This window comes from Pseudomonas sp. URIL14HWK12:I12 (assembly GCF_003097135.1).
Classification (GTDB): Bacteria; Pseudomonadota; Gammaproteobacteria; order Pseudomonadales; family Pseudomonadaceae; genus Aquipseudomonas.
Window position 1 is genome coordinate 395,920 of record NZ_QEQL01000004.1, and the last position, 54,521, is coordinate 450,440.

Annotated in this window: 58 protein-coding genes (2 of these 58 only partly in view); 36 read left to right on the forward strand and 22 right to left on the reverse strand. The window is 65.1% G+C overall.

All coding sequences use genetic code 11. The annotated features are described in order from the left end of the window. Both cysB and F474_RS14575 read right to left on the reverse strand, forming a co-directional pair. Positions 1-713: the 5' portion of an HTH-type transcriptional regulator CysB gene (gene cysB / locus F474_RS14570; RefSeq protein ID WP_097084905.1), read on the reverse strand. The gene continues 262 nt to the left of window position 1, outside the view; only the first 713 of its 975 coding nucleotides appear in the window; its start codon is at positions 711-713; its stop codon lies beyond the left edge, outside the window. Between the two features lie 123 nt (positions 714-836). Further along, on the reverse strand, positions 837-1,331 hold the full coding sequence (locus tag F474_RS14575) for a universal stress protein (RefSeq protein WP_097084904.1): 495 nt from the start codon (positions 1,329-1,331) through the stop codon (positions 837-839). A gap of 270 nt (positions 1,332-1,601) precedes the next feature. On the opposite strand from F474_RS14575, the gene F474_RS14580 reads away from it, so the two are divergent. Continuing rightward, positions 1,602-2,678: a 3-deoxy-7-phosphoheptulonate synthase gene (locus F474_RS14580; RefSeq protein ID WP_097084903.1), complete on the forward strand. Its 1,077-nt coding sequence runs from the start codon at positions 1,602-1,604 to the stop codon at positions 2,676-2,678. 57 nt (positions 2,679-2,735) lie between these two features. Here the strand turns inward: F474_RS14580 and F474_RS14585 are convergent, their stop codons facing one another. After that, a complete protein-coding gene (locus tag F474_RS14585; protein WP_097084902.1) occupies positions 2,736-3,020 on the reverse strand; it encodes a GNAT family N-acetyltransferase in 285 nt (94 codons plus the stop codon). 341 nt (positions 3,021-3,361) lie between these two features. Between F474_RS14585 and oprI the strand changes: the two genes are divergently transcribed. Continuing rightward, positions 3,362-3,613, forward strand: a complete 252-nt coding sequence (gene oprI / locus F474_RS14590) for an outer membrane lipoprotei OprI (RefSeq protein WP_097084901.1) — start codon at positions 3,362-3,364, stop codon at positions 3,611-3,613. Positions 3,614-3,699: 86 nt separating this feature from the next. Here the strand turns inward: oprI and F474_RS14595 are convergent, their stop codons facing one another. The 3 genes from F474_RS14595 to F474_RS14605 form a co-directional block, all read right to left on the reverse strand. Beyond that, a complete protein-coding gene (locus tag F474_RS14595) occupies positions 3,700-4,653 on the reverse strand; it encodes a L,D-transpeptidase family protein (protein WP_097084900.1) in 954 nt (317 codons plus the stop codon). A 98-nt stretch (positions 4,654-4,751) separates the two neighbouring features. After that, a complete protein-coding gene (locus F474_RS14600; RefSeq protein WP_097084899.1) occupies positions 4,752-5,042 on the reverse strand; it encodes a hypothetical protein in 291 nt (96 codons plus the stop codon). A gap of 55 nt (positions 5,043-5,097) precedes the next feature. Beyond that, a complete protein-coding gene (locus F474_RS14605) occupies positions 5,098-5,703 on the reverse strand; it encodes an arylesterase (protein ID WP_097084898.1) in 606 nt (201 codons plus the stop codon). Positions 5,704-5,713: 10 nt separating this feature from the next. On the opposite strand from F474_RS14605, the gene F474_RS14610 reads away from it, so the two are divergent. Together F474_RS14610 and F474_RS14615 are read left to right on the forward strand one after the other, a co-directional pair. Beyond that, entirely contained in the window at positions 5,714-6,397 is a 684-nt protein-coding gene (locus tag F474_RS14610) for an ABC transporter ATP-binding protein (RefSeq protein WP_097084897.1), read from the forward strand. Beyond that, a complete protein-coding gene (locus F474_RS14615; RefSeq protein WP_097084896.1) occupies positions 6,397-8,901 on the forward strand; it encodes an ABC transporter permease in 2,505 nt (834 codons plus the stop codon). The genes F474_RS14610 and F474_RS14615 overlap by 1 nt, the downstream gene beginning before the upstream one ends. A 5-nt stretch (positions 8,902-8,906) precedes the next feature. On the opposite strand, the gene F474_RS14620 is transcribed toward F474_RS14615, so the two are convergent. Beyond that, positions 8,907-9,722, reverse strand: coding sequence for an ABC transporter substrate-binding protein (locus tag F474_RS14620; RefSeq protein WP_097084895.1), 816 nt, complete (start codon positions 9,720-9,722; stop codon positions 8,907-8,909). Between the two features lie 175 nt (positions 9,723-9,897). Between F474_RS14620 and F474_RS14625 the strand changes: the two genes are divergently transcribed. Both F474_RS14625 and F474_RS14630 read left to right on the forward strand, forming a co-directional pair. Next, complete coding sequence (locus tag F474_RS14625; RefSeq protein WP_097084894.1) at positions 9,898-10,458, forward strand: exonuclease domain-containing protein; 561 nt, start codon at positions 9,898-9,900, stop codon at positions 10,456-10,458. A gap of 63 nt (positions 10,459-10,521) precedes the next feature. After that, on the forward strand, positions 10,522-10,803 hold the full coding sequence (locus F474_RS14630; protein ID WP_097084893.1) for a pyrimidine/purine nucleoside phosphorylase: 282 nt from the start codon (positions 10,522-10,524) through the stop codon (positions 10,801-10,803). Here the strand turns inward: F474_RS14630 and F474_RS14635 are convergent. Next, a complete protein-coding gene (locus F474_RS14635) occupies positions 10,800-12,554 on the reverse strand; it encodes an ABC transporter transmembrane domain-containing protein (RefSeq protein ID WP_097084892.1) in 1,755 nt (584 codons plus the stop codon). The genes F474_RS14630 and F474_RS14635 overlap by 4 nt on opposite strands. A gap of 122 nt (positions 12,555-12,676) precedes the next feature. On the opposite strand from F474_RS14635, the gene F474_RS14640 reads away from it, so the two are divergent. Then, positions 12,677-14,338, forward strand: a complete 1,662-nt coding sequence (locus F474_RS14640) for a DUF4153 domain-containing protein (protein ID WP_097084891.1) — start codon at positions 12,677-12,679, stop codon at positions 14,336-14,338. Here the strand turns inward: F474_RS14640 and F474_RS14645 are convergent, their stop codons facing one another. The 4 genes from F474_RS14645 to F474_RS14660 form a co-directional block, all read right to left on the reverse strand. Beyond that, a complete protein-coding gene (locus F474_RS14645; RefSeq protein ID WP_097084890.1) occupies positions 14,339-15,115 on the reverse strand; it encodes an enoyl-CoA hydratase in 777 nt (258 codons plus the stop codon). It abuts the gene before it with no gap. Positions 15,116-15,128: 13 nt separating this feature from the next. Further along, positions 15,129-16,325, reverse strand: coding sequence for an acetyl-CoA C-acyltransferase (locus F474_RS14650; protein ID WP_097084889.1), 1,197 nt, complete (start codon positions 16,323-16,325; stop codon positions 15,129-15,131). A gap of 11 nt (positions 16,326-16,336) precedes the next feature. After that, positions 16,337-17,089, reverse strand: coding sequence for an SDR family NAD(P)-dependent oxidoreductase (locus F474_RS14655; protein WP_097084888.1), 753 nt, complete (start codon positions 17,087-17,089; stop codon positions 16,337-16,339). Positions 17,090-17,161: 72 nt separating this feature from the next. Further along, positions 17,162-18,178 (reverse strand): AraC family transcriptional regulator, encoded by a 1,017-nt coding sequence (locus tag F474_RS14660; protein WP_097084887.1) that lies wholly within the window; start codon positions 18,176-18,178, stop codon positions 17,162-17,164. Positions 18,179-18,292: 114 nt separating this feature from the next. On the opposite strand from F474_RS14660, the gene F474_RS14665 reads away from it, so the two are divergent. Continuing rightward, the gene (locus F474_RS14665; protein WP_097084886.1) at positions 18,293-19,300 is read left to right on the forward strand and encodes an alpha/beta fold hydrolase; all 1,008 of its coding nucleotides are present in this window, start codon (positions 18,293-18,295) and stop codon (positions 19,298-19,300) included. A gap of 19 nt (positions 19,301-19,319) precedes the next feature. After that, the gene (locus tag F474_RS14670) at positions 19,320-20,273 is read left to right on the forward strand and encodes a D-2-hydroxyacid dehydrogenase family protein (protein WP_097084885.1); all 954 of its coding nucleotides are present in this window, start codon (positions 19,320-19,322) and stop codon (positions 20,271-20,273) included. Positions 20,274-20,311: 38 nt separating this feature from the next. On the opposite strand, the gene F474_RS14675 is transcribed toward F474_RS14670, so the two are convergent. Next, a complete protein-coding gene (locus tag F474_RS14675; protein ID WP_097084884.1) occupies positions 20,312-21,247 on the reverse strand; it encodes a lipid A biosynthesis lauroyl acyltransferase in 936 nt (311 codons plus the stop codon). A gap of 119 nt (positions 21,248-21,366) precedes the next feature. Here F474_RS14675 and minC point away from each other — a divergent pair, with 119 nt between their 5' ends. From minC to F474_RS14705, 6 genes are all read left to right on the forward strand, one after another. Next, positions 21,367-22,122 (forward strand): septum site-determining protein MinC, encoded by a 756-nt coding sequence (gene minC, locus F474_RS14680; protein ID WP_097084883.1) that lies wholly within the window; start codon positions 21,367-21,369, stop codon positions 22,120-22,122. Positions 22,123-22,240: 118 nt separating this feature from the next. Next, complete coding sequence (gene minD, locus F474_RS14685; RefSeq protein WP_097084882.1) at positions 22,241-23,056, forward strand: septum site-determining protein MinD; 816 nt, start codon at positions 22,241-22,243, stop codon at positions 23,054-23,056. Further along, on the forward strand, positions 23,053-23,307 hold the full coding sequence (gene minE / locus F474_RS14690) for a cell division topological specificity factor MinE (protein ID WP_097084881.1): 255 nt from the start codon (positions 23,053-23,055) through the stop codon (positions 23,305-23,307). Before minD ends, minE begins: the two co-directional genes overlap by 4 nt. A 65-nt stretch (positions 23,308-23,372) precedes the next feature. Continuing rightward, the gene (locus F474_RS14695; protein ID WP_097084880.1) at positions 23,373-24,008 is read left to right on the forward strand and encodes an RluA family pseudouridine synthase; all 636 of its coding nucleotides are present in this window, start codon (positions 23,373-23,375) and stop codon (positions 24,006-24,008) included. A 56-nt stretch (positions 24,009-24,064) separates the two neighbouring features. After that, positions 24,065-25,354, forward strand: a complete 1,290-nt coding sequence (locus F474_RS14700; protein WP_116562260.1) for a M18 family aminopeptidase — start codon at positions 24,065-24,067, stop codon at positions 25,352-25,354. Then, on the forward strand, positions 25,355-27,496 hold the full coding sequence (locus F474_RS14705; protein ID WP_097084878.1) for a mechanosensitive ion channel family protein: 2,142 nt from the start codon (positions 25,355-25,357) through the stop codon (positions 27,494-27,496). It begins immediately after the preceding gene. Here the strand turns inward: F474_RS14705 and F474_RS14710 are convergent. Next, positions 27,489-28,340, reverse strand: coding sequence for a LysR family transcriptional regulator (locus F474_RS14710; RefSeq protein ID WP_097084877.1), 852 nt, complete (start codon positions 28,338-28,340; stop codon positions 27,489-27,491). The two genes, F474_RS14705 and F474_RS14710, sit on opposite strands and share 8 nt — an antisense overlap. Before the next feature lie 79 nt (positions 28,341-28,419). Between F474_RS14710 and F474_RS14715 the strand changes: the two genes are divergently transcribed. Then, the gene (locus F474_RS14715; protein ID WP_097084876.1) at positions 28,420-29,010 is read left to right on the forward strand and encodes a cysteine hydrolase family protein; all 591 of its coding nucleotides are present in this window, start codon (positions 28,420-28,422) and stop codon (positions 29,008-29,010) included. Then, positions 29,007-29,594 carry a glutathione S-transferase N-terminal domain-containing protein gene (locus F474_RS14720; RefSeq protein WP_097084875.1) on the forward strand — a complete coding sequence of 196 codons (588 nt, stop codon included), beginning with the start codon at positions 29,007-29,009 and terminating at the stop codon, positions 29,592-29,594. The genes F474_RS14715 and F474_RS14720 overlap by 4 nt, the downstream gene beginning before the upstream one ends. Here F474_RS14720 and thpR read toward each other — a convergent pair. Genes thpR through F474_RS14735 form a run of 3 tightly spaced genes read right to left on the reverse strand, consistent with a single transcriptional unit; the run spans position 29,591 to position 33,072 of the window. Further along, positions 29,591-30,124 carry an RNA 2',3'-cyclic phosphodiesterase gene (thpR, locus tag F474_RS14725; protein ID WP_097084874.1) on the reverse strand — a complete coding sequence of 178 codons (534 nt, stop codon included), beginning with the start codon at positions 30,122-30,124 and terminating at the stop codon, positions 29,591-29,593. The genes F474_RS14720 and thpR overlap by 4 nt on opposite strands. Before the next feature lie 13 nt (positions 30,125-30,137). Further along, the gene (locus tag F474_RS14730; protein ID WP_097084873.1) at positions 30,138-30,998 is read right to left on the reverse strand and encodes a 1-aminocyclopropane-1-carboxylate deaminase/D-cysteine desulfhydrase; all 861 of its coding nucleotides are present in this window, start codon (positions 30,996-30,998) and stop codon (positions 30,138-30,140) included. A gap of 37 nt (positions 30,999-31,035) precedes the next feature. Further along, positions 31,036-33,072, reverse strand: coding sequence for an NADPH-dependent 2,4-dienoyl-CoA reductase (locus F474_RS14735; RefSeq protein ID WP_097085246.1), 2,037 nt, complete (start codon positions 33,070-33,072; stop codon positions 31,036-31,038). 176 nt (positions 33,073-33,248) lie between these two features. Here F474_RS14735 and F474_RS14740 point away from each other — a divergent pair, with 176 nt between their 5' ends. Beyond that, a complete protein-coding gene (locus tag F474_RS14740; protein ID WP_097084872.1) occupies positions 33,249-34,289 on the forward strand; it encodes a nitrilase-related carbon-nitrogen hydrolase in 1,041 nt (346 codons plus the stop codon). Further along, the gene (locus tag F474_RS14745) at positions 34,280-35,320 is read left to right on the forward strand and encodes an AraC family transcriptional regulator (RefSeq protein ID WP_256577727.1); all 1,041 of its coding nucleotides are present in this window, start codon (positions 34,280-34,282) and stop codon (positions 35,318-35,320) included. The genes F474_RS14740 and F474_RS14745 overlap by 10 nt, the downstream gene beginning before the upstream one ends. A gap of 10 nt (positions 35,321-35,330) precedes the next feature. On the opposite strand, the gene F474_RS14750 is transcribed toward F474_RS14745, so the two are convergent. Continuing rightward, positions 35,331-36,188 (reverse strand): DUF2242 domain-containing protein, encoded by an 858-nt coding sequence (locus F474_RS14750; RefSeq protein ID WP_097084871.1) that lies wholly within the window; start codon positions 36,186-36,188, stop codon positions 35,331-35,333. Positions 36,189-36,369: 181 nt separating this feature from the next. On the opposite strand from F474_RS14750, the gene F474_RS14755 reads away from it, so the two are divergent. Beyond that, a complete protein-coding gene (locus tag F474_RS14755; protein ID WP_097084870.1) occupies positions 36,370-37,269 on the forward strand; it encodes a LysR family transcriptional regulator in 900 nt (299 codons plus the stop codon). A gap of 61 nt (positions 37,270-37,330) precedes the next feature. Beyond that, a complete protein-coding gene (locus F474_RS14760) occupies positions 37,331-37,918 on the forward strand; it encodes a cytochrome b (RefSeq protein WP_097084869.1) in 588 nt (195 codons plus the stop codon). On the opposite strand, the gene F474_RS14765 is transcribed toward F474_RS14760, so the two are convergent. Beyond that, a complete protein-coding gene (locus F474_RS14765; protein ID WP_097084868.1) occupies positions 37,884-38,336 on the reverse strand; it encodes a TlpA disulfide reductase family protein in 453 nt (150 codons plus the stop codon). The two genes, F474_RS14760 and F474_RS14765, sit on opposite strands and share 35 nt — an antisense overlap. A gap of 69 nt (positions 38,337-38,405) precedes the next feature. On the opposite strand from F474_RS14765, the gene arsC reads away from it, so the two are divergent. The 4 genes from arsC (at position 38,406) to F474_RS14785 (ending at position 40,907) form a co-directional block, all read left to right on the forward strand. Next, positions 38,406-38,759, forward strand: coding sequence for an arsenate reductase (glutaredoxin) (arsC, locus tag F474_RS14770; protein ID WP_097084867.1), 354 nt, complete (start codon positions 38,406-38,408; stop codon positions 38,757-38,759). Beyond that, positions 38,756-39,364 (forward strand): NAD(P)H:quinone oxidoreductase, encoded by a 609-nt coding sequence (gene wrbA / locus F474_RS14775; protein ID WP_097084866.1) that lies wholly within the window; start codon positions 38,756-38,758, stop codon positions 39,362-39,364. Before arsC ends, wrbA begins: the two co-directional genes overlap by 4 nt. Next, positions 39,357-40,028, forward strand: a complete 672-nt coding sequence (locus F474_RS14780; RefSeq protein ID WP_097084865.1) for a DNA-3-methyladenine glycosylase I — start codon at positions 39,357-39,359, stop codon at positions 40,026-40,028. Before wrbA ends, F474_RS14780 begins: the two co-directional genes overlap by 8 nt. Positions 40,029-40,190: 162 nt before the next feature. Then, positions 40,191-40,907 (forward strand): autoinducer binding domain-containing protein, encoded by a 717-nt coding sequence (locus tag F474_RS14785; RefSeq protein ID WP_097084864.1) that lies wholly within the window; start codon positions 40,191-40,193, stop codon positions 40,905-40,907. Between the two features lie 20 nt (positions 40,908-40,927). Here the strand turns inward: F474_RS14785 and F474_RS14790 are convergent, their stop codons facing one another. Further along, positions 40,928-41,161, reverse strand: coding sequence for a hypothetical protein (locus F474_RS14790; RefSeq protein WP_097085244.1), 234 nt, complete (start codon positions 41,159-41,161; stop codon positions 40,928-40,930). Positions 41,162-41,293: 132 nt separating this feature from the next. Between F474_RS14790 and F474_RS14795 the strand changes: the two genes are divergently transcribed. Further along, positions 41,294-41,902 (forward strand): acyl-homoserine-lactone synthase, encoded by a 609-nt coding sequence (locus F474_RS14795; RefSeq protein WP_097084863.1) that lies wholly within the window; start codon positions 41,294-41,296, stop codon positions 41,900-41,902. Positions 41,903-42,013: 111 nt separating this feature from the next. Here F474_RS14795 and F474_RS14800 read toward each other — a convergent pair whose 3' ends face one another. Next, positions 42,014-43,138 carry a GNAT family N-acetyltransferase gene (locus tag F474_RS14800; protein WP_097084862.1) on the reverse strand — a complete coding sequence of 375 codons (1,125 nt, stop codon included), beginning with the start codon at positions 43,136-43,138 and terminating at the stop codon, positions 42,014-42,016. A 311-nt stretch (positions 43,139-43,449) separates the two neighbouring features. On the opposite strand from F474_RS14800, the gene F474_RS14805 reads away from it, so the two are divergent. Then, positions 43,450-44,775 carry a putative porin gene (locus tag F474_RS14805; protein WP_097085243.1) on the forward strand — a complete coding sequence of 442 codons (1,326 nt, stop codon included), beginning with the start codon at positions 43,450-43,452 and terminating at the stop codon, positions 44,773-44,775. Positions 44,776-44,903: 128 nt separating this feature from the next. Continuing rightward, a complete protein-coding gene (locus F474_RS14810) occupies positions 44,904-46,469 on the forward strand; it encodes a PAS domain-containing methyl-accepting chemotaxis protein (protein ID WP_097084861.1) in 1,566 nt (521 codons plus the stop codon). Here F474_RS14810 and F474_RS14815 read toward each other — a convergent pair. Further along, the gene (locus tag F474_RS14815) at positions 46,459-47,112 is read right to left on the reverse strand and encodes an alpha/beta family hydrolase (RefSeq protein WP_097084860.1); all 654 of its coding nucleotides are present in this window, start codon (positions 47,110-47,112) and stop codon (positions 46,459-46,461) included. The two genes, F474_RS14810 and F474_RS14815, sit on opposite strands and share 11 nt — an antisense overlap. Before the next feature lie 116 nt (positions 47,113-47,228). Here F474_RS14815 and ccoN point away from each other — a divergent pair, with 116 nt between their 5' ends. The 8 genes in view from ccoN to ccoS are tightly spaced (each overlapping or abutting the next) and all read left to right on the forward strand, a layout consistent with a single transcriptional unit that may run on beyond the window. Further along, complete coding sequence (ccoN, locus tag F474_RS14820; protein ID WP_097084859.1) at positions 47,229-48,635, forward strand: cytochrome-c oxidase, cbb3-type subunit I; 1,407 nt, start codon at positions 47,229-47,231, stop codon at positions 48,633-48,635. Further along, positions 48,632-49,246 (forward strand): cytochrome-c oxidase, cbb3-type subunit II, encoded by a 615-nt coding sequence (gene ccoO / locus F474_RS14825; protein ID WP_097084858.1) that lies wholly within the window; start codon positions 48,632-48,634, stop codon positions 49,244-49,246. The genes ccoN and ccoO overlap by 4 nt, the downstream gene beginning before the upstream one ends. Further along, positions 49,246-49,401: a cbb3-type cytochrome c oxidase subunit 3 gene (locus F474_RS14830; protein WP_097084857.1), complete on the forward strand. Its 156-nt coding sequence runs from the start codon at positions 49,246-49,248 to the stop codon at positions 49,399-49,401. The genes ccoO and F474_RS14830 overlap by 1 nt, the downstream gene beginning before the upstream one ends. Further along, the gene (ccoP, locus tag F474_RS14835; RefSeq protein WP_097084856.1) at positions 49,398-50,339 is read left to right on the forward strand and encodes a cytochrome-c oxidase, cbb3-type subunit III; all 942 of its coding nucleotides are present in this window, start codon (positions 49,398-49,400) and stop codon (positions 50,337-50,339) included. Before F474_RS14830 ends, ccoP begins: the two co-directional genes overlap by 4 nt. Then, positions 50,336-51,595, forward strand: a complete 1,260-nt coding sequence (gene ccoG, locus F474_RS14840; RefSeq protein ID WP_097084855.1) for a cytochrome c oxidase accessory protein CcoG — start codon at positions 50,336-50,338, stop codon at positions 51,593-51,595. The genes ccoP and ccoG overlap by 4 nt, the downstream gene beginning before the upstream one ends. Beyond that, entirely contained in the window at positions 51,592-52,110 is a 519-nt protein-coding gene (locus F474_RS14845; RefSeq protein WP_097084854.1) for a FixH family protein, read from the forward strand. The genes ccoG and F474_RS14845 overlap by 4 nt, the downstream gene beginning before the upstream one ends. Continuing rightward, positions 52,107-54,488: a heavy metal translocating P-type ATPase gene (locus F474_RS14850; protein ID WP_097084853.1), complete on the forward strand. Its 2,382-nt coding sequence runs from the start codon at positions 52,107-52,109 to the stop codon at positions 54,486-54,488. The genes F474_RS14845 and F474_RS14850 overlap by 4 nt, the downstream gene beginning before the upstream one ends. Next, positions 54,485-54,521 carry the 5' end (the start) of a cbb3-type cytochrome oxidase assembly protein CcoS gene (ccoS, locus tag F474_RS14855; RefSeq protein ID WP_097084852.1) on the forward strand. It continues 155 nt past the right edge of the window, so only the first 37 of its 192 coding nucleotides appear in the window; its start codon is at positions 54,485-54,487; the stop codon falls past the right edge of the window. The genes F474_RS14850 and ccoS overlap by 4 nt, the downstream gene beginning before the upstream one ends.

The following is a 54,521-nucleotide window of genomic DNA, read 5'->3' on the forward strand; positions in this document are numbered from 1 at the left end:
AGGCCAAGGCGTACGTAAGTCTTGATGACGTCGGCGTCGGCGGCGGTAAATACAACCTTAGGTGTCAACCCGCGCTCCTGGAAGGCTTCATCAAGCTTGGAGCGCCCGGTGAAACCGAACACGTACGTAACGATGGGGTGTTCGGCCAGCAGCTCGAGGCTGAGTTTCGGCACTTTGGTCAACGGGTGGCCCTGCGGTACCACTACACAGCGGTTCCACCGGTAGCAGGGCATCATGATGAGGTCGCCGAACAGCTCGAGCGCTTCGGTAGCGATGGCGAAATCGACCGTACCGTCGGCGGCCATCTCGGCGATCTGCATGGGCGAGCCCTGGTGCATGTGCAGCGCCACTTCAGGGTATTGCTTGATAAAGGCACTGATGACCGGCGGCAGCGCATAGCGCGCTTGGGTATGGGTCGTGGCGATAGACAGCGTGCCCTTCTTCTCGTTGGAGAATTCCTGAGCGATCTGCTTGATGCTTTCGACCTTGCGCAGGATTTCTCCTGCCGTGGTGATGATCCGTTCGCCGGCCGGGGTGACTCGGGTCAGGTGTTTGCCACTGCGTGCAAACACCTCGACGCCCAGCTCGTCCTCGAGCAGGCGGATTTGCTTGCTGATGCCCGGTTGGGAGGTATAAAGGCTCTGCGCGGTGGCCGAGACGTTGAGGTCGTGGTGAGCGACCTCCCAGATATAGCGCAATTGCTGAAGCTTCATCAGATTCCCTCGGCTCGGAAGCACCCTAGCCACCCACGGCCCCGGGCAAGGCCATTCTGGCCTAAATTTTTATAACTATATTTGATAGTCAGAACAAGAATCTAGAACTACTTGTCGAATAGTTCAGTGCTCGCCTGCGGTGCCCGGCTCAGGCACGAGATAGACGGGTGTGGTGGAAAGCTGCAATACGCGATGGGCGGTGCGGCCAATGGAATGGGTGGCGCCCGAGTGACCGGAACTACTGCCGACCACTAGCAGGTCCACCCCCAACTGAGCGACCTGGTCGAGAATGACCTGGGCAGGATCCCCCTGCCGTACGCGTACGGCCCGGATCAGTGCCAGATCCTGGTCAACGTCGCACAGGTCTTCGCGAAAGCTCTGTAGCACGCGCTGCTCGATATTGGCCATCACTTGCGTAACCCCGCCATCGTTCAGGGCTCTGAAAGAGCCAGCATCAAGGTAGCTCTGCAGCACGGATTCGGCAAAGCGGCCCATAGGTTCGACGGCGTGAATCACGTAGAGGTCGGCCTTGAAGCTGCGTGCCAGGGCCAGCGCATGCTGGAGGACATACGGCGCATACACCCCGAGATCGGTCGCATACAGCATCGAGCGGATCATAGGACCTCCACCCATATTCCAGGGCCGCCCACCGGGCGGTACAGCCTGAAGCTTAGCAGCGCTTGCAGAGCTTGCACCGGCTTGAATCAAGCGGCTTCAGACCCGGGGCCAAGCGGCGAGTTCAACAGCCCTGCCCGGCTTCCCGCCCAAATGCGCCACCAAACAGCGCCCGGCCATTGCCGCTGGCTCACCGAACGCGCTAAGGTGCCCCACCCGCCGCCTTGTTGCCGCCACCTGAGCCGTGGCCGCCAGAATCCGAAGAGTACACCGATGGCCGATTTACCGATCAATGACTTGAACGTCGCCTCCAACGAAACCCTCATCACTCCGGATCAACTCAAGCAGGATATCCCGCTCTCCGACGCGGCCCTGCGCACGGTGACCCTGGGCCGCGAGACCGTTCGCAACATTCTCGATGGCAAGGATCACCGCCTGTTCGTGGTGATCGGCCCGTGCTCGATCCATGACATCAAGGCGGCCCATGAGTACGCCCAGCGCCTTAAAGCGCTAGCGGCAGAGGTTTCCGACACTCTTTATCTGGTGATGCGGGTCTATTTCGAAAAACCGCGCACCACCGTAGGTTGGAAAGGCTTGATCAACGACCCTTACCTGGACGACTCCTTCAAGATCCAGGACGGCCTGCACATTGGCCGGCAACTGTTGTTGGAGCTCGCCGAAATGGGCCTGCCCACAGCCACCGAGGCGCTGGACCCGATCTCCCCTCAATACCTGCAGGACCTGATCAGTTGGTCTGCCATCGGCGCACGCACCACCGAATCCCAGACCCACCGCGAGATGGCGTCGGGCCTGTCTTCGGCTGTCGGCTTCAAAAACGGCACTGACGGTGGCCTGGCTGTGGCGATCAATGCCCTGCAGTCAGTCTCCAAACCGCACCGGTTCCTGGGGATCAACCAGCAGGGTGGCGTATCGATCGTCACCACAAAGGGCAATGCCTACGGCCACGTGGTGCTACGCGGCGGCAATGGCAAACCCAACTATGATTCGGTGAGCGTGGCACTGTGCGAACAGGACCTGGCCAAAGCCAAGGTCAAGCCCAACATCATGATCGACTGCAGCCACGCCAACTCCAACAAAGACCCGGCGCTGCAACCACTGGTGATGGAGAACGTGGCCAACCAGATCCTTGAGGGCAACCGCTCGATCATTGGCCTGATGGTCGAAAGCCATCTGAACTGGGGCTGCCAGGCCATCCCGAAAAACCTCGACGAGCTGCAGTACGGTGTTTCGGTTACCGATGCCTGCATCGACTGGAGCGCTACCGAGCACAGCATCCGCGCCATGCATGCCAAGCTCAAAGATGTGCTGCCCAAACGCGACCGCACCTGATTCGGGCCGCAAACAAAAACGCCGGGCATCGAGCCCGGCGTTTTTGTTTGTTCACTTTCAGTCGTTCTCGTCGCTACCGATGCCCTGCCGCTCCATGTAGCGCTCTACATAGGAGCAAGACGGGATCACGGTGTACCCCATGCTCTTGGCATACGCCAGCGCGGTTTCCGCCAACGCCGCGGCGATGCCCCGCCCGCGCAGCGCGCTGGGTACGAAAGTACGATAGATATCCAGCGTATGCTGCCCAAGATCCATGTAGGTCAGATAGGCGCGGTGGCCGTCCACATTCACTTCAAATTGATGACCGGCCTGGTCGTGGTGGATAGCAAACGCCTCGCTCATTGCAACTCCTCGCGGGTCTTGTCGTTTAGACCGTTACCATACCGCTGTTTGCCAGTGCAGGAAACCTCCTGCACGTCGCCGGCAAAGCCGCGATGCCCAATATGAGCATCAGACGCCGGCCCCGCTTATAAGTCACCCACGAGGCCTCAAGTTGCCGACAAAGGGCGTGCCTGAACGGCTGCTGAACCGGCCAGGGGCAAGGTGTGCAGCGCGCAAAAATTTGTAGGTTCTTGCATTGGCTCAGTTTACTTACTACAAGTAATGGGTAGTATGTGTGCCGGCCACTTTCTCACTTGTCAGAGGTGGCTACTTAAAATAGAAAGTTCTTGAAGGGGAACCCGATGAACAACGTTCTGAAATTTTCTGCTCTGGCCCTGGCCGCTGTTCTGGCTACCGGTTGCAGCAGCGCTTCCAAAGAAACCGAAGCTCGCCTGACCGCTACCGAAGACGCTTCCGCTCGCGCTCAAGCCCGTGCCGACGAAGCCTACCGCAAGGCTGACGAAGCACTGGCCGCTGCCCAGAAAGCCCAGCAGACCGCTGACGAAGCGAACGAGCGCGCCCTGCGTATGCTCGAGAAAGCTTCTCGCAAGTAATCCTTCGGGGTTCTTGATACACGAAGGCCGGCCCATCTCGATGGGCCGGCCTTCGTCATTTCAGGCGTCTAACTGAAGTGGCTGGTTCAAAAAGTGCCGGCCTGCGCCGGCGCACCCTCCGGCATGCCTATCTCCACTGGCAGGCCATCTTCGCCACTGATCACATCGCGCACGGTATCCCAGTTCACGATCACGTGACCGGAGAGGTCCTTGCGGTTGATCAGGGCATTGACCACCGCAGCATGCTTATCGCCATTGGCCGGGTCACCCTCGGCATCCAGTGGCGTATGCGCTTCGAGGTATAGCTTTCCACCTGCCACGCCGAATTTGTAGGGCTCATCGATGATGCGCACCGGTGTGCCCACAGGCAATACTTGCGAAAGCTCCAGTACGTCGTCGTTGTACATGCGGAAGCAGCCATGGCTGGTGCGCGTGCCGATGCCGAATTTCATATTGGAGCCATGGATCAGGTAGCCCGGCAGCCCCAAGGTGAACTTGAACGGGCCCAGCGGGTTATCGGGGCCGGCCGGAACGACCGCAGGCAGGATCTCCCCTTCCTTGGCATGCTCGGCGCGCACCGAGGCAGGAGGGGTCCAGGTGGGGTGCGCAGTTTTGGCGATGATCTTGGTGTTCGCCACCGGCGACCCCCAGCCTTCGCGGCCGATGCCCAGCGGGTAAGTGCGTACGGTGCCGGTGCCCTTGGGGTAATAGTAGAGCCGGTATTCAGCCAGGTTGATCACCACACCTTCGCGCGGGCCAGGCGGCAGGATGAAGCGGGTCGGCAGCACGATCTCGGTACCGGCCTTGGGCAGCCAGGCGTCCACCCCAGGGTTGGCCGCGACCATTTCCAGGTAACCCAGATCGTATTGAGTACCCAGGTCGGCGAAGGTGTCTTCGTAGCGGGCCTTGATGGTCTGGACCTGACCGACGATGTCCTCGCCAGGGGGTGGCAGGGGTAACTCCAAGGCGGCCACGGGCCCGGCGGCGACCAGCACGAGCAGGGACAGGCAACGGCTAACGGCAGGAAAACGCGGCAACATCCGAAACATCCTTTGCAGCATTGACAGGAAACGAACGGCCGATTGTACACTGCGCGCTGCGGTTTAGGCGCGCGGCACGCAACAGCCTGGCCCACGTTTCATTGAGTTTCGAGCCCAGGCCACACCGGCCGCGTGCCTTTGCGCTGAGCCAGCAGGATCGCCCGGCACAGCGGGCACAGGCGGGTGTCTCGGTAAATCCCCTTCTGCACATCGAACCAGCGTGGGCGCGAGGGCAATAGCCCGCCACACAAGGTGCGGTCGGCAGAGCCTGCAAGCTCCAGCTGGCGAGCGACCAGGTGCACGCGAACCTCCTGGCAGGCGAACAGGTCGAGCTGCTCGTCGGGCTCGATCAGGTGGTATTGGTGCAAGGACCAGGCGGGTCGTGGCATGGGGCGCTCCGGAAGGGGGCGCAACCTTAGCCCAAAGCCTGCCGTGAGAAAAGCCTTACAGCAATGGTTCGAGCGCCGGCCAGACGTTATCCAGCAAGCGCTGCTGCGCGGCCTGGTTGGGATGAATGCCGTCGGCCTGCATCAAAGCCGGTACCCCACCCACACCCTCCAGCATGAACGGCACCGCCGGCACCTGCTTCTGCTCGGCCAGCTCCGTGAATACCCTGGCAAAGGCTTGGGTGTAGCGTGGGCCGTAATTTGGGGGCAGGCGCATGCCCAACAGCAGCACCTTGGCGCCACTGTGGCGGGCACTGTCGATCATTTGAGAAAGGTTTTGTTGCAATTGGGCGGGCGGCTGGCCGCGCAAGCCGTCATTGCCGCCCAGCTCCAGCACCACAAGCTGCGGCGAATGCTGCGCCAACAGGGCTGGCAAGCGCGCAAGCGCGTTAGCGCTGGTGTCGCCGGTGATCGAGGCGTTGACTACAGATGCCTGTGGCTTTCGCTCGTGCAGCCGCTGCTCGAGCAGCGCGACCCAGCCACGTGAGGTATCCAGGCCGAAACCGGCGCTGATACTATCCCCCACGATCAACACCGTACCCGCCGCCGCAACCTGGGCCAGAGCCATCAGCCCCAGCACGGCCAGCCACCTCCACATACCCATCGGACTCTCCATGAGCGCAAGCATTCTGACAGCGCGCCACCTTAGCAAAGTGGTTCCCGGCGCGGAAGGCGCCCTCACCATCCTCCATCCGCTGGCACTGGAAGTGGCTGCTGGCGATAGCCTTGCCATCGTCGGCGCTTCGGGCTCCGGCAAATCCACGCTGCTTGGTTTACTGGCAGGCCTCGACACGCCCAGCTCAGGCGAAGTGGTGCTGGCCGGCAGCAACCTGGCTGAGCTAGACGAAGACCAACGCGCCCGCGTCCGTGCCGAGCAGGTGGGTTTCGTATTTCAGGCTTTCCAGTTGATCGACAGCCTCACCGCGCTGGAGAACGTGATGTTGCCGATGGAGCTCGAAGGTGATCGCCACGCTCACGCCAAGGCGCGCAACCTCCTCGAACGGGTCGGCTTGGGCCATCGCCTCGACCACTGGCCCCGCCAGCTTTCCGGGGGCGAGCAACAACGGGTAGCGATTGCCCGCGCCTTTGCCAGCGAGCCGGCCGTGCTGTTCGCCGATGAGCCCACCGGCAACCTCGACAGCCACACCGGCCAGCACATCAGTGACCTGTTGTTCGAGCTGAATCGCGAGAGGGGTACCACGCTGGTATTGGTGACCCACGACGAACGCCTGGCCAGCCGTTGCCAGCGCCACATCCGCCTGGACGCCGGCCGGCTCGTCGCTGGCCAGGAGGCCTGATGCTGCGCCTTCCCCTGTACCGCCTGCTGGGCCTGGCCGTGCGCCAGCTGCGCCGCGATGCCCGTGCCGGCGAGCTTCGCGTGTTGTTCTTCGCCCTGCTGGTGGCCGTGGCGGCCAGCACCGCCATTGGCTACTTCGGTGCCCGCCTCAACGGTGCGATGACGCTGCGTGCCAGCGAATTCCTCGCCGCCGACCTGGTGCTGCAAGGCAGCTCGGAGCCCACCTCGGCGCAACTGCAGGCCGGCGCAGCGGCAGGCCTGGAGCACGCCCGCACAGTCGAATTCACAAGCGTGGTGGCCACCGACAATGGCATCCAGCTGTCCAGCGTCAAGGCCGTGCAAGCGCCCTACCCCCTGCGCGGCACACTCAGGAGCAGCGCCCAACCCTATGGCGCCGAACAACAGGGGGGCTTGCCCGGCCCAGGTGAAGTATGGGTCGAGCCGCGCCTGCTGGCGGCGCTGTCACTAAAGGTAGGCGACAACGTAGATGTCGGCGCTGCCAGCCTGCGCATTGCCCGGGTGCTCACCTACGAGCCAGACCGCGCGGGCAACTTCTACAGCCTTACCCCGCGGGTCATCATGAACCTGGCCGACCTCCCGGCCACTGCCGTTTTGCAACCAGGCAGCCACGTTACGCTGCGCGACCTGTGGCGCGGTGCACCCGAAGCGGTCAATGCCTATCGGGCCACACTCAAAACCCAATTGGCCCCCAACCAGCAGGTGCTCGACGCGCGGGACAGCAACCGGCAGATCGGTGGTGCGCTGGGCAAAGCCGAGAGTTATCTGAACCTGGCGAGCCTGGTGGCCGTGCTGTTGGCCGGCGTGGCCGTGGCCCTGTCGGCCAACCGCTACGCACAGCGGCGCTTCGACCTCAGCGCACTGCTGCGCTGCCTGGGCTTGGCACGGCGCGAAGCTTTGGCACTGTTTGCCCTGCAACTGGCGATGCTCGGCGTGCTGGCGAGCGTGGCCGGGGCGTTGCTCGGATGGGGCGGCCAGCAGGTGCTGTTCGGCCTGTTGGGTGGTTTGCTCCCGCCAGACATTCCAAGCGGCGGCATCGCCCCTGCGTTGGGTGGCATAGCCACCGGGCTGGTGGCACTGGCCGGGTTTGCCCTGCCGCCCTTAGCCGCCCTGGGCCGAGTGCCGCCTCTGCGTGTGCTGCGCCGCGACCTGGCGCCCAGCGCGCCGGCCACCTGGCTGGTGCAAGGCGCCGCGCTGCTGGCGCTGGGGCTGATCATGTGGTCGCTGTCACTCAATCTTTCACTGACCTTGGCGCTGCTCGGGGGCGGCGCACTGGCGGCGCTGGTGCTGGGGGCGGCACTGGTGACCGGTTTACGGCTGCTGCGCCGCTGGTTGGCACGGGCACCGCTAGCCTGGCGCCTGGGCTTGGGCCAGTTGCTGCGCCACCCCACCGCCGCCGCCGGCCAGGCATTGGCATTCGGCCTGATCCTGTTCGCCATGGCCTTGGTAGCTCTGCTGCGCATCGAACTGCTCGACACCTGGCAAAAACAATTGCCGCAGGACGCACCCAACTATTTCGCCTTGAACATCCTGCCGGCAGAACGCCAGAGCTTCGATGACCATCTCAAGGCCATCGGCGCGGTGGCTGCGCCGTTATATCCGGTGATACCGGGCCGCCTGGTTCAGGTCGATGGCAAGCCCGTGGAGCAGGTGGCGCAGGCTGATTCTCGCGGCGAACGGGCAACCCAGCGTGATTTGAGCCTTACATGGGCGGCGCAGCTGCCCCCCGGCAACCGGCTAAGCCAAGGTCAATGGTGGGCAGCGCCCGAGCCAGGGCAGATACCGGGTGTCTCGGTGGAGGCAGAGCTCGCCAAGAGCCTGAACCTGCACCTGGGCAGCGTACTGATGTTCAACATCGGCGGCAGCCAACGTGAAGCTCGCGTCACCAGCCTGCGCGAGGTGAATTGGGACAACTTCCAGCCCAACTTTTTCATGATCTTCCAGCCCGGCACCCTCGAAGGCCTACCGGCCACCTACCTGACCAGCTTCTACCTGCGGCCCGGCCAGGACGCCGCCATCGTTGCGCTGTCCCGGGCGTTTCCGGCCGCAACGCTGCTGCAGGTCGAGGCGATCCTTGGGCAACTACGAAGCATCCTGGCGCAGGTGACCTTGGCTGTTCAATTCGTGCTCTTGTTCGTGCTGGCGGCCGGTATCACGGTGCTGTTTTCGGGCTTGCAGGCCACGCTCGACGAACGCCTGCACCAGGGGGCGCTGTTGCGGGCGTTGGGTGCACGGCGGGCGTTGCTGCAGCGCGCGCGGCGCATCGAGTTCGCCTTGCTCGGCGCAGCCAGTGGCGTGATCGCGGCGCTGGCCTGCGAAGCGACCAGCTGGGCGCTTTACCGCTTTGCGTTTCGCCTGGAATGGGCGCCACACCCCTGGTTGCTGCTACTCCCGTTGCTCGGCGCGGCGCTGATCGGCTTGGCCGGGCTGCTGGGCACCCGCCGGGCGTTGACGGCAAGCCCACTGGTGGTGCTTCGCGAAGCCTAAGCGAGTCAGGGCACTGAGTGCTGAACCACCTGGGGCCCCACCGGATAGCCCAGTACGGCGATGCGGTAGGGGTTGAAGATGCGCGCCAACTCGCCGCTCTCGGCCAGTTGCTTGAGCAGCTGGCCGAACTGCCGGCCGTCGATCGGTGCTCCGGGGCGGATGAGCGCGAAGTGGTGGTAGATCTGGTCAATGCGCTCCGAGGTCAGGAACTCACCGGCCACGTCGGCATTGCGCGCCAGGAAGTCGCTCAGGTAAGAGCGCGTCACTAGAGCGATGTCGGCACGGTTTCGCAGCACCATCATCAAGTTGCTGTCATGGGAATACGTCAGCGTGGCCTGGTATTGCCGAGCCAAGAACTCAGGGTCGGCATCGAAATTGGCGAACGCGTAGTGATAGCCGCTGAACAGTGCCAACCGCTTGCCGGCAAGGTCAGTGAAATAGCTTTCGTCACGGCCCGGCGCCTTGCGCGCCACAAACACCTCCGCATCCTCCAGCCCCATGTCGACGCTGGTGTAGGCCAGCCCTTCCCAACCCCAGTCGGGGTTTTCGAAGATCGCCATGTCGGTACGGCCCTGGCGGAAATCCTGGAACCTGCGGGGGATGGAGGTAGGGACCAGCACGAAGCGGTACTGCTGCTGGGCGTTGTTCAGCGCCTGCACCAGCTCGGGCAGCAGCCCGGTGTCTTCGCCTTTTTCCGGGCGAACGGTATAGGGCGGAAAGTGCGCAGCGCCGATGCGAATCTCTTGCTGCCCCAATGCCGCGCTCGTCAGGCCCAGTAAGGCCACGCCTAGCAGCAGCGCGCGAAATGGCTTGAATGTCACTGCGAAAGCACCCGCCTGCGTAGGTCGTTGAAGATCGGCATTCAGAAAGATCTGACAATATCACAATGCAACCAGCGCGCACCGTCCATCTTAATTGCCGACCACTGTAGTGTCGGAACCTTTATCGCTTGGCTAGGCTCTAGCGAAGGAACGTTATCCACAAGGACGCCCATCGATGAGTTCGCGCTGGCTGGTGATCGACCTCGAAGCCACCACCGACGAAGGAGGTTGGCCGGTCGCTGAAATGGAAATCATCGAAATTGGCGCTTGCCTGGTCGACAACGATGGCCGGGAAGTGGCTCACTTCCAGCGCTTCGTACAACCTCAGCGGCGCCCGCTGCTGACCCGTTTCTGCCGGCACCTTACACACATCAGCCAGGCCAATATCGACACCGCGGGCTCGCTGCGCCACGTTTGGCCGCAGTTCGAGCGCTGGCTCAGGCCCCTGCGTGAGGGCCTTGCAGGCTGGGCCAGCTGGGGGGATTACGACCGCCAGCAGCTGCTGTTGGCCTGGGACGAATACCAGCTCGACAGCACGCTTGCCCTGCTGCCGCACATCAACCTCAAGCAGCGCTTCGCCAAAGCGCGCCACCTGCCACGGCCGACCGGGCTCAACGGTGCGCTTCAGCTGGCTGGCATGGCGTTCACCGGCACACAACATCGGGCGTTGAGCGATGCGCGCAACACCGCGCGCCTGTTGCCGCTGTCGCTGCCAGCGGTGCGTAAAAGCGGATGACGCCCCTCGGCCCCTTGGGCATACTGGGGGTCTTTTTGCCCTCCCCCAGCCAAGGAAACGCCCATGTTCAAAGTGAACGAATACTTCGACGGCACCGTGAAGTCGATCGCCTTCGCTACTGCTGAAGGCCCTGCCACCATCGGCGTGATGGCCCCCGGTGAATACGCGTTCGGAACGTCACAAAAGGAAATCATGCACGTCGTCAGCGGCGAGCTACTCGTCAAACTGCCCGACAGCACTGACTGGGAACGTTTCGCGGCAGGTAGCCAGTTCAACGTCCCGGCCAATGTCAAATTTCAGCTCAAGGTGTCGGTCGACACCGCCTACCTCTGCGAGTACCGCTAAGCCGCCAGCTGCAGGCTGGCAAGGCGCGCATACAGCGCGCTGGAGGTGAGCAGTTCGGCATGCGTACCCAAGGCCACCAGGCGGCCTTGGTCGATCACCGCGATGCGATCGGCATGCTGCACCGTCGCCAGCCGGTGGGCGATCACTACTGTGGTGCGGCCCGCCATCAGCGTCGGCAGCGCCTGCTGGATCAAGTGTTCGCTCTCGGCATCCAGCGCGCTGGTTGCCTCATCCAGCAGCAGGATCGGCGCATTGCGCAGCAGCGCCCGGGCAATGACGATGCGTTGGCGCTGGCCGCCTGAAAGCCCAACGCCGCCCTCACCTAGCAACGTGGCATAGCCTTGGGGCAGGCGCTCTATGAATTCATGCGCGTGTGCAGCCCGGGCAGCGGCTTCTACTTGCTGGTCGTCGGCGCCCGCCAAGCCGTAACGGATGTTGTCTTCGACACTGCCGTGAAAAAGCGCCGGGGCTTGCGCGACCACCGCGAACAGCCCGCGCGCCTCGTGCACAGCCAGATCCTTCAGAGGTACACCGTCGAGCAGGATGCGGCCGGCCTGCGGGTCGTAAAACCGCAGCAGCAAGTCGAACAGCGTGGTCTTGCCCGCCCCGGAAGGCCCGACCAACGCCAGGGTCTGGCCGGGCGTAACGGCCAGCGTCAGGCTGTCGATGGCTAGCACCTGCGGCCGGCCAGGATAGGCAAAGCTCACGTTCTCGATGCGCAGGTCGCCGCAGGCCTGATCGGGCAATGGCTTGGGCTGCGCCGGCGTCACGATTTCGCTTTGAGCGGCGAGCAGCTCACCGATGCGTTCGGCAGCCCCGGCAGCACGCTGCAGCTCGCCCATCACCTCGCTCAAGGTGCCGAATGCGCTACCCACCACCAGGCTGTAGAACACGAACGCTGCCAGCTCACCTGCGCTGATACGGCCGGCCATCACGTCGTTGCCGCCCACCCACAGCATCACGCCCACCGCCCCCAGCACCAGAACGATCACGGCGGTGATCAACCCCGCGCGCTGGCGGATACGCAGCCGCGCGGTGTCGAAGGCCTGCTCGGTCACGGTGGCGAAGCGCAGTCGATCATGGGGTTGATGGTTGTAAGCCTGCACGGTCTTGATCTGGCCCAGGGTCTCAGCCACGTAACTGCCCACGTCGGCGATGCGGTCCTGGCTCTGCCGGGACAGCGACCTGACCCGGCGGCCGAACAACAGGATCGGCGCCAGCACCAGCGGCAGCGCGAGAATCACGATCCCGGTGAGCTTGGCATTGGTGACGAACAACAGCGCAACGCCGCCGATCACCATCAAGGTGTTGCGCAGGAACAGCGACATCGATGAACCGATGACCGATTGCAGCAGCGCAGTGTCTGTGGTCAGGCGTGACTGCACCTCAGAGCTGCGGGTGCGCTCGAAAAAACCCGGATGCAGGTCAATCAGATGATCGAAAACACGCCGGCGCAGGTCAGCGACGATCCTCTCTCCCAGCCAGGACACCAGATAGAACCGGGTGTAGGTGCCGGCCGCCAGGGCCAGTACCAAGGCCATGAACAACACCATCACCTGTTCCAGCGCCTGGGGCGACCCGGTCATGAAGCCGCGATCGACCAACAGCCGAATGCCCTGCCCCATCGACAGAGCGATCCCGGCGGTGACCACCAACGCGGCCAATGCCGCCAATGCTCGGCCTTTGTAGGGCGCGATCAAGCCCAAAGCCAGGCGCAGAGCACGCCGCTGGCGACCATCGAACAAAGCCATCGAACCTCCAAATAGACCCTATTACCCGCCGCTGCACGGCCGGCCAAGCGCGACACAGGCGCGCAGGCCTGGGCCTAAAGCCGTTATGATCGAGCGGTTTTTTGACTGAGCCTTTGATTCCCATGAAGCTTATCCATTCCACCGCCCTTCGCAGGGCGCTGATCGCCGGCCTGTTCGGCGGCCTTTGTTTTGCGCTACTGGCGACCTGGCCTGCAGCGGGCATCGCTCTGGGCCCATTATGCGCGCTCGCGCTGTTGCTGGGGGCCCAACGCTCCCCGCGCTGGCGCTCTACAGCCGTGGCAACGGCAGCCTTGCTGGGCGTGGCAGCCTGGCAAACGCATGCAGCGCCCGAGCAAGGCCCTGCATCACTGGTGGCAGGGTTGATGCTGATCGTCATGCTGGCGCTGCCGTTGCTCCAGGCCTGGGTTGAACCCCAGCAAACCCCAACAGAACCTGCCACCGAGCGTGCGCTGGGCCACGCCTGGCACGTGTTGTTCACTGTGCTGATGACACTGTTGCTGCTGGTGGCGTGCTGGTTGCTGCTGGGCCTGTGGGCGCAGATGTTTTCGCTGCTGCACATCGACTGGTTCGAATGGCTGTTTTTCAATACTGCCTGGTTTGCCCCGATCGCCTGCGGGCTGATCATCGGCAGCAGCATTGCGCTTTGCCACAATGCACCCCAGGCCAGCGGCTGGCTGCGCAACCTGCTGAGCCAGTTCGCCTGGGGCCTGGCGCCCCTGCAAGGGCTCGCGCTACTGGCCTTCGCCCTGGCCAGCCTGGGGTTGCGCCCGTTGCCCGACTGGGCCCCGGGCGCCCTGCCCTTGGCCGCCCTGGCCCTGACCATGCTGCTGCTCGACGCCATGGCCCAGAGCCGTGAGCAGCGACCTCTGCCGGCAGCTATACGCGCACTCACAGCCGCCGCATTGGCGTTGACCCCACTGCTGGCCCTGTTGGCTGCCTTCGCCATCGCCACCCGGGTCGGCCAATACGGCTGGACACCCAAGCGGGTGCTGGCCGCCGTCGCTGCAGCCTACGCCTTTAGCTGGGGCCTGGGGTGGCTGGTGGCTCTTATCATGCGTTGGCGAGGCCGGCCATTGGCGCCCGCGCTGCCAGGCGTCGCTGCACTCGGGCTGGGCGCCCTGCTGGTGATCGCCCTGCAAAGCCCACTGCTGGACCCACAGCGCCTTTCGGTGAACAGCCAGATAGCCCGCCTGGAAAACGGCATCGCCCGCGCCGACGACAGCGTGCTGCAGCTGTTCGAAGACGCAGGCGCACTGGGCAAGGCTGCCTTGGCCGAGCTAGGCGAACATCCACAATGGCTTGAGAACCCTGACCGGCAACGGCTGCAGCTGGCCCAGCGCCAGGGAACGGGCAGCGATGACCCCGCGGCGCGGCCTTCGCCGGAACTGCTCAAACGCTACCTTCACGTTCGCGAGAACAGTGCCCCACCGCCCGACAGCTGGTGGCAAGGCATCGGTGATGACGCCGCCTACACGATCGCGGACTGCCTGGTAGCCGAGGGCCAGTGCACGGTGTGGAGCATGCCCATGACCGACGACGATGAAACGGCCGTGCTGGTGTACGACCCCAAGACGGTGGAGCTCGATCTGTTCGCCCAGCAAGAGGGCCGTTGGGCGCCGGTGGGCACCGCCCGAATGAATCAGGAGGGCAAAGACATGGCTGAACGCCTGCTCAAGGGGCAGCTCGGCACCCGCCCCAAACGCTGGCGCGACCTTACCGTGGATGGCCAGCGTTATCCTGTGGACTACTACAACAACCGCTGATCAGCGGTGGCGAAACGCAGGGGGGCGTTTGTCGACGAACGCGGCCATGCCCTCCTTCTGATCCTCACTGGCGAACGCGGCGTGGAACACACGCCGCTCGAAGCGCACGCCCTCGCTCAGGCTGACCTCGAAGGCGCGATTTACACTCTCCTTGACCATCATCGCGACCGGCAACGACTTTTCGGCGATTGCCGTCGCCACCTTCAGCGCCTCTTCGATCAATGACTCACGCGGCACCACCCGCGCGACCAGCCCTGCGCGCTCAGCCTCCTCGGCGTCCATCAGCCGCCCGGTCAGGCACAGTTCCATCGCCTTGGCCTTGCCCACCGCCCGGGTCAGCCGCTGAGTACCGCCCATGCCCGGAAGCACCCCCAGGTTGATTTCCGGCTGGCCGAACCGCGCATTGTCGGCAGCCAGGATGAAGTCGCACATCATCGCCAGTTCGCAGCCACCGCCCAAGGCGTAACCGGCCACGGCAGCGATCAGCGGCTTGCGCCGTGCGGCGACCCGGTCGGCTTCATGGAACAGGTCGTCCATGTAGATTCCTGGGTAGCTCAGGCCAGCCATCTCCTTGATGTCTGCGCCGGCGGCGAAGGCTTTTTCCGAGCCGGTGATGACCACACAACCGATGCCTGGATCTTTTTCGAAGGCATCGAGGGCCTGGTTGGTTTCCTCGACCAGTTGAGCGTTGATGGCGTTCAGCGCCTGTGGGCGGTTCAGCGTGATCAGGCCCACGCGGCCGTGGGTTTCAACAAGAATGCTTTGGTACTGGGACATGCTGGGCTCCGTGTCAGTCAGGGATTTCCAGGGCCACGGCAGTGGCTTCGCCGCCGCCGATGCAAATGGCTGCCACACCCCGGCGCAGCGATCGCTGGCGCAGGGCGTGGATGAGCGTCACAAGGATACGCGCACCCGAGGCCCCGATGGGATGGCCCAGTGCGCAGGCACCGCCGTTGACGTTGACCCGCTCAGGGTCGAGCCCCAGCCGCTGAATCGCCGCCAGGGCAACCACTGCAAAGGCTTCGTTGATTTCGAAAAGGTCCACCTCGCTTTGCGCCCAGCCCACCTTCGGCAACAGGCGCTGGATCGCCCCCACCGGCGCCAGCGGGAACAACCCCGGCGCGTCGGCATGCACCGCGTGCCCACGCACGATCGCCAACACCGGTGCGCCCAAGGCCCGGGCCTGGCTTTGACGCATCAGCAACAATGCCGCGGCGCCGTCGGAGATCGAACTGCTATTGGCGGCCGTGACGGTGCCCCCCTCACGAAAGGCCGGCCTCAGGTCAGGGATTTTCTCTGGGCGAGCCTTGGGGGGCTGCTCATCGTGCTCGACACTAACGGCCTGCTTGCCCACCTGCGCACTCACGGCCACGACTTCGGCGGCGAAGGCTCCGCTTTCGATCGCCTGGCGGGCCCGCTGCAATGATTTCAGCGCCCATTGATCCTGCGCCTGGCGGTCGACGCCCTCGGCGCCGGCGCAATCCTCGGCAAAGGTGCCCATCAGCCGGCCTTTGTCGTAGGCATCCTCCAGGCCATCGAGAAACATGTGGTCGAGCACCTGGCCGTGGCCCATGCGGTAGCCTGCGCGGGCCTTCGGCAACAGATAGGGCGCATTGCTCATGCTTTCCATCCCGCCAGCGAGCAGCACCTCGGCACTGCCGGCGAGCAATTGGTCGTGGCCAATGATCACCGCCTGCATCCCCGACCCGCACATCTTGTTCAGGGTGGTGCAGGCCACGCTCACAGGCAGGCCAGCCCCCAGCGCTGCCTGGCGCGCCGGAGCCTGGCCCAACCCGGCGGGCAACACGCAGCCCATCAGCACCTGTTGCACCCTGTCGGCTGGCACCCGCCCGCGCTCCAGGGCAGCCGCCAGGGCAGCGCTGCCCAGTTGCGGCGCGGTGAGGCTTGCCAGGCTGCCCTGCAAGGCGCCCATCGGCGTGCGTACCGCGGCGGCGATCACTACCGGGTCTTGATCGTTCGAATGCATGTTGCCTCCTCTCAGCGTGCGGCCATGCGCAGCGCGCCGTCCAGGCGAATGACTTCGCCATTGAGCATATCGTTTTCGATGATGTGCCCGGCCAGTGCCGCATACTCCTGCGGCCTGCCCAGGCGGGGGGGGAACGGCACATCGGCGCAGAGGCCTGCACGTACCTCTTCGGTCATGCCCGCCATCATCGGGGTTTCGAACACACCGGGCGCGATGGTGACCACGCGAATACCGTGTCGCGCCAGCTCCCGCGCCGCGGGCAACGTGATGCTGGTGACAGCCCCTTTGGAGGCCGCATAGGCCAATTGGCCAACCTGCCCATCGAACGCTGCCACCGAGGCGGTGTTGATGATCACGCCTCGGCGGCCCTGCTCATCGGCAGGCGTGCGGCTCACCATGGCCTCGGCAGCCAGCCGCATCAGATTGAACGTGCCGATCAGGTTCACCTGCAGCACGCGGTTGAAGCTTTCGAGGGTGTGCACGCCCTGGCGCCCGAGCAATTTCTCGCCATGCACGATGCCTGCGCAGTTGACCGCGCCGTGGAGGGGGCCCGCGCCAGCCAGTGCTGCCCGCACCTCTGACTCCTGGGTGACGTCGGCGATTGCAAAGGCCTGCCCAAGCGCGTCAGCCTGCTGGCGCAGCGCGGTTTCATCGCGGTCCAGCATCAACACCCGGGCCTGACGGCTGACCAGCCACTTGGCGGTCGCCAGGCCCAGCCCGGATGCAGCGCCGCTGATGACGAACAGGTGATCGGCAATGTCCATGAGCTCGCTCCTTTGTACCGTTGGCCGGCCCATCCTTGCCCACCCTGGCCGGTGCGGCAATGGCCATGCCGTTCAGCGAGGCTGAGCGGTCCGGCCAGTGCCTTGCATCAGTTGCCGATAATGCCCGGGGTTGCAGCCATACCACTTGCGAAACGCCCGATAGAACGAGCGGCCATCGGCAAAGCCCAGGCCCTCGGCGACCGCTTCGATGCTCAAGCCTTCGCGTGCCAGCCAGGCCAGTGCCAACTCCTGGCGCACGCTGTCCTTGAGCGCCTGAAAACGCTCGCCCTGCTCGGCCAGGCGCCGGCGCAGGGTGGCTGGGGACATGCCCAACGATGCCGCCAGTGGCGCCGCTTCCGGCCAGTCAGCAGGCGCCAGGTTGGCCAGCAATACCCGCACCTGCCGCGCCAGGCTCGAGGGGTCGCGATACTTGACCAGCAGGTTGCCCGGTGCCTGGTCCATGAATGCCTGCCACTGCGCGTGATCGCGGCGCACCGGCAAAGGCAGGCACTGGGCCGGGAACACCAAGCGGTTGCTCGCCTGGCCGAAGGCCAATTGTTCGCCGAAAAAACGCCGGTAGTCATCCAGGTAACCCGGCGCTGGCGCGCGCAATGCCACCGCCAGGATCGGCACCCGCTGCCCTGCCAACCAGCACAGCGCCCCGTGCAGGATCATCCACAGGGTAAAACAGGCGAAAGGCCGCGCGGGGGGGGCTGCGTCGGCCTGTTCGAGCGTGACCGTGGCCAGGCTGCCGTGCACGGCCAGGTGCGGGCGCAGCCCAGCCAGCATCAGCCCGGCAAATTCACAGGCCTGCTCAAGGCCCGAGTGCACCCGTGGCTGAGCCATCGCCGACTTGAGCAAAAAACCCAGGCTGCCCACGCGCAGCCCGCGTGCGTCCATGCCGAAAAATTCATCGTCTAGGTGCAGCGCGACCGCTCGCCACAATGCCCCGTAGCAGGCTGCCGGCACACGCTCGCTGCCCGGGGCGATGCCGGCATCGGCCAGCCATGCAGCGTGCTGCTCGATCGGCAGCGCCTGGGCCAGCGCTTCGCGCACCAGGTGCATGGAAATGGTGTCCTTGTCGGCCATGGCCTGTATCGTCGTTATCAATGCGGGTGCAGGCATCATAGAGCCCTGCCGCCGCTGAACCAATGCCCTGGCGCGCCAGTCTCTGGCCTGCCTCTTCTGCAAAAGGACCTCGCCATGAAACGCCCCTGCGCCCTGCTGCTGGCCACCGTGCTGAGCAGCGCTGTGCTGGCCACTGAGAAGCCCCTGAGCTATGGCCCGCAACTGGAAGGGTTCGACTACCCCTACACCTTGCATCACTACAGCTTCGACTCCCAGGGCCAGACCCTGCAGATGGGTTACATGGACGTGGCCGCCAACGCACACGCCAATGGCCAGACGGTGGTGTTGCTGCACGGCAAGAACTTCTGCGCCGCCACGTGGGAAAGCACGATCAAGGCGTTGAGTGACGCCGGCTATCGGGTCATCGCGCCCGACCAGATCGGTTTCTGCAGTGCCAGCAAGCCAGAGCACTACCAGTACAGCTTCCAGCAGCTGGCGCAGAACACGCATGCCCTGTTGGCCGATCTGGATGTAAAAGACCCGATCCTGCTGGGCCACTCCACTGGCGGCATGCTGGCCACCCGTTACACCCTGATGTACCCCAATGAGGTGCAGCGCCTGGCGATGGTCAACCCCATCGGGCTGGAAGACTGGAAAGCCCTGGGCGTGCCCTGGCGCTCGGTGGACGACTGGCTCGAACGCGAGAGCAAGGTCGATGCGCAGAGCATCAAGGCCTATGAGCAGCGCACCTATTACGGCGGCCAATGGAAACCTGAGTACGATCGCTGGGTGACCATGCTCGCCGGGCTTAACCAAGGGCCGGGCCACAATCTGGTGGCATGGAACTCGGCGCTGATCTACGACATGATCTTCACCCAACCGGTGGTATACGAATTCGGCAACGTCCAGCAGCCTACCCTGCTGCTGATCGGCACTGCCGACACCACCGCCATCGGCAGCGACATCGCCTCGCCACAGGTCAAGGCCCGGCTGGGGCATTACGACCAGCTCGGCAAGCGAGCGGCCCAGGCCTTCCCCCACGCGACGCTGGTAGAGTTCCCCGGCATGGGCCACGCACCGCAGATGGAAGACCCGGCACGCTTTCACCAGGCGTTGCTCAAATGGCTGAACACACCTCAATAACCCGGCATGGGAGCGGGCAATGTCCGAACTTCGCATCGCAGTGATCGACGATTGGCAAGACGTGGCGCAGGACATCGTGGACTGGTCGCCTTTACAGCGCCTGGGGCAGGTCGAGTTTCTGCATGACTATCCGGCCGACACAGCCACCTTGGCCCAGCGCCTGGCGCCCTATGCGGTGATCTGCGTGATGCGCGAGCGCACCCGCTTCGACGCCGAGCTGCTCAAGGCCCTGCCCAACCTCAAGCTGCTAATGACCGGCGGCATGCGCAATGCGGCGCTGGACATGACCACGGCCAAAGCACTGGGCATCACCGTATGCGGCACCGACAGCTACCGCCACGCCGCGCCGGAGCTGACCTGGACGCTACTGATGGCACTCAACCGACGATTGCTGGCTGAAGTGCTGTCGCTTCAAGGCGGTGGCTGGCAGATCGGCATCGGCGGTGACCTGCATGGGCGTACTCTGGGCCTGCTGGGCCTGGGCCAGATCGGCGGGCGGGTGGCGGGCTATGCCAAGGCCTTCGGCATGCGCGTGATCGCCTGGAGCCAGAACCTCACTCAAGCGCGAGCTGCCGAGCTGGGCGTGGAGCGGGTAGAGAAACAAGCCCTGTTCGAGCAGGCCGACATCCTCTCGGTGCACTTGGTGCTCAGCGATCGCACCCGCCACCTGGTCGATGCCCAGGCGCTCGCCTCGATGAAGCGCGGGGCACTGTTGCTGAATACTTCACGAGGGCCGATCGTCGATGAGCAGGCATTGATCGAAGCGTTGGTCGAAGGCCGCCTGGGGGGCGCCGGGCTGGATGTGTTCGATCAGGAGCCATTGCCTGCCGACCATCCCTTCAGAACGCTGCCCAACGTGCTGGCCACCCCGCACATCGGCTATGTGAGTGAAAACAACTACCGCATGTTCTACAGCCAGATGATCGAAGGCATTCTCGGCTGGTCGCAAAATGCACCGGTGCGGGTGCTTTGAGCGAGTTCAAAAAGTAGAAGGGCGGCCTCGCCGCGCTTCTAGGCTTTGCGCTTGGGGTACAGGCGCGGCTCGCCCTCGGGCCGCGACTTGAAACGGCGGTGAGCCCAAAGATACTGCGCCGGGCAAGCGTTGATCGCCGCCTCCACCCACTGGTTGATGCGCAGGCAATCCTGCACCTCGGTTTCTCCGGGGAACCCCTTCAACGGCGGGTGTACCACCAGCCGATACCCACGCGCCCCCGGCAGCCGCTCTTGAGTGAAGGGAATCACCCGCGCCTTGCCCAGGCGCGCGAATGTGCTGGTGGCCGTGACCGTGGCGGCCTGGATGCCGAACAGCGGCACGAACACGCTCTGTTTGGCGCCATAGTCCTGATCCGGGGCGTACCAGATCGCCCGGCCTTTGCGCAGCAGTTTGAGCATGCCACGAACGTCTTCGCGTTCCACCGCGAGCGAATCGAGGTTGTGCCGCTCACGGCCGCGGCGCTGGATGAAATCGAACAGCGGGTTCTTGTGCTCGCGGTACATGCCATCGATGGTGTGCAACTGGCCCAGCAGCGCTGCACCGATCTCGAGTGTGGTGAAGTGCGCGGCCATCAGGATCACCCCTTCGCCCGCCTGTTGGGCTTCGCGCAAGTGCTCGAGCCCTTCCACATGTGCCAGCCGCGCCAGCCGTGCCTTGGGCCACCACCAGCTCATGGCCATTTCGAAGAAGGCAATGCCGGTGGAGGCGAAGTTATCCCGAACCAGCTGCTCACGCTCTGCCAGCGGCATGTTGGGAAAGCACAGCTGAAGGTTTCGGGTCACGATCATGCGCCGCTCCCGGGCGAAAAGCCGCATCAAGGCACCGACGCCCGCCCCCAGGCGCAACAGCGCCGAATAGGGCAACTGCACCACCAACCACAGCAGCCCTACCCCCAGCCAAAGAGGCCAGAAACGCGGGTGCAGGTAAGTGCGGCTGAAATGGGTGCGAGCCATGGGAATTCCTGGGCAATCAACAAAGCCGTGCATTCTACAACGGATGACGCGGCTTGCGACTCACAGTCGTTCTCGTTATAAGTCTGGGCACTTTTCGCGAAAAGACGCTATTTGCCAACATGAGCTCAACCGAATCAGTCGACCAGGAACCGGTGTTCCAACTCAAGGGCAGCATGCTGGCCATCACCGTGCTGGAGCTTGCACGTAACAGCCTGGACGCCCTGGATCGCCAGTTGGCGGCCAAGGTGGCGCAGGCGCCCAATTTCTTCAGCAACACCCCCCTGGTATTGGCGCTCGACAAGCTGCCGGCAAGCGAAGGCAGCCTCGACCTGCCGGGCCTGATGCGCGTCTGCCGCCACCATGGCCTGCGAACGCTCGCCATTCGTGCCAGCCGCATCGAAGACATTGCCGCCGCCATCGCCATCGACCTGCCCGTGCTGCCGCCGTCCAATGCCCGCGAGCGCCCAGTGGAGCTGCCGGTGGGCAGCGAAGCCAAGCCGATCGAAAAACCTGCCGAACCCACCCCGCCCCCTGCACCGAGTGTGCAGCCTACTCGCGTAATCACCCAGCCGGTGCGCGGCGGCCAGCAGATCTACGCCCAAGGCGGCGACCTGGTGGTGATCAGTTCGGTTTCCAGCGGCGCGGAACTTCTGGCCGATGGCAACATCCATGTGTACGGCCCTATGCGTGGGCGCGCCCTGGCCGGTATCAAGGGCGACAGCAAGGCAAGGATTTTCTGCCAGCAACTGGGCGCGGAACTCATTTCCATCGCCGGGCAATACAAGGTCAGTGAAGACCTGCGTCGCGACCCGCTCTGGGGTGCCAGCGTGCAGATCAGTTTGAGTCAAGATGTGTTGAACATCACCCGCCTTTAACGGATACTGCCGCCATTTTACGTGCAACTTCCAAGAGCGGCAGAACGTGCCGCCAGAAGTTTCAACTGTCATGTTTCGGGGGCCACTGCCCCTGATGTCCTTTTAGGGGTGAAACACCTTGGCCAAGATTATCGTGGTTACTTCCGGCAAAGGCGGTGTGGGCAAGACCACCACCAGCGCCGCCATCGGCACCGGCCTGGCCCTTCGCGGGCACAAGACCGTCATCGTCGACTTCGACGTGGGCCTGCGTAACCTCGACCTGATCATGGGCTGCGAACGTCGTGTGGTCTATGACTTCGTCAACGTGGTCAACGGGGAAGCGAACCTGCAACAGGCGCTGATCAAAGACAAGCGCCTCGAGAACCTTTACGTGCTCGCCGCCAGCCAGACCCGCGACAAAGACGCGCTGACCCAGGAAGGCGTTGAAAAGGTCATCAACGACCTGGCCAAGGACTTCGATTTCGTGCTGTGCGACTCGCCAGCCGGCATCGAGAAGGGCGCAAGCCTGGCGATGTATTTCGCCGACGAAGCCATCGTGGTCACCAACCCTGAAGTGTCCTCGGTGCGAGACTCCGACCGCATGCTGGGCCTGCTGGCGAGCAAGTCGCGGCGCGCTGCCAACGGCGAAGACCCGATCAAGGAGCATCTGCTGCTGACCCGCTACCACCCTGAGCGTGTAAGCAAGGGCGAGATGCTGGGCGTGGAAGATGTCGAGGAGATCCTGGCGATCCGCCTGCTGGGGGTGATCCCCGAATCCACCGCCGTGCTCAAGGCCTCCAACGCCGGTGTGCCGGTGATTCTCGACGACCAGAGCGATGCCGGCCAGGCATACAGCGACGCCGTCGACCGCCTGCTGGGCAAAGAGCTGCCCCACCGCTTCCTCGATGTACAGAAGAAGGGCTGGATGGCCCGTTTGTTTGGAGGCCGTGAATGAATATTTTCGACTTCTTTCGAGACCGCAAGAAAGCCAGCACCGCCTCGGTCGCGAAAGAGCGTCTGCAGATCATCGTGGCCCACGAACGCGGCCAGCGCACGACGCCGGACTACCTGCCAGCCCTGCAAAAGGAGTTGGTCGAAGTGATCCGCAAGTACGTCTCCATCGACAACGACGATGTGCATGTGGCGCTCGAAAGCCAGGGCAGCTGCTCGATCCTGGAACTGAACATCACCCTGCCGGATCGTTGATCCGAACCATCGCACGCCGCGCCCGGGCCTCCCGCGCGCGGCGCGCGTGCTTGTAGAGGCTGGCAATGCCGCTGTCCAACATCCGCATCCTGCATGAGGATGCCGCTTTTCTGGTGGTCGACAAACCCACCTTGCTGTTGTCAGTGCCCGGCCGGGCCGACGACAACAAAGACTGCCTTATTACCCGCCTTCAGCAAAACGGCTACCCCGAAGCGCTGATCGTGCATCGGCTCGACTGGGAAACAAGCGGGATCATCCTGCTGGCCCGCAACCCCGATGCGCACCGTGAGCTGTCGCGCCAGTTCCACGACCGGGAAACCGAAAAAGCCTACACCGCCTTGTGCTGGGGCCAGCCCGAGCAGAACAGTGGCAGCATCGACCTGCCCCTGCGCTACGACCCGCCGACCAAGCCCAGGCATGTGGTGTGCCACGAGCACGGCCGCCATGCGCTGACCTACTGGCGAGTGCTGGAGCGTTTCGAACACGGTTGCCGTGTCGAGCTCACGCCCATCACTGGCCGTTCGCATCAGTTGCGCGTGCACATGCTTTCGATCGGCCACCCCCTGCTCGGCGACAGGCTCTATGCCCATCCCCAGGCGCTGGCGGCCCATGAACGCTTGTGCCTGCACGCCAGCATGCTTGCCTTCAGCCACCCGGTCACCGGCGAGCGCGTGCGCTTCGAGTGCCCATCGCCGTTCTGAGCCCCTGACACTGGCGATGGGCTAGAATCGGCTCCATCGCCGCCTGGAGTACTTCAATGAGTGACACCCTCAACCAGGGCCTGATCGACTTCCTCAAGGCCTCCCCGACCCCCTTCCATGCCACCGCGAGCCTGGCCAACCGCCTGGAAGCGGCCGGCTATCAGCGCCTGAACGAGCGCGACCCCTGGGAGGTGCAACCGGGCGGCCGCTACTACGTGACCCGCAACGGCTCTTCGATCATCGCATTGCGCATGGGCCGCCAACCGCTGGTGGGCACCGGCCTGCGACTGGTGGGCGCGCACACCGACAGCCCGTGCCTGAAGGTCAAGCCGCAACCCGAGCTGCAGGCACAGGGCTTTCTTCAGCTGGGGGTCGAGGTCTACGGTGGCGCCCTGCTCGCGCCCTGGTTCGACCGTGATCTGTCGCTGGCAGGCCGGGTCACCTTCCGTGAGGGCGGCAAGGTCGAAAGCCTGTTGGTGGATTTCAAAGCGCCAATCGCGGTCATTCCGAACCTGGCCATTCACCTGAACCGCACCGCCAACGAAGGCTGGGCGATCAATGTCCAGCGCGAGCTGCCGCCGATCCTGGCGCAGGTCGCCGGCACCGAGCGTTTCGACTTCCGCGCCCTGCTGGCCGACCAACTGGCCCGCGAGCACGGTGTGAGTGCCGACGTGGTGCTCGACTACGAGCTGGCGTTCTACGACACCCAGCCGGCGGCAGTGGTGGGCCTGAACGGCGACTTCATCGCCGGTGCCCGGCTGGATAACCTGCTGTCCTGCTACGCAGGGCTGCAAGCGCTGATCAATGCCGCAGGCGAGGAAACCTGCGTGCTGGTGTGCACCGACCACGAAGAGATCGGCTCGCCCTCGGCCTGCGGTGCCGACGGCCCGATGCTGGAACACACGCTGCAGCGCCTGCTGCCCGAGCATGCCGACTACGTGCGCGCCCTGCAGCGATCGCTGCTGGTCAGTGCCGACAACGCACACGGCGTGCACCCCAACTACGCCGACAAGCATGACGGCAACCACGGGCCCAAGCTCAACGCCGGGCCGGTGATCAAGGTCAACAGCAACCAGCGCTACGCCACCAACAGTGAAACCGCCGGGTTCTTCCGCCACCTGTGCATGGCCGAGGAAGTACCGGTGCAAAGCTTCGTGGTGCGCTCGGACATGGGTTGCGGCTCCACCATCGGCCCGATCACCGCCAGCCACCTGGGCGTGCGCACCGTCGACATCGGCCTGCCGACCTTCGCCATGCACTCGATCCGGGAGCTGGCCGGTAGCCAGGACCTGGCGCACCTGGTCAAGGTGCTGTCGGCTTTTTACGCCAGCGTGAGCCTGCCCTGAATGCGCCGCCTGCTCGCCGCCCTCTGCCTGCTGCTGTGGTTGCCGTTGGCGGCCAGCGCGGCGGGCCTGCCAAGCCTGCTCAGCGGCTCCAAGCAAGCCCAGCCTGAGGCTACCCAGCCGCTGGGCCCCTCGCTGGACCAGGTGATCCAGAGCCTGGAGAACGACCAGCAGCGGGCCAAGTTGCTCGATGACCTGAAGAAACTGCGCGATGCCACCCAGAAGGCCCAGCCAACGCCCGAGCAAGGCGTGCTGGGCCTGATCGGCACGGGCATCAAGGGCCTGGAGCAGCAGTTCACCGGCCAGGCCAGCCCGTTCAAGCGCTGGAGCGACGAGCTGGCGCTGGCCCGGGACGAGTTGGCCGAGCGCTCGCTGAGCGCGAGGGACTGGGCCCCGGTGCTGGCGATGTTCGCGCTGGTGCTGCTGGCCTGGAGCCTGCTGGCCTACGGGTTGATCTGGCTGGGGCAGCGCCTGCGCGAGCGCTTCGGCCTGCCCGAGGAGCTTCCGCAACATCCCCGCACGCTCGACCTGCTGCGCTTTGCCCTGCGCAAACTGGGGCCCTGGCTGGTGGCGCTGGTGATCACCCTGTTCGCCGGGTACTGGGCGCCCTCATCGCTGGGCAAGGACCTTGCGGTCGCCCTGGCCTATGCCTTGGTGGTCGGCACCTGTTTCTCCGCCATCTGCGTGATCGCTTTCTCCCTGCTCGACGGCCCGCACCGCCACCGCGCGCTCTACATACTGCGCCGCCGTGCCTTTCGGCAATTGTGGCTGGTCGGCAGCTTCGCCGCGTTCGGCGAGGCCCTGAGCGACCCCCGGCTCTCCGCCGCCCTGGGCCCGCACCTGGCGCAAAGCGCTGCGACCCTGGCCAACGTGCTGGCGGCACTGGCCAGCGGCTGGTTCATCCTGCGCTTTCGCCGGCCGGTGGCCCACCTGATCTGCAACCAGCCCCTGCAAAGGCGCCTGCAACGGCGGGCGCTGACCGACACGCTGGAAGTGATGGGCACCTACTGGTACGTTCCAGCGCTGCTGCTGGTGGCGGTTTCGCTGCTGTCGACCTTCGTCTCGGCCGGCGACACCAGCACCGCGCTGCGCCAGGCGCTCATCTGCACCGTGCTGCTGGTGCTGTGCATGGTCATCAATGGCCTGGTAAGCCGCCATGCCACGCGGCCAGCCAGGGGCCCGCGGCGGCACACGCTCTATCCCGAACGGCTCAAGCACTTCACCTACACCCTGGCACACCTGGCGGTGTGGGGCGTTTTCATCGAGCTGGGCTTGCGGGTGTGGGGGCTGTCGTTCTTTCATCTGGCAGAAGGCGAAGGGCGCGACATCAGCCTGCGCGTGCTGAGCCTGGGCGGCACGCTGCTGTTCGCCTGGCTGGTGTGGATCCTGGCCGATACCGGCATCCACCATGCCCTGAGCCGCTCCCGTAAAGGGGTGGCCAACGCCCGCGCACAAACGATGATGCCGCTGATCCGCAACGTGCTGTTCGTGACCATCTTCGTGATCGCTGCCATTGTCGCGTTGGCCAACATGGGCGTGAACGTGACGCCCTTGCTGGCAGGTTTCGGCGTGGTGGGCCTGGCCATCGGCTTCGGCGCGCAATCGCTGGTGGCCGACCTGATCACCGGCCTATTCATCATCGTCGAGGATTCGCTGGCCATCGATGACTATGTCGACGTCGGCGGGCACATGGGCACCGTGGAGGGGCTGACCATCCGCACCGTGCGCCTGCGTGACATCGACGGCATCGTGCACACCATCCCCTTCAGTGAAATCAAGAGCATCAAGAACTACTCCCGCGAATTCGGCTATGCGATTTTCCGCATCGCCATCCCCTATAACCTGAGCATCGATGCGGCGATGAAATTGATCCGCGAGGCGAGCCACAAGATTCGCCAAGACCCGCTGCTGCGTCGGGAAATCTGGTCACCCCTGGAGTTTCAGGGTGTGGAGAGCTTCGACGCTGGCAATGCCATCCTGCGTGCACGCTTCAAGACCGCACCGCTCAAGCAGTTCGAGATCTCTCGGGCCTTCAACTTGCTGCTCAAGCGCACCCTGGACGAAGCCGGCATGGAGCTGGCCACCCCTCGCCTGAACGTGCAGGTGAGCACCGCGATCGGCGCCAAGCCTGCACCGCTCAGTTGACGATGCGCGCCAGGGTCGCGCGCAGCCAGTCCAGTACCGGGGCGAAACGCGGGGTGTCGCGAAACTCTGGCGGGTAGGCCAACCACAGCTCACGCTGCACCTGCGGCACTGCCTGATCCAGCACCAGGCGGCTGTCGGTGCTGGCCAAATAGTGTGGCAGCAACGCCACCCCCGCCCCCGCCGCCACCGCCTCGCGTACGGCCAGCAGGCTATTGGCCTGGAACGCCAGGCGCCGCGGCGTGGCTTTCGACCAGTCCACCTCGGGTAATGGCAGATGCGCATCGATCAAGCCGCACAACGGGGTGGCAGGCGTGGGCACGGTCGCGTGCGCCCGGTAAAGGCCAAACCCCAATTGCCCTACCCGCTGCGCGACGACCCCTGGCTCCTCCGGCCGCGCCAGGCGTACGCCGATGTGCGCGCGGCGCCGGGCAAGGCTGGCAATGCGGTCGTCGAGCTCCAGCCGCACCTCCAGTTGCGGGTGCGCACTGAGTAATGCTGGCAAAGCCGGCGCCAAGACTTGCACCCCCAGCGCGCCGGTGACCGCAATGCGGACCTGCCCGGCCACACCGCTACCGGCGCTGTCCAGCTGATGCTGCAGGTGTTGCGCGGCTTGCTCCATCTGCCGCGCGGCGGCCAGCGCGTTGTGGCCGGCCGGGGTGAGCACGAAGGCCCCTTCGGCGCGGGTCAGCACAGGCAGGCCCAGCGCGGCTTCGAGCTTGCGCAGGCGGCGGATCACCGTCGCGTGGGTCAGGCCTAGCTCGCGGGCAGCCTGGGCGTAACTGCCGCTGCGCTCAAGGGTGGAGAGGGTCAGAAGGTCATCCCAGGAGAGTGTGCTTTTTTGCACAGTCGCTGTGCTCCGATAGTGAATTTACGCACAGGTTAGGCTGGCTTACCGTAGTCGCACAACTGCACTGGAGACACCCATGGCCACCACCCTGCTCGACCTCGCCGGCGCCAGCCGCGCCCCCGCACGCTGGCAAGACGCAGCCTTGCTGCTGATCGATCATCAGGACCAATACCTGCACGGCCCCCTGGCGCTGACCAACATGGACGCAGCGGTGAGCAGCGCCGCTCGCTTGCTCGCCGCCGCCCGGGCCCACGGCGCACCAGTGGTGCACGTGGCTCATCGCGGCAGCACCGGTGGGTTGTTCGACCCTGCCGCCGGCGGGCGCTTCATTCAGGCCCTGGCCCCGGTTGAAGGCGAGACCCGGGTCGAGAAGACCTTGCCCAACAGTTTTGCCGGCACCGACCTTGCCCGTTGCCTGGTGGCGCTGCGCCGGCCGGAGCTGATCGTGGCGGGCTTCCAGACCCACATGTGCGTGAGCGCCACCGTTCGCGCGGCGCTGGATCACGGCTATCGTGTAACCCTGGTAGCCAGTGCCTGCGCAACCCGCGACCTGCCCGACCCCTCCGGCGGCCCGGTGCTGGCCGCTGCCGATGTGCACCGCGCAGCCCTGGCAGCGCTGCATGACCGTTTCGCAACCGTCATCCTCGATGAGAGCCAACTGCCATGAAACTCTATTTCGCCCCCAACACCTGCTCCCTGGCCAGCCACATCGTGCTTGAGGAGCTCGGCCTGCCCTACCAGGCAGTGAAGGTGAACAACCAGACCAAACGCACCGCTGACGACCAGGACTACCTCACCATTAACCCCAAAGGCTACGTTGCGGCGCTGGTGCGCGACGACGGTGAAGTCATCACCGAAGCACCGGTGATCCTGCAGTATCTGGATAGCCTCAAGCCCGATGCTGGCCTCGCACCGCCCGCCGGCAGCCTGGAGCGCTGGCGGCTGCTGGAGCGGCTGAACTTCATCGGCAGCGAATTGCACCCGAAGGTGGCGCTGTTGTTCAACCGCGATTGGCCAGAGGCCGTGCTGCACAGTGCGCGGGAGAAGTTATTCAAACGCGTGGACTACCTGGAAGGCCACCTGGACCCACAACGGCCTTTCGATCTGAGTGACGCTTACCTGTTCGCGGTGCTGGGATGGTTCACGCGGGTGGGGCTGTCATTAAGCCAATGGCCGCGCCTTCACAGCTGGCACCAGGCTACGGCGCAGCGGCCGGCGGTTCAACGAGCGCTGGCGGCGCAGGAGGCCTAACCTGCCAACGCCCAACTGCGCAGGAGGCGGTATTGGCCCCGTACCGATTCATAAAGGCCAAACGCCCCTGCGCGCAGCATGAACTCCGGCGCCATGCCGGCCTCGGGAATCTGGCCTGAATATTTGCGTGCCAGCGTCAGGTGGGGCCGGTATTCACGCCGGGTATCACCCAGGCCCAACGGCAGCAGCGCCTGTTCGAGGTTGTAGACCAGCCGCAACAGGGCCTTGGGCGGCTGGCGCGCGGCGAGCACCAGGGCTTCGGCGGCGCGCCAGTGGTCCAGCTGATCGAGCAGCAGCAGGACCTGCCCTTCGGGCTTGGGCATTGCCTCAACGGCGTCGTAGATTGCTTCCAGTTGAGCCAGAGGCACTTCGCCGAGAAACATCAGGGTGATGTGGAAATTGCCCGACGGCACGGGCTTGCCCGCGCGAAGGTGCAGCTCGGCACGCCAGCGTGCGACGGCTTTGCGCTGCGGCGCCGGCAGGTCAAGGGCGAAGAACAGGCGGCGATTGATGAGCAGCTCGGGCAACATGCGGCAGGTAACCTCAGGCAGGGTCGATAGCCAGAAGACCACCGCTACCGGCGGATGGCTCCGTACGAATGCCACCGGTATGAATCACCAACACCCGCTGCGCGGCCACGGGGTGCTGCAACAGCGCCATCAGTGCCTTGCCTGTATAGACCGGCTCCACCGGGAGCGCACATTTCGCAACGAACGCCTCAAGCTGTGCATCGCTGCGACCGAAGCCTGCGCGTGCAGCGTTCACCAACTCAACACCCAGCCCCTGCACCACCTGCTCTACACCCTGCCCTGGCGGCACTGCCATGGCTGCGTATACCGGGCGGGCATCGGCGCGGGCTATTCCGGCTGCGGTCGTACCGGTGCCTGCAGCAAGCCACCAGGCATCGAAATCGTCCCAGCCCAAGGCCGGCAATTGAGCCAGCGCTTGCTCTACCAACCGTGCACAACCGGCCTCGCCCAGAGGGCCAGCGCCGCCCTCCGGCACGGGGTACAACTGCGGGTAGCGCGCTCGCCAAGGCTCCCAGAAATCTGGCTGGTGGCGCGCCCGGTAGCCTCCGTAGCCAAGCCAGTGCAAGCCCATGCCCCAGGCCCGCAGGTCGCGCACCGTGGGGGTGTCGACAGGCTCGCCGCGCAGAAGGCCCACGGTCTGGAAGCCCAGCCGCTGGCCTGCAGCGGCCAGTGCGTGCAAATGGTTGGAATGAGCGCCGCCCAGGCTGATCAACCCGCTGCACCCGGCACGCTCGGCTGCGTGCAGGTAGCCTTCGAGCTTGTAGGCCTTATTACCGGTGATCAGCGGGTCGACCCGATCCAGCCTCAACACGGCAGCATCGGCAAGCCCCGGCAGGCGCAGGGGCTCAAGGGGCGGTTGGGCTAGGTGGAACATCGCACGCTCACACGGGTGGGGCGCGCAGTGTAACCGCTCAGAGCACCGCCGCCAGCCGGCTGCCTTGGTCGATGGCGCGCTTGGCATCGAGCTCGGCGGCCACGTCGGCGCCGCCGATCAAGTGCACCGCCTGGCCAGCGGCCTTCAGGGCGTCGTAGAGCTCGCGGCGAGGCTCCTGGCCTGCACACACGACGACATTATCGACCGCCAGCACCTGGGGTGGGCCGCCTTGCACGCGAACATGCAGCCCGGCGTCGTCGATCTTCAGGTACTCGACACCACCGAGCATGTGCACCTGCTTGTGCTTCAGGCCCAGCCGGTGAATCCAGCCGGTGGTCTTGCCCAGGCCGTCGCCGACTTTGGACGCCTTGCGTTGCAGCAGGTAAACCTCTCGTGCGGGCGCCTCGGGCTGAGCGGCCACGCCGGCGACACCGCCTCGCGCTTCCAGGCTCGGGTCGATGCCCCATTCCTTGTAGAACAGGCCCACGTCCAGGCTCGCTGCAGGGCCCTGCTGCACCAGAAACTCGCTGACATCGAAGCCGATGCCGCCGGCACCGATCACCGCCACCCGCCGGCCTACCGGGCGATGGCCGAGGATCACATCGAGGTAGCTCAGCACGCTGGGGTGGCCGATGCCTTCGATGGCCGGGGTGCGCGGCACGATACCCGTGGCCAGCACCACTTCATCGAAGCCTTCGGCCAGCAACTGCTGCGCCTCGACGCGCTGCCCCAGCCGCACGCTCACCCCGGTGGTGGTCAGCTTGCGGCGGAAATAGCGCAGCGTTTCGTTGAATTCTTCCTTGCCCGGGATGCGCCGGGCCACGTTGAACTGGCCACCGATCTCGGCGGCGCTGTCGAACAGCACCACCTGGTGGCCCCGCTCGGCCGCCACCGTCGCCGCCGCCAGGCCCGCCGGGCCGGCGCCAACCACCGCAACGCGCCGGGCGGGGCTTGCCGGGTGATAGACCAGCTCGGTTTCGTGGCAGGCGCGCGGGTTCACCAGGCAGCTGCTGAGCTTGCCGGCGAAGGTGTGGTCCAGGCAGGCCTGGTTGCAGCCGATGCAGGTGTTGATTTCGTCAGCGCGCCCGGCGGCGGCCTTGGCGATGAAGGCGGGGTCGGCCAGCAGCGGCCGGGCCATCGACACCATGTCGGCACACCCCTCGGCCAGCACCCGCTCGGCCACCTCCGGTGTATTGATGCGGTTGGTGGTGATCAACGGCAGTTTCACTGCGCCGCGCAACTTGGCCGTAACTTGGGCGAAGGCCGCGCGCGGCACCTTGGTGGCGATGGTGGGGATACGCGCCTCGTGCCAGCCGATGCCGGTGTTGATCAAGCTGGCGCCCGCCTGCTCGATGGCCTGGGCCAATTGCACGATCTCCGGCCAATCACTGCCGCCCTCTACCAGATCGAGCATCGACAGGCGGTAGATGATGATGAAACGCTCGCCCACCGCTTGGCGGATACGCCGCACGATCTCCACCGGCAGGCGCATGCGCTGCTCGAAGGGCCCGCCCCAGCGGTCGGTGCGGTGGTTGGTGGCAGCGGCCAGGAACTGATTGATGAAATAGCCTTCAGAGCCCATCACCTCAACGCCGTCGTAGCCAGCCTGCTGGGCGAGCGAGGCGCAACGAACGAAGTCGTCGATCTGCTGCTCCACCCCTGCGTCATCAAGCGCATGGGGCTTGAACGGGTTGATCGGTGCCTGCAAGGCACTGGGGGCCACCGACTTGGGGCTGTAGGCATAGCGCCCGGCGTGCAGGATCTGCAGGCAGATGCGGCCGCCTTCGGCATGCACCGCCTCGGTGACGATGCGATGTTGCGCCGCCTCGGCCTCGGTGGTGAGCTTGGCGGCCCCGGCATACACACCGCCCTCCTCGTTGGGCGCGATCCCGCCGGTGACCATCAAGCCCACACCGCCACGGGCGCGCTCGGCAAAATACGCCGCCATGCGCTCGAACCCACCAGGTCGCTCTTCCAGCCCGGTATGCATCGAGCCCATCAGGCAGCGATTGGGCAGGGTCGTGAAACCCAGGTCCAGCGGGGCGAGCAAGTGCGGATAGGTGGCGGTGGTCATGACAGGCTCCAGCGGTTCACGGTCGGCGGCGCCGTTTATGAAAGTGTATGGGGCGCCTGGCTGAGCGCCACAGTAAAGCGGCTTGCCGGCCTGCTCAATGATCGAAACTGACAAGTTATTGATCCTGGCGTGCAGGCCGACTACCCTGAGCGCGTCCTTCCCCTGGGCTGTTTTCCATGCGCAAGTTTCTGATTTTCCTGTCGCTGCTGCTCGCCGTGGCTGTTGCCGGCAGCTATGGCTACTGGGCGCAGAAACGCGAACCTGCGCATTACCTGGCCGACCTGCGCGTGCAATTGGCCGTCAACGAGGGCACGCCGAGCGAGCGCGGTAACCTATTGGGTGTGCAAGCCGAGCTCTTCGCGCCCGATTACCACGACCTGCCGCGCCTACGGCTCAAGTTGCACGCCTGGCTGGCCCAGGCTCGGCAATGGGGGCTGCTCAACCCACGCACGATTGTCGTGCTGCCCGAGCACACCGGCACCTGGCTCTGGCTGCGCGGTGAAAAGCGCGAGTTCTACCAAGCCAGCCACCACAGCGAAGCCAGCCACTGGCTGGCCGCCACCCACCCGCTGAGCTTCGCCTGGGCCTGGTTGGGCGCCGAGGACACTGACCGCTCCGCTGATGCGCGCCTGCGCCTGAAGGCTCACCATATGGCCCATGAATACATGCGTCTGTTCGGCGGTTTGTCGCGCGAATTCGGCGTCACCCTGGTGGCTGGCAGTGTCGTGTTGCCCACCCCGGTGTTGGACCAAGGAGAACTCAGGGCCGGCAGCGGGCCGCTCTACAACGTCACACTGGTATTCGGGCCCGATGGCCAAGTGATTGGCCAACCGGTGCGGCAAGTGCTGGCCGGCGCCTTGCGCGGTGTTGCCGACAGCGATGCCAACGCAAGCTCAGCCCTGTTCGACACCCCTGCCGGGCGCCTGGGCGTGATGATCGGCCACGACAGCCTCGACACCGATCAGGCCAGGGCACTGGTGGCCGCCGGCGCACAGCTGCTGGCCATCCCTGCCTGGGTCGATGGCGATGGCTGGCCGCAGGAACATGGCCGCTGGGCCGCCGCTGGCGCCGCGCTGCCGGTGCCGAGCGTGGGGGTGTTTCTGCAGGGGCGTTTCTGGGACCGGCGCAACGATGGGCAAAGTTTCGTGGCCCATGATGGCCAGGTGCACGAGGCTGCACCAGGGCCCGGCGCCCGGCTGGTCAACCTGTGGCTGTGACCCCCGCACCACGCCTACGCCTGGGCGAGCTGTCGGTGAACTTCGCCGGCCTGCTGGGGCAGGCCTTGGGCGCCAGCGGCTACGCTCCGCAAGCACTGCTGGAGAGCTTTGGCCTCACCCCACAGCGCCTGGCCGAACCCGGCGCGCGGCTGTCGATCCCACGCTACATGCGCCTTGGCCATGCCGCGATCGGCCTGGCCGGCGAGCCAGCCTTGGGCCTGCGCATGGGCGAGCTATGCCGGCTACCGGTCGCCGGGCTGGCCGGGGTGGCGGCAGCCCAGGCGCCCACCTTGGGCGAGGCAGCCCGTACCCTGCTGCGCTTCGAGCCGCTGTATGCCAGCAACTACCGCGGCCACTCGCATCTGGCCGAAGATGCCGAGGGCGCCTGGCTATGGTTCTACTCCATCGCACCCTATAACCGTTTCAACCGTTTTGTGGTCGATTCGCTGCTCAGTGGCTGGCTGCATCAACTGGGGGCGCTAGTAGGCGCGCCGCTGGTGGCCGAACAGCTGTTGATCGAATTTCCGGCGCCCGGCTACGCTCCGGCGTATGCACCGCTGTGCCAGCAGCCTGTGCGCTTCGAAGCACCGGGCAACGGCGTGCGCCTGAGCAAGCAGCAGATGGCCCTGCCTAACCCGGCGCACTGCCCCGGCACCTGGCAGCAATTGCTGCAACTGTGCGAAACCGAACTGGAACAGCTCACCCGCGGCCGGCGCCTGAGCGAGCGCGTGGTGGCCTTGCTGGGCCCGATGCTCAGCGGCGGCCGCGAGCCAGACCTGGAAAGCCTGGCTGCACGGCTGAAGATGCCGAGCTGGACGCTACGGCGCAAGCTTGCCGAGGAAGGCGTGGGCTTTCGCGAGCTGCTCAACGACACGCGCCGTGATCTCGCGCTGGCGTATATCCGTGACACGGAGCTGGCCTTCGGCGAGATTGCCTACCTGCTCGGTTTCGCCTCCGCCGAGGCCTTTGCCCGAGCGTTCAAACGGTGGAGTGGAGAAACGCCGGGCTGCGTGCGCAAGGCCCGGCGCTGAGCCCGGCAGATTACTGCCCCTGAACTTCGATAGGTGCAGCGTCGGCCGGAGGCGCCACGGGTTCGGAACTCGGTTCGGGGCTTGGCTGGGCGCTGGAGCCGTCGGCAGCAGGCTGCGCCTGGGGAGCGGTAGCGGCCGGCGAAGCGGGTGCCGACAGGCTGGCAGGTGCTGCCGGCGCAGCGGTTGCGGGCTGTGGTGCCGGCTGCGCGGCCGCCTCATGCGGCGCCGGTGCGGCGGCCGCAGCCTTCGCTGGCTTGGCAGCCTGTTCTTCAGGCACGCCCAGCTCCTTGCTGGGTTTCTCTTCGATGTGCGCAGCCTTTTTCGTCTCCGGCGGCAGGAAGTTTTCGACCAGGGCGAAGTAGCGGTCGTAGAAGGTATCGGACGCTACCGTTTCGCTGGCCACCTTGACCATCGAGTCATCGCTGGAGCCGATCGGCATCGACACCGAGCCCAGCACGCCCACACCCAGGCTGGCGGAGGTATTGGACTTCTTCAGCGCATAGCGATCAAGCAAGGCGTTGGCGAACACGATCGAGCTTTTGTTGGTGGTGGTGTCGGCGGCGCAGGTGACGTTGAAGCTGATCTCCAGGTGCGTGTCGGCGGTTTGCTGGAAACTCTTGTGGCCAGCCACAAGCTTCGGATCGCTGCTGGTGATGATGTAGCCCTGGCTCAGCAGCGCACGGCGGGCCGCCTCGCAGGAGGCCATGTCGCTGACAGGATAATTGCGCGAGAAGGTGCCGGAGTCGTCGAAGCTCTCGTGCTCGTAGATGCCGGCCTTCTTGGAAGACGAGCAGCCAACGACGCTGGCAGCCAGCAGCGCCAGCACGACGCCGGTGCGCAAGGCACCGAAACGGTGGAATTCAGACATTGCGGATCCTGGAAATATCACATGGCGCCCATTGTGCAACAGGCCTTAGGCACACGCATGAAACAAGTGTCACAAAAAAGCGACTTTACTACGCATGGGCTGTGGGAAAAAGCGTCGAGCCACAGGGCCGGGGGCCAAAGGCTGGGGTATAGTCGCGGTTTTTGGCTGTTGCGATTGCGCCATGTCGAAACGTCTGACCCCCTCCATGACTGCCCTGCAGTGCTTCGAAGCCGCCGCACGGCACCTGAGTTTCACCCGCGCGGCGCAGGAGCTGCACCTGACCCAGAGCGCCGTGAGCAAGCAAGTGGCGCAGCTGGAAGACATGCTGCGCCACCACCTGTTCCAGCGGGTGCGCAGGCGCCTGCAGCTCACACCGGCGGGCTCGCTGTACCTGGCCGAGGTCAACAAGATCCTCACCCAGATCGACATGTCCAGCCGCTACATCCTCTCCTACGGTGGTGAAACCGAAGTGCTTCGGGTGGCCACCCAGCCCACCTTCGGCGCGCGTTGGCTGATCCCGGCGCTCAAGGGGTTCGGCAAGCAGTATCCGAACATTCACCTGGAGATCCGCAACGAGCTCGAACCCTTCGACCTCACCCAGTCACGGGCGGACGTGGCGTTTTTCTTCGGCCAGGGCACCTGGCCTGGGGCAACGTGCATCGAGCTGTTCGGCGAGGAGGTGGTCACGGTGTGTGCGCCAGACCTTCTTGCCAGCACGCCACTGGCATGCGCCGAAGACCTCGCCACCACCGTGCTGCTGCAATGCACGTCGCGCCCGGAAGCCTGGCATGACTGGTTCCTCGCTCAAGGCCTGCATTCAGCAGGCAGCTATCATGGCCCGCGCTTCGACACCTTCTACATGTGCATCCACGCCGCCATTGCCGGGTGCGGTATAGCGTTGGTGCCACGCTATCTGGTGGCCGAGGAGCTGGCCGACGGCAAGCTGGTAGTGCCCGTGGCGCATCCGATGCCCAGCCAGGGCGCGCACTTTCTGGCGTACCCCGAGCATGCGGCCGAAGTGCCAAAGATCCGCCATTTCGTCGACTGGATTCTGGCGCGCGCCCACCCGCAAACGGCCTGATTTGCAGTGCCTGGGCCGGCCGGGTATATAACCGGCCAGGCCCGGCATCAGGAACCGCCACATGCAACGCATCGACCATTACACCTCCACCGCCAAATGGCTGCACTGGGCGATGGCCGCGATCTGGCTATGCGCCTGGTTGCTGGGCCTGTCGGCCGTGCACTGGCACAGCATCAACGCCGACCATCGCATCACCCTGCTGCACAAGGCCCTGGCCAGTACGGTGCTGGTGCTGGTTGTGGTGCGGGTCGCGTGGCGCTTGGCGCACCCTGCCCCGGCGCTACCGGCAAGCATGGCCCCTGCCATGCGCAGAGCGGCCCATACCGGGCACCTGTTTCTCTATGGCGTGGCGTTGATGGCCCTGCCGCTGTCGGGCTGGTTATGGAGTTCTTCGGGCAACCACGAAGTGTGGATGCTCGGGCTGGTCAAGCTGCCCGCGCTGATGGCGCCAAACGAGGCGGTGCAGCATGCAGTGGGCATCTTCCACACTTGGGTCGCCTGGCTATGCGGCGCATTGGTGGGTGGGCATGTTCTTATCGCGCTCAAGCATCACTTCATCGATCGTGACACCGTGCTGTTGGGCATGCTGCCGCGGCGCCTGCAACGCCAGCCCTCTACCCGCCCTTCAACGCCGCCAACCGCGCCTTGAGGCCAGCAGCAGTTTGCTCACCGACACGGCGCTCTCGCACCGTGCCGTCGGGGCCGATCAGGTAGGTCACAGGCAGGCCCTCGCTGGGGGGCAGGCCAAGGCGCTGGGCAGGGTCCTGGGCCAGCACGCGAAAGCCTATGCCCAACGTGCTGGCGGCGTGGCGCAGCGCTTCGCCCTGCAAGTGGTCGAAATTCACCCCCACCACACTGACACCCTCGCTCGCGAGCGCATTGAGCTGGGGCACTTCACGGCGGCAGGGGCCGCACCAGTCGGCCCAGTAGTTCAATACCCACCACTGGCCCTTCAACTGCGCAGCGCTGACCGCCTGGCCGTTGGCATCAGGCCCCCAGTCGCGGTCGCAGCCACTTGCGAGCAAGCAGGCACCGAGCAGCCAAGGCATCAACCGGCGTCGCAACATGGCACCAGGCCTCCTCCTCTCGACAATGCCGGGTAGAATACCGGCCCCCCCTTGGAACTGGCGAGCCTCATGACCGACTTGACCCTCTATCACAACCCGCGCTGCTCCAAATCCCGCAGCGCCCTGGAACTGCTCGAGGCGCGTGGCCTGGCGCCTGTGGTGGTGCGTTACCTCGAAACGCCCCCCAGCAGCGCTGCTCTACAAGGGTTGCTGAACAAGCTGGGCATCGGCGCGCGGGCGCTGCTGCGCACCGGCGAGGAGGAATACAAAAGCTTGAACCTGGCCGACCCGGCCCTGTCCGACGCTGCGTTGATCGCCGCGATGGTCGAGCACCCCAGGCTGATCGAGCGGCCGATCCTGGTCAACGGCGAGCGGGCGGTCATTGGCCGGCCGCCAGAAAAGGTATTGGAGATCCTGCCATGAGTACGCAACCGTTCATTCTGGTGCTGTATTACAGCCGCCACGGAGCCACCGCTGAAATGGCCCGCTACATCGCCCGCGGCGTGGAGCAGGCAGGGCTAGAGGCCCGCCTGCGCACAGTGCCAGCAGTTTCCAGTGATTGCGAAGCCACCGCACCGGCAGTGCCCGACAGCGGCGCGCCTTACGCCACCCTCGACGACCTCAAGCAGTGCGCTGGCCTGGCGCTGGGGAGCCCCACCCGCTTCGGCAACATGGCTGCGCCGCTCAAGTACTTTCTCGATGGCACCAGCAGCCTGTGGTTGTCAGGCGCCCTGGTGAACAAGCCCGCTGGGGTATTTACCTCCACCGCAAGCCTGCACGGCGGCCAGGAGAGCACCCTGCTGTCGATGATGCTGCCGCTGCTGCACCACGGCATGCTCATCACCGGGCTGCCCTACAGCGAGCAGGCATTGCTCGACACCCGTGGCGGCGGCACGCCCTACGGTGCCAGCCACCATGCCGGCAACGATGGCAAGCGCGCCCTGGATGAACATGAGATCGCGCTGTGCAAGGCCCTCGGCCTGCGGCTGGCCCGCACGGCACAGCGCCTGGAGGGGCCGCATGCGTGATTACGCCTGGCTGCACGACTTCGCCCTGCAGCGCTTTGGTTCGAAGGCTGCGCTCGAAGCCTGGCTGCCAAAACCGCGTGAGCGCGCTGAACTGCTGGCGCTCAGCGACGACCGTTATCTCTCGACCCTGACGCTGCGCATCTTCCGCGCTGGGCTCAAGCACAGCCTGGTCGATGCCAAGTGGCCAGCTTTCGAGAGCGTGTTCTTCGGTTTCGACCCTGAAAAAGTGGTGCTGATGAGCGCCGAGCACCTTGAAAGGATGATGCAGGACACCCGCCTGATCCGTCACTTGGGCAAGCTCAAAAGCGTGCCGCGCAATGCCCAGATGGTGCTGGACATCGCCCGCGAACATGGCAGCTTCGGCGCATTCGTTGCGAACTGGCCCGAAGAAGACATCAGCGGCCTCTGGCGCTACCTTCGCCAGCACGGCAACCAGCTGGGCGGGCTCTCGGCGCCGCGTTTCCTGCGGATGATCGGCAAGGATACGTTCGTGCTCACCGATGATGTGTGTGCGGCACTGGTCGCTCAGGGTGTCGTCGACAAAGCCCCCACCAGCCAGCGTGATATCGCGGCCGCCCAAGCGGCCTTCAACCAGTGGCGCGAGCAGAGCGGCAGGCCGCTGTGCCAGTTGTCGGTCATGCTGGCGCATACGGTGAATCATTGACCGATCGCCAGCCCGCCTTGCTCGCACGCTTACGGTTGCACTTGACCGTTCGGGCGCTTGGCGGGGCCGCTTTGCGCGCTCAGGTTGAAGCGGCCAACCCAAAAGAGTAAGGTCGCGAATCGTATTGCGCTTACGGCGGCCAAGGCCGTGCATTGAGAGAACATGATCGGATTTGCCCAAGAGCTGAATGAGCTCGCTTGTGCAACGCAGCCGGATGAGTGGTTGAGCTTGTTACAGCGCGCCGCGACGAACATGGGTGCCTCGGGGTTTCTTATCGCGCTCAAGCCCAATAAAGCAGCCGATAACAGTGCCGCGGTGATCCATAGCAACTTTCGCAGTGCCTGGCGCGCCCAATATGACGCCCACGCTTATGCCAACATCGACCCGGTGGTTGCGCACAGCCTCAAAAACAAGTTCCCCATTATCTGGAACGACGCCATTTATCGCTCTTCGGCTGAAAAGAACTTTTCAGAAGAAGCGGCGCATCATGGTTTGCGCCAAGGCTTCACCCTCCCCATTCATGAGCCGCAAGGCGAGGTGGGCATGCTCAGCCTGAGCTATGCCAATCATTCGCCCAAGGCGTTCGCCAAAGACATGGAGATACTCCTGGGCAGGGCTATCCTGCTGCGCGACTTCGCCCTGGGCGGTGCGCCGCGGTTGCTGGGCACCACAGCTGAACGCCCGCAACTCACCGAGCGCGAGCGTGAAGTGCTCTACTGGAGTGCTGCCGGCAAGACCAGCTGGGAGATCGGCGTCATTCTGTCGATCGCCTCGGCCTCGGTGGAATTCCACTTCAAGAACATCCGCCGCAAGTTTGGCGTCAGCAGCCGCCGCCTGGCGGTGGTGCGCGCCATCGAGCTGGGCTTGATCACTCCCTGACCGGGCCTGTTGCTCAACCCTCAGTCACGCGCGTCACACACCGCCAGCCGCTCGTCCGGGATAACGCCCTGGGCATAGAGCTGCAACAGGATCGATAGGGAAGGCGACAGCATCGCCGTGGTCTCGATGCGGCTGGCGTTCGCCTGGCTGATACCGAAGCGTGCCCAGAAGGCCTTTTGGCTCAAGTTGTGGTCGACCCGCCGCTGAACCAGTTCACGAACCAATGCCGAGTTTCTAGATTTATTCGGTTTCATGTACTTCACCGCTGTAAAAACACTGGACTTTGCCACGATTTCGCCGCGATACAACCTCCCAATTTCGGCGGGTAGCCAATATTCACCCTGAATATAAGATCCGAGACTTCTCTGAAAAAACACGGAGTCATTATGGAAATCTCGATCCGCGCCCGCCACCAGTTCTCCCACGATCAATTGTTCGCCATGCACCGCCTGCGCGCACAAGTTTTCAAAGTGCGCAAACAGTGGGATGTCGCGTTGATCGGCGACATGGAAATCGACGGTTATGATGCGCTTGACCCTTATTACATGATGTTGGAAAACCAGGCCGACGTGATTGGCTGCTGGCGGCTGCTGCCTACCAGCGGGCCGAACATGCTCGCCGACACGTTCCCTGAACTGCTCGACGGCAGCCAAGCCCCTGCCGACGCCCACACCTGGGAGCTGAGCCGTTTCGCTATCCAGGGTGACGGCACCTTGCCGGCGCAGCTGTCGCAAACCACCACCCAGGCGATCCGCTCGCTGATGGAATTCGGCGTCAACCATTCCATCGCACGCTATGTGACGGTCACGACCGTCGGGGTCGAACGCCTGCTCAAGCGCCTTGGCCTGGATTTTCGCCGTATGGGCGCCGCGCGCACGGTGGGCGTTGAGCACGCCGTGGCGCTGGAAGTGTGGGTAAGCCCGAAAACGCTCACCTCGCTGGGCCTGGACCATCTGGTGCATCGGGTTCAACCAGCGGCTGGCTCCGTACACTGACCCACCGCCCCGCTGCCGTACATGCCGCCACCGCGCTCCGGCGCGGGCGGCTGTTTTCAAATAAGGCTCATGAATGTGTGTTCCTGCGCCATTGCAACACCTCAGCGCGCTTCACGCCTGGCGATAGGGCAACGCCTCCCGCGCCTGCTCGGCATAGGCGGCCACCCCCGCCCTTTCCTGTTCCAGAAAATCAGCCACCGCATCGTGCAAACCCGGATGAACCAGGTAATGCCAGGAGCGTGTGAGGGTTGGCTCGAAGCCACGGATCAGCTTGTGCTCACCCTGAGCTCCCGCATCGAAAAGGGCCAGCCCTTGCTCGATGGCATACGCCATGCCTTGGTAGAAACAGGTCTCGAAATGCAGCCGATCGAATTCGGCCAGGCATCCCCAGTAGCGCCCGTATAAGCAGCCTTCCCCTACCAGGCTGAATGCCATGGCCACCGGGCGGCCATGTTGCACCGCCAGCACCACGCGGATCGCTTCAGGCAGGCGTTCGGCGACCAGGCTGAAAAACGCACGGTTCAGGTAAGGCGCCTGGCCACGCACTTCATACGTATTTGCATAGCAGGCGTAGACGAAATCCCAGGCGGCTTCGCTCATGTCTTGGGCCCGCCGCCATTCGAAGCCGATACCTTGCCCGGCTACCTGCTCGCGCTCCTTGCGCATCTGCTTGCGCTTTCGCGAGCTCAGGCTGTCGAGGAAATCCTGGAAGTCTCGGTAGCCCCGGTTATGCCAGTGGTACTGGCAACCCCATCGTTCAAGCCAACCGGGCTGGCTGGCCATCAGGGCATCGAGGCTCGGCTCGGTGAAGTTGATATGAGCACTGGAAAGCCCTTGTGCCTGCAGATGCCCGGGCAATGACGCAACCAGGCGGCGCGCCGCATCGGCATCGGCGGCCAGCACGCGCGGGCCGGTGACCGGGCTGAACGGCACCGCGGCCAGCAGCTTGGGGTAATAGGGGATGCCTGCGCGCCGGCAGGCATCGGCCCAGCCGTGGTCGAAGACGTATTCGCCGTAGCTGTGCCACTTGCGATAGGCCGGCAAAGCTGCCTGCAACTGGCCAGCCTCCTCTAATACCAAGTGCTCGGGGCGCCAACCGCTCCCGGCCCCAAGGCTGCCGCTGGCTTCCAGTGCGCTCAAAAAGCCGTGACGCAGAAACGGCTGCTGGCGGGGTAGCAGGGCATCCCAGCGCTGCGCGCTGATCTGCTCCAGTGAATCGAGCACTTGGACTGGCATCACGCCCTCCTCGGCAGGGATGTAACAGGCAGTATCCCAAAACCCCCGAACGATAGCGAAGCTTTCGCGACGCCCGATGAATCAGCCTTAGTTGCACGCCTGCTGCCCGCAGAAAAGGCTCTGCCTCGGCACTTTAGGAGACAAATAGTCATTTAGATGACATGCGATGGCCATCATTCTGTCATTACCCGCCGCAATACTTGCGCCAGTTTTTCGCCGCCCAGATGCCACCTGATACCCAAGGCTGCGGGCGTGAACGCAAGGTATTCGGGGTGGCCGTCGCCTCCCCATATTTCGATAGGGAGAACCATATGCGTGCTGTTTCCACACTGACCGGAGCGACCGTGTGCACGGGCCTGTTCATGGCCCTGAGCGCTCCGGCAGGTGCCGCCGTCGACGCCAAGCTGCTTGAGATGCTGCGCGCCAATGGCTCGATCAGCGGCGCTCAGTACACTGAGCTGTCGGCAGACCTGGCCAAGGAAACTCAGGCCAAGCAGCAGGCAGACGCCGCCCAGGCGCAGGCCATCGCCGACGTCAAGGCCAAGAAAGACGAGCTGTCTTCCTTCGAACAGAAAGTGGCCTGGGCGTCCAAGACCCAGATCAAGGGTGACCTGCGCCTGCGCTACGAAGACGTTCGCAGCCAGGGCAACCGCCTGGACAACAGCCGCAGCGCCGACCGCGAGCGAGTGCGCGCCCGGTTCGGTGTGTACAGCCAGATCAACCCTGAAGTCGACGGCGGTATCCGCCTGGCCACTGGCAGCAGCTCCGATGGCCGTTCCACCAACCAGGACCTGAATGCCGACGGCACCACTGCATTCGCCAAGAAGCAACTGTGGGTCGACCAGGCGTACCTGGACTGGCACCCCAACGCCCTGCCTAACCTGCACCTGATCGGTGGCAAGATGGCTCAGCCTTGGGTAAGCATGGGAGACATCATCTGGGACGGAGACCTCAACCCCGAAGGCGCCGCGGCGACCTACAAACTGGCCGTGGGCCAGGGTGTTGAGCTGTTCGGCAGCACCGGTTACTTCAACCTCAAGGACAACGTCGACGGCGAGGGCTACCAGTACAAGCACGACCTGTCGATGTTCAGCGGCCAGCTGGGCACCCGCTTCGACCTGGGCAATGCGCTGAAAGTCACCCTCGGTGGCAGTGTCTACGCCTTCAAGAACGACGACAACGACCCGATCGGCACCGGCACGCTCTCGCGCAACGGCAACACTACCAACGACTTCCGCCTGTACGAAGCCTTCGGCCAGGTCGACCTGAAAAACCTGCCGATCCCCCTCGCCTTCTATGGCCAGTACGTCAACAACCAGGCCACCGACAGCGACCAGGACACCGGCTGGCTGGCCGGCACCAAAACCAAACTGGGTGACTGGTCACTGGACTACAACTACCGCGACGTACAGCGCAACGCGGTAGTGGGCGGCTTCACCGATTCGGACTTCGCCAACGGCTTCACAGGCTCGCGCGGCCACAAGCTCAAAGTGGGTTACGAAATCAGCAAGAACTTCGGCCTAGGGGTGACCTACTTCCTCGCCGAGACCGACTCGCTGCCGGCCAGCAGCACCCAACGCGCCGGCAACGACCTCAACGTCAACACGCTGCAGGTCGACCTGGAAGCGAAGTTCTGATCGCCTGAGCTTCAGCATCACCACGCTGCGCCCACAAGGCCCTGGCTCGCCCAGGGCCTTGCCCTTCATTACAGTTTCACACGCGCGCGCCGATACACCGCACAAGCCACCTTGCAAGCGGATCTGCCATGCGTAACAACCAGCCCATCACCGAACGCGAACGCACTTTTCCTGCCCATCAGCGTTTGATTTCCACCACTGATACCCGCGGCACCATCACCTATTGCAACGAAGCCTTCGTGGAAATCAGCGGCTTCGCTCGCCAGGAGCTGCTCGGCTCAGCGCACAACGTGGTGCGCCACCCCGATGTGCCCTCGGCGGTGTTCGGCCATATGTGGGAAACCCTCAAGGCAGGCAAGCCATGGATGGGCATCGTCAAGAACCGCTGCAAGAACGGCGACTATTACTGGGTGAACGCCTATGTCACCCCGATCCTGGAGAACAGCCAGGTGGTGGGTTACGAATCGGTACGGGTCAAGCCTGATGCCGACCAGATCCGCCGTGCCCAGGCGTTGTATGCGCGCATCAATGCAGGCAAGCCTGTGCACTCCAGCCGGCAGCGCTGGGCCAGCGGCGTGATCGGCTGGCTGCCGTTCATTGCCCTGAGCCAAGCGGCTTGCGGGCTGGGCCTGTGGCTGGGCAGCGGTTGGGGCATGGCGGGCGCTGCGCTGTTGTCGGTACCGGCCGGGCTGTGGGTGGCGCAACTGCAGCAGGCGCGCCTGGCCCGCTTGATCGCCGCCGCAGGCGAGGCCAACGTCGACCCGCTGATCGCCCGCCTCTACACCGACCACGCGGGCCTCGAAGGCCGCTTGGAGCTGGCCATGCTCAGCCAGCAGGCGCACCTGCGCACCTGCCTGACCCGCCTGCAGGACACCGCCGAACACTTGACCGGCCAGGCGCGCCAGGCCGACGTGCTGGCACATGACAGCGCCCAAGGCCTGGAGCGGCAGAAGCTTGAGACCGACCAGGTCGCCACCGCCGTCAACCAGATGGCTGCCACCACCCAGGAAGTGGCCAACCATGTGCAACGTACCGCTGACGCGACCCAGCGTGCCAACCGCCTTACCGGCGAAGGCCGCCTGATCGCCAACGACACCCGCGAAGCGATCCAGCGCCTGTCGGCTGCCGTGGGCAACACCGGTGAAACCGTCACCCAGTTGGCCCGCGACAGCGACGAGATCGGCGGCGTGGTAGATGTGATCAAGGGCATTGCCGACCAGACCAACCTGCTGGCCCTCAACGCGGCTATCGAGGCCGCTCGGGCCGGGGAAATGGGCCGTGGTTTCGCCGTTGTGGCCGATGAAGTGCGCCAGCTCGCCCAGCGCACCAGTGAGTCGACCGGGCAGATCCACAGCCTGATTGCGCGCCTTCAGCAGTCGGCCAACGAGGCTGTGCAGACCATGGACGCCGGCCGGCGCCAGGCCGAGGAAGGCGTGGCACGTGTGCTGGAAGCCGATCAGGCGTTGGTAGGCATCAGCGAGGCGGTGGCCAATATCACCGAGATGACGACCCAGATCGCCGCTGCTACCGAAGAGCAGAGCTCGGTGGCAGACGAAGTCAGCCGCAACATCAGCACCATCGCGGCCCTGGCCGATGAAACCACCGGCCAGGCCATGGCCAGCGCCGAGCTGAGCCAGGCGCTCACACAGACCGCCGCCACTCAGTACGCGCTGGTGGAGCGTTTCAACCGCTGACGAACGCCGCCACTCGGTCGGCCGCGCTGAGCAGGTGCTCGGCGTGGCTGATGCCACTGCTTTTGAGCGGCTTGAGGTCGTGGTCGGCGGCCGCCAGCCAGTGCACCTCCACGCTCGGCGCCAGCGTGTAGCCGGCGACGGCTTCGCGGTTGCCCAAGGCATCGCGCTCACCCTGCACGATCAAGGTGGGCGTGCGCAGCGAAGCCAGGTGCTCTACCCGAGGTTTCTCCGGCTTGCCCGCCGCGTAGAACGGGTAGCCCAGGCACACCAGTGCATCGGCGCCCAGCTCGTCGGCCACCAGGCTTGCCATGCGCCCGCCCATCGATTTGCCGCCGATCGCCAATGGCCCGCTGATCTGCGTGCGCGCCAAGGCATACACTTCGCGCCATTTCTCCAGCAACTGCTTTTGCGGGTTGGGCGGGCGCTTGCCCCCGCTCAGCCGGCGCTGGGCCATGTAGTCGAATTCGAAACGCAGCACCGCGATGCCCAGGCCGGCAAGGTTTTGCGCCATGGCGCTCATGAAGGGGCTGTCCATCGGCGCCCCGGCGCCGTGCGCCAGGATCAGGCAAGCGTTAGCTTCCTGCGGTGGCGCGTCCCACAGCCAGCCGTTGTCGTGCACGCGTTCGAGCCAGGCGCTGGTCATTCGTCATTCCTCTGCCAAGGGGCCCGGTTTATACCATGAAAGCCTGATTCAGGCAGGTTGCAGCCCCCTGGCGCATTACCCATACTGCTGGCCGCCCGAAGCCCTTGGACCCTTGCATGCACGCCGCCTCTCCGCCCCCGGCCTACAACTACCACGTGGTGCGCCAGTTCGCCGTGATGACCGTGGTGTGGGGCATAGTCGGCATGTCGGTGGGAGTGCTGATCGCCGCGCAATTGGTGTGGCCACAGCTGAACTTCGACCTGGGCTGGACCAGCTTCGGTCGGCTGCGCCCACTGCACACCAACCTGGTGATCTTTGCGTTCGGCGGCTGCGCGCTGCTGGGCACCTCTCTGTACGTAGTGCAGCGCACCTGCCAGGCGCCGCTGATCAGCGACCGACTGGCCAGCTTCGTGTTCTGGGGTTGGCAGGCGGTGCTGGTATCGGCGCTGATCACTCTGCCACTGGGCTACACCACCTCCAAGGAGTATGCCGAGCTGGAATGGCCGGTGGCACTGCTGCTGGCGGTAGTCTGGGTGGCTTACGCCTGGCTGTTCTTCGGCACCGTGGCACGGCGCAAGGTGCCGCACATCTACGTGGCGAACTGGTTCTACGGCGCGTTCATCCTGGTGATGCTGATGCTGCACGTGGTCAACCACCTGGCACTGCCGGCGGGCTGGTTCAAGAGCTACCCGATCTACGCCGGCGCCACCGACGCCATGGTGCAATGGTGGTACGGCCACAACGCGGTTGGGTTTTTCCTGACCACCGGGTTTCTGGGGATGATGTACTACTTCGTGCCCAAGCAGGCCGGCCGGCCGGTGTATTCCTACCGGCTGTCGATCCTGCACTTCTGGGCGCTGATCACCCTGTATATCTGGGCAGGGCCTCACCATTTGCACTACACCGCCCTGCCCGACTGGGCGCAGAGCCTGGGCATGGTGATGTCGCTGATCCTGCTGGTGCCGAGCTGGGGCGGCATGCTCAACGGCATGCTGACCTTGAACGGCGCCTGGCACAAACTGCGTGACGACGCAGTGCTGCGCTTTCTGGTCGTGGCGCTGGCGTTCTACGGCATGAGCACCTTCGAGGGGCCGATGATGGCGATCAAATCGGTCAACGCATTCACCCATTACACCGACTGGACCATCGGCCACGTGCACTCCGGCGCACTGGGGTGGGTGGCGATGATCACCATCGGCTCTACCTACCACCTGGTTCCTCAGGTGTTCGGCCGCCCCGGCATGCACAGCCTGCGGGCGGTGCACCTGCACTTCTGGCTGGCCACCGTGGGCACGGTGCTGTACGTGACCAGCATGTGGGTCAACGGGCTTATCCAGGGCCTGATGATGCGCGCGGTCAACGATGACGGCACCCTCACCTACAACTTCATTCAAGTGGTGGCCGCCAGCCACGCCGGTTACCTGGGCCGGCTCGCCGGCGGGGCCTGTTTCGCCAGCGGCATGCTGGTGATGGCCTGGAACACCTGGCGCACCGTGCGCGCCCGCCCGCAGGTGGCAGCATGAGCGGCGGCCACCAGCGCCTGGAAAAACACCTCGGCTTGCTGGCGCTGATGATGATGCTGGCGGTCAGCATCGGGGGCCTTACGCAGATCGTGCCGCTGTTCTTCCAGCCGGAAGTCACCCAACCGGTCGAAGGCATGACACCGCGCACGGCGCTGGAGCTCGAAGGCCGGGACGTGTTCATCGCCAATGGCTGCGTAGGCTGCCACTCGCAGATGATTCGCCCGCTGCGCGCCGAAACCGAGCGTTTCGGCCATTATTCGGTGGCCGGTGAAAGCGTGTGGGACCACCCCTTCCTCTGGGGCTCCAAACGCACCGGGCCAGACCTTGCCCGCGTGGGGGGGCGCTACAGCGACGACTGGCACCGCACGCACCTGCGCGACCCGCGCAGCCTGGTGCCCGAATCGGTGATGCCCGCTTACGCCTTCCTAGAGCGCAACCCTATCGACGCCAGCGCCACGCCGCGCAAGCTGCGCGTGCAAAGGGACCTGGGCGTGCCCTACACCGACGAAGACATCGCCGACGCCTCAGCCGCAGTGCGCGGCAAAACCGAGATGGACGCGCTGATCGCCTACCTGCAAGGGTTGGGTACCTCCGTGGCGAGTAAACGCTAATGAGCGCAGGCACATTGCGAGGCCTAGGCACCCTAATGGTGTTGCTGGCGTTCGCCGGGCTGTTCCTCTGGGTGTTCAGCCCAAGGCGCAAGGTGCATTTCGACGAAGCGGCACAGTTGCCCTTCAACGACGATGACCAGGAGCCGCGCCCATGAGCACCGGCTGGAGCCTGTACATCACCGTGCTCACCCTCGGCACCCTGGCCGCCATGGCCTGGCTGCTCTGGGCCGGCACACGCCCACCACAACACCACGAACCATTGAGTTGGGATGGCATCGAGGAGCAGGATCACCCGCCTCCGCGCTGGTGGGTGTGGCTGTTCATTGCAACGCTGGGGTTCGCCGTACTTTACCTGGTGCTTTACCCAGGCCTTGGCAACTGGCGCGGGTGGCTGCCCGGCTATGAGCAAGCCAGCGCCGGCACCCCATTCAGCGATGGCCGCCAGGGCTGGACCGCCGTGCACGAATGGGAGCAGGCCAATGCCCAGGCCAACGCTCAATTGGCGCCTTGGCTGGCCCAACTTGCGGCCCAACCGATCACCGAACTGGCCAAAGACCCAGCAGCCCTGCGCATGGGCGAGCGACTGTTCGCCGAACGCTGCGCCCAATGCCATGGCAGCGATGCCGGCGGGGGCCCAGGGTTTCCCAACCTGGCAGACAGCCACTGGCGCTGGGGCGGCAGCCCCGAGCAGATCTACACGTCGATTCTCAACGGCCGCGACGGTGTTATGCCGCCCTGGCAAGCGGTACTGGGCGACCAAGGGGTCGCCGACGTTGCAGCCTATGTACTGCAATTAGGCAATCGGCCTGCACCGGCGGCGGCAACCGCCGATGCCCAGCGTGGCCAGGCGCTTTACACGCGCACCTGCATCGCCTGCCACGGGCCGCAGGGCAAGGGCCAGCCGCTGCTCGGCGCACCTGACCTCAGCCAGCCCGGCGCATTCATCTACGGCAGCGACTACGCTGCGGTACGCCAAAGCATCGCCTTGGGCCGCCACGGGCAGATGCCGGGCCAGAGGGCAGCCTTGGGCGATGAACGGGTCAAAGTGCTGGCCGCGTATGTCTGGCAACTGTCGCAGGCGCCTGCGCCATGATCCGCCCCCGGGTGATCGACGGCCGCTACCGGCGCCTGCGGTTCGTGAGCGGCGGGTTGCTGTTGGCGCTGTTTTTCGGCGCCCCCTGGCTGCAGTGGGGCGGGCGCCAGGCGCTATGGTGGGACCTGCCCGGCCGCCAACTCCACCTCGGCGCTTCCACGTTCTGGCCGCAAGACCTGAGCCTGCTGGCCGGGGTGCTGGCAGCCGCGGCGTTCGGGCTGTTCGTGGCCACGGTGTATGCCGGGCGCATCTGGTGCGGCTACGCCTGCCCGCAGAGCCTGTGGTTGTGGATGTTCCACTTCTGCCAGCGGGCCACCGAGGGTCGCCGCGGCCGGCCAACCCTGCCCCGCCGCCTCGCCAAGCACAGCCTGTGGTTGCTGCTGGCGCTGGTCACCGGGTTTACCCTGGTCGGCTACTTCAGCCCGATCCGCCAGTTGCCTCAGCACCTGGGCCTGAACGCCGCAAGCCTGTGGCTGGGGCTGGTGACGCTGGCCACCTGGCTCAACGCCGGCTGGCTGCGCGAGCAGGTGTGCGTGCACCTGTGCCCCTATGGCCGCTTCCAGAGCGTGATGCTCGACCGCGACAGCCTGATCGTGGCCTATGACGCCACCCGTGGCGAGCCACGTGCGCACCTGGGGCAAGGGGGTGATTGCGTGGACTGCACCCTGTGCGTGCAGGTGTGCCCTACCGGCATCGATATCCGCGACGGCCTGCAGGCGGCGTGCCTGAGCTGCGGCGCGTGTGCCGATGCCTGCGACAGCGTGATGCGCAAGCTGGCCAGGCCCGAGGGGCTGGTGCGCTACGCCAGCGAGCACGCCCTGGCAGGTGCGCGCACGCATTGGCTGCGCCCGCGCCTGCTCGGCTACGTGGCAGTGCTGATGCTGATAAGCGCAGGCCTGGGCTGGGCCTTGGCTCAGCGACCGCTGCTGGCGCTGGACGTGAGCAAGGACCGCTTGCTCTATCGCCAAAGCGCCGACGGCCGCCTGGAGAACGTCTACCGCCTCACCCTGGCCAACAAGACCGACCGGCCACGCCACTACCGGCTTACCGCCAGCGGCCCGGTGGGGCTGGAGCTGCAGGGCGCTACACAGGTCGAAGTGCCCGCGCAGAGCCAGGCCAGCCAGCCGGTGCGGCTGGTGCTGGGCCAGCAAGCGCTGGCCGGTGGCAGCGCGGTGGTGCAGTTCATCGCCACCGACACCGAAGACAGCACACGCAGCGCATACGCTGAAAGCCGCTTCACCGGGCCGCAACCATGAAGCCGACCGCACCGTGGCACCACCATCGGTGGCCGTGGATCATTCTGCTGATGATGGCCAGCTCGCTCGGTGGCACCTTGCTCATGGTCGGCCTGTCGCTGTATGGCGGCGACGGGCTGGTGAACGACCATTATTACGAAGCGGGCCTGGGCATCAATCGCAACCTGGAGCGCGAACACCTGGCCAAGGCGCTGCAATTAGGAGCGCGGCTACGGATCGAAGGCAGCCAGGTGCAACTTACCCTGAGCGGCCAGAGCCTGCCGCCCACGCTGCAACTGAGCCTGCTTTCTCCCACCCTTCCCGACCAGGACACCCACCTGCAACTGGCGCCCACCGGCCTGCCTGGCCATTACCAAGGCAAGCTGCCTCATGCAGTAGGGGGCCGGCGCCTGGTCGAACTGCTGGGCGAGCACGGCCCGGCCACCTGGCGCCTGCTCGAAGAGCACAGCCTGGTACCCGGCCAACCCATTACGCTCGGCCAGCAGCCGCTGGCCGGGGAGCTGCGTGCACCATGACGCCCTGCTTCCACTGCCAGTTACCCGTGGCGGGCAACGCGCCGTTTCGAGCCTCGGTCGCCGGCCAGGAACAGGTATTCTGCTGCCCGGGCTGCCGGGCGGCCGCCGAGGCCATCGAAGGGGCTGGCCTGGGGGCGTTCTACCAGTACCGTGAGGGGCCATCGATCAACCCGCGACAACTGCCACTGGGCCCTGCGCTGGCGCCGATGGACGACCCCGCCGTGCAAGCCGGCTTCGTTCACCAGGATGGCCCTTGGCGGGAAGCGACCTTGCAGGTGCGCGGTATCACGTGCGCCGCCTGCGCCTGGCTGATCGAACACCACTTGGCCGCCCTTGCCGGGGTCGGCCACGCACGGCTGAACCTGGCCAACCATCGCCTGAGCTTGCGCTGGCACAGTACCGAGCAGGCACTGAGCCGGCTGCTTGATGCGCTACAACGGCTAGGCTACAGCGCCGAGCCATGGGTCATTGGCAGTGCCTCGGCTGAACAGGTTCAAGGCAATCGCCAGGCACTGCGGCGGATCGGCGTGGCCGGCCTGTTCTGGTTCCAGGCCATGATGGCGACCATGGCCACCTGGCCGGCTTTCAATCACGACCTCTCGGCCCAGTGGCATGCGTTACTGCGCTGGGTGGCCTGCCTGCTCACGGTGCCGGTGCTGGCCTACAGCTGCGGGCCGTTTTTCCGCGGTGCCGTTATCGCCTTGCGCCATCGGCAGGTGAGCATGGATGTGTCGGTGTCGCTGGCACTGGCGGGGGCCTTCGCCGCCGGCGTGTACACCGCCAGCACCGGCGAGGGCGAGCTTTACGTCGACACCGTGGGGATGTTCGCCTTCTTCCTGCTCGGGGGCCGATACCTCGAACAACGGGCGCGGCAGCACAGCGCTCTGGGCGGGTTGGGCTTGGTGAGAGCGTTGCCGTTGGTGGCGCAGCGCTTGCTGGGCAGCGGCGAGGCCGAACAGGTGCCACTGGCCCAACTCGCCGTCGGTGACCGGGTACGCGTCCCGCACGCAGGCCAATTGCCTGCCGATGGAGAAGTGATCGAAGGCCCGGCCCACCTGGATGAAGCGCTGATCAGTGGTGAAGCCGAGCCCCGCCTGCGCCAGGTGGGCGAACCTTGCCTGGCGGGCACGCTCAACCTGGGCCCGGCGTTCGTGCTGCGGGTAACCGCGATTCACGGGCATACGCGGTTGTCTGCCATCGGCCGAGTGCTGGCGCGGGCCCAGGCGCACAAGCCACCTTTGGCGCGCTGTGCCGATCGTGCTGCCCAGGCCTTTTTGCTGGTGAGCTGGGCGTTGGCACTGTTGGTGGGGTTGGCCTGGGCCTGGGCCGAACCTGCACGGGCGCCATGGGTGGTGCTGGCGATGCTGGTAGCGCTGTGCCCTTGCGCAGTGTCGCTGGCGTTGCCGATGGCCTTCGCAGCAGCCACTTCGGCGATGCAACGGCTTGGCCTGCTGGTGGTGCACGGGCACCTGCTGGAAAGCTTGAACAACATCGACACCCTGGTGCTCGACAAAACCGGCACGCTCACCGTTGGGCGGCCCTGTGTGCACCGGGTCGAGCCCTTGGGTGACTGGGCCGCCGAAACGGTGCTGGCCTGCGCGACAGCGCTCGAGGCTGGCAGTGCGCACCCCGTGGCGCAGGCGTTCGGGCCCTCGACGCTTGCCGTGCAGCACTGGGCCGAGCAACCCGGGCTCGGGGTACAGGGGGTGATCGACGGGCGGCCGCTGTATTTCGGCCAGCCAGCGTTCGTGGCCAGCGCTGGGGGCTTGCGCGAGCCCACACCGCCGGACGCCTCTTGCCAATGGTTGCTGCTGGGCAGCGATGCCGGGCCGCTGGGGTGGGTGGGCCTGCGCGACCGATTGCGTGACGACGCGCAACCGTTGGTGGCGTGGGCCCGGGCCCGCCGTTGGCAGGTGCTGATGCTATCGGGTGACCCCTCCGCTGCCGTTGCAGAGGTCAGCGGCCAGCTAGGCATCGACGGCCGTGGCGGGCTGAGCCCGGAGGCCAAGCTCAACGCCCTCCAGCAACTGCATGACCAAGGGCGATGCGTGCTGGTGCTGGGCGACGGTGCCAACGATGCCCCGGCACTGGCCGCCGCGCACCTGAGCATCGCCATGGGTCGGGGCGCCGACCTTGCTCAAGCGCGCGCTGACGCCGTGTTGCTCAATGAGCGGCTGAGTGTGATTCCCCAGGCTTTCACCATTGCCCGCCGCAGCCGCCGCATCCTGCGCCAGAACCTGGCATGGGCAGCGGCATATAACCTGGTGGTGCTGCCCTTCGCAGCCCTTGGCCTGATCACCCCTGGCTGGGCAGCGCTGGGCATGTGTGCCAGCTCGTTGCTGGTGGTCATCAACGCGCAACGGCTGGGCCGGCCATGACCGCGCTCTACTGGCTGATCCCCGCCGCGCTGG

Coding starts and splice junctions, on each gene's coding strand:
- F474_RS14575 (WP_097084904.1), bottom strand. CDS start 1,331: ATGATCCGCTCGATGCTGTATGCGACCGATCTCGGGGTGTATGCGCCG.
- F474_RS14580 (WP_097084903.1), top strand. CDS start 1,602: ATGGCCGATTTACCGATCAATGACTTGAACGTCGCCTCCAACGAAACC.
- F474_RS14585 (WP_097084902.1), bottom strand. CDS start 3,020: ATGAGCGAGGCGTTTGCTATCCACCACGACCAGGCCGGTCATCAATTT.
- oprI (WP_097084901.1), top strand. CDS start 3,362: ATGAACAACGTTCTGAAATTTTCTGCTCTGGCCCTGGCCGCTGTTCTG.
- F474_RS14595 (WP_097084900.1), bottom strand. CDS start 4,653: ATGTTGCCGCGTTTTCCTGCCGTTAGCCGTTGCCTGTCCCTGCTCGTG.
- F474_RS14600 (WP_097084899.1), bottom strand. CDS start 5,042: ATGCCACGACCCGCCTGGTCCTTGCACCAATACCACCTGATCGAGCCC.
- F474_RS14605 (WP_097084898.1), bottom strand. CDS start 5,703: ATGGGTATGTGGAGGTGGCTGGCCGTGCTGGGGCTGATGGCTCTGGCC.
- F474_RS14610 (WP_097084897.1), top strand. CDS start 5,714: ATGAGCGCAAGCATTCTGACAGCGCGCCACCTTAGCAAAGTGGTTCCC.
- F474_RS14615 (WP_097084896.1), top strand. CDS start 6,397: ATGCTGCGCCTTCCCCTGTACCGCCTGCTGGGCCTGGCCGTGCGCCAG.
- F474_RS14625 (WP_097084894.1), top strand. CDS start 9,898: ATGAGTTCGCGCTGGCTGGTGATCGACCTCGAAGCCACCACCGACGAA.
- F474_RS14630 (WP_097084893.1), top strand. CDS start 10,522: ATGTTCAAAGTGAACGAATACTTCGACGGCACCGTGAAGTCGATCGCC.
- F474_RS14635 (WP_097084892.1), bottom strand. CDS start 12,554: ATGGCTTTGTTCGATGGTCGCCAGCGGCGTGCTCTGCGCCTGGCTTTG.
- F474_RS14640 (WP_097084891.1), top strand. CDS start 12,677: ATGAAGCTTATCCATTCCACCGCCCTTCGCAGGGCGCTGATCGCCGGC.
- F474_RS14645 (WP_097084890.1), bottom strand. CDS start 15,115: ATGTCCCAGTACCAAAGCATTCTTGTTGAAACCCACGGCCGCGTGGGC.
- F474_RS14650 (WP_097084889.1), bottom strand. CDS start 16,325: ATGCATTCGAACGATCAAGACCCGGTAGTGATCGCCGCCGCGGTACGC.
- F474_RS14655 (WP_097084888.1), bottom strand. CDS start 17,089: ATGGACATTGCCGATCACCTGTTCGTCATCAGCGGCGCTGCATCCGGG.
- F474_RS14660 (WP_097084887.1), bottom strand. CDS start 18,178: ATGGCCGACAAGGACACCATTTCCATGCACCTGGTGCGCGAAGCGCTG.
- F474_RS14665 (WP_097084886.1), top strand. CDS start 18,293: ATGAAACGCCCCTGCGCCCTGCTGCTGGCCACCGTGCTGAGCAGCGCT.
- F474_RS14670 (WP_097084885.1), top strand. CDS start 19,320: ATGTCCGAACTTCGCATCGCAGTGATCGACGATTGGCAAGACGTGGCG.
- F474_RS14675 (WP_097084884.1), bottom strand. CDS start 21,247: ATGGCTCGCACCCATTTCAGCCGCACTTACCTGCACCCGCGTTTCTGG.
- minC (WP_097084883.1), top strand. CDS start 21,367: ATGAGCTCAACCGAATCAGTCGACCAGGAACCGGTGTTCCAACTCAAG.
- minE (WP_097084881.1), top strand. CDS start 23,053: ATGAATATTTTCGACTTCTTTCGAGACCGCAAGAAAGCCAGCACCGCC.
- F474_RS14695 (WP_097084880.1), top strand. CDS start 23,373: ATGCCGCTGTCCAACATCCGCATCCTGCATGAGGATGCCGCTTTTCTG.
- F474_RS14700 (WP_116562260.1), top strand. CDS start 24,065: ATGAGTGACACCCTCAACCAGGGCCTGATCGACTTCCTCAAGGCCTCC.
- F474_RS14705 (WP_097084878.1), top strand. CDS start 25,355: ATGCGCCGCCTGCTCGCCGCCCTCTGCCTGCTGCTGTGGTTGCCGTTG.
- F474_RS14715 (WP_097084876.1), top strand. CDS start 28,420: ATGGCCACCACCCTGCTCGACCTCGCCGGCGCCAGCCGCGCCCCCGCA.
- F474_RS14720 (WP_097084875.1), top strand. CDS start 29,007: ATGAAACTCTATTTCGCCCCCAACACCTGCTCCCTGGCCAGCCACATC.
- thpR (WP_097084874.1), bottom strand. CDS start 30,124: ATGTTGCCCGAGCTGCTCATCAATCGCCGCCTGTTCTTCGCCCTTGAC.
- F474_RS14730 (WP_097084873.1), bottom strand. CDS start 30,998: ATGTTCCACCTAGCCCAACCGCCCCTTGAGCCCCTGCGCCTGCCGGGG.
- F474_RS14735 (WP_097085246.1), bottom strand. CDS start 33,072: ATGACCACCGCCACCTATCCGCACTTGCTCGCCCCGCTGGACCTGGGT.
- F474_RS14740 (WP_097084872.1), top strand. CDS start 33,249: ATGCGCAAGTTTCTGATTTTCCTGTCGCTGCTGCTCGCCGTGGCTGTT.
- F474_RS14750 (WP_097084871.1), bottom strand. CDS start 36,188: ATGTCTGAATTCCACCGTTTCGGTGCCTTGCGCACCGGCGTCGTGCTG.
- F474_RS14755 (WP_097084870.1), top strand. CDS start 36,370: ATGTCGAAACGTCTGACCCCCTCCATGACTGCCCTGCAGTGCTTCGAA.
- F474_RS14760 (WP_097084869.1), top strand. CDS start 37,331: ATGCAACGCATCGACCATTACACCTCCACCGCCAAATGGCTGCACTGG.
- F474_RS14765 (WP_097084868.1), bottom strand. CDS start 38,336: ATGTTGCGACGCCGGTTGATGCCTTGGCTGCTCGGTGCCTGCTTGCTC.
- arsC (WP_097084867.1), top strand. CDS start 38,406: ATGACCGACTTGACCCTCTATCACAACCCGCGCTGCTCCAAATCCCGC.
- wrbA (WP_097084866.1), top strand. CDS start 38,756: ATGAGTACGCAACCGTTCATTCTGGTGCTGTATTACAGCCGCCACGGA.
- F474_RS14780 (WP_097084865.1), top strand. CDS start 39,357: ATGCGTGATTACGCCTGGCTGCACGACTTCGCCCTGCAGCGCTTTGGT.
- F474_RS14785 (WP_097084864.1), top strand. CDS start 40,191: ATGATCGGATTTGCCCAAGAGCTGAATGAGCTCGCTTGTGCAACGCAG.
- F474_RS14790 (WP_097085244.1), bottom strand. CDS start 41,161: ATGAAACCGAATAAATCTAGAAACTCGGCATTGGTTCGTGAACTGGTT.
- F474_RS14795 (WP_097084863.1), top strand. CDS start 41,294: ATGGAAATCTCGATCCGCGCCCGCCACCAGTTCTCCCACGATCAATTG.
- F474_RS14800 (WP_097084862.1), bottom strand. CDS start 43,138: ATGCCAGTCCAAGTGCTCGATTCACTGGAGCAGATCAGCGCGCAGCGC.
- F474_RS14805 (WP_097085243.1), top strand. CDS start 43,450: ATGCGTGCTGTTTCCACACTGACCGGAGCGACCGTGTGCACGGGCCTG.
- F474_RS14810 (WP_097084861.1), top strand. CDS start 44,904: ATGCGTAACAACCAGCCCATCACCGAACGCGAACGCACTTTTCCTGCC.
- F474_RS14815 (WP_097084860.1), bottom strand. CDS start 47,112: ATGACCAGCGCCTGGCTCGAACGCGTGCACGACAACGGCTGGCTGTGG.
- ccoN (WP_097084859.1), top strand. CDS start 47,229: ATGCACGCCGCCTCTCCGCCCCCGGCCTACAACTACCACGTGGTGCGC.
- ccoO (WP_097084858.1), top strand. CDS start 48,632: ATGAGCGGCGGCCACCAGCGCCTGGAAAAACACCTCGGCTTGCTGGCG.
- F474_RS14830 (WP_097084857.1), top strand. CDS start 49,246: ATGAGCGCAGGCACATTGCGAGGCCTAGGCACCCTAATGGTGTTGCTG.
- ccoP (WP_097084856.1), top strand. CDS start 49,398: ATGAGCACCGGCTGGAGCCTGTACATCACCGTGCTCACCCTCGGCACC.
- ccoG (WP_097084855.1), top strand. CDS start 50,336: ATGATCCGCCCCCGGGTGATCGACGGCCGCTACCGGCGCCTGCGGTTC.
- F474_RS14845 (WP_097084854.1), top strand. CDS start 51,592: ATGAAGCCGACCGCACCGTGGCACCACCATCGGTGGCCGTGGATCATT.
- F474_RS14850 (WP_097084853.1), top strand. CDS start 52,107: ATGACGCCCTGCTTCCACTGCCAGTTACCCGTGGCGGGCAACGCGCCG.